53 protein-coding genes, 2 tRNA genes and 1 pseudogene are annotated in these 55,623 nt (G+C 74.2%); 25 read left to right on the plus strand and 31 right to left on the minus strand.

What is annotated here, in order from left to right; all coding sequences use genetic code 11:
* Positions 1–103: 103 nt before the first annotated feature.
* Complete coding sequence (locus AB0I11_RS25550) at positions 104–2,851, minus strand: cellulose binding domain-containing protein (protein WP_357325496.1); 2,748 nt, start codon at positions 2,849–2,851, stop codon at positions 104–106.
* Between the two features lie 254 nt (positions 2,852–3,105).
* Here AB0I11_RS25550 and AB0I11_RS25555 point away from each other — a divergent pair, with 254 nt between their 5' ends.
* Both AB0I11_RS25555 and AB0I11_RS25560 read left to right on the plus strand, forming a co-directional pair.
* Positions 3,106–3,783 carry a BON domain-containing protein gene (locus AB0I11_RS25555; RefSeq protein WP_357325500.1) on the plus strand — a complete coding sequence of 226 codons (678 nt, stop codon included), beginning with the start codon at positions 3,106–3,108 and terminating at the stop codon, positions 3,781–3,783.
* A 142-nt stretch (positions 3,784–3,925) separates the two neighbouring features.
* Positions 3,926–4,477, plus strand: a complete 552-nt coding sequence (locus tag AB0I11_RS25560; RefSeq protein WP_357325503.1) for a DsbA family protein — start codon at positions 3,926–3,928, stop codon at positions 4,475–4,477.
* Between the two features lie 43 nt (positions 4,478–4,520).
* Here AB0I11_RS25560 and AB0I11_RS25565 read toward each other — a convergent pair whose 3' ends face one another.
* On the minus strand, positions 4,521–7,469 hold the full coding sequence (locus AB0I11_RS25565) for a LuxR C-terminal-related transcriptional regulator (protein WP_357325506.1): 2,949 nt from the start codon (positions 7,467–7,469) through the stop codon (positions 4,521–4,523).
* 185 nt (positions 7,470–7,654) lie between these two features.
* Here AB0I11_RS25565 and AB0I11_RS25570 point away from each other — a divergent pair, with 185 nt between their 5' ends.
* The 5 genes from AB0I11_RS25570 (at position 7,655) to serS (ending at position 13,363) form a co-directional block, all read left to right on the plus strand.
* Positions 7,655–8,101 carry a hypothetical protein gene (locus tag AB0I11_RS25570; protein ID WP_357325509.1) on the plus strand — a complete coding sequence of 149 codons (447 nt, stop codon included), beginning with the start codon at positions 7,655–7,657 and terminating at the stop codon, positions 8,099–8,101.
* Positions 8,098–9,240: an alcohol dehydrogenase catalytic domain-containing protein gene (locus AB0I11_RS25575; RefSeq protein WP_357325512.1), complete on the plus strand. Its 1,143-nt coding sequence runs from the start codon at positions 8,098–8,100 to the stop codon at positions 9,238–9,240. The genes AB0I11_RS25570 and AB0I11_RS25575 overlap by 4 nt, the downstream gene beginning before the upstream one ends.
* 31 nt (positions 9,241–9,271) lie before the next feature.
* Positions 9,272–10,447, plus strand: coding sequence for a saccharopine dehydrogenase NADP-binding domain-containing protein (locus AB0I11_RS25580; protein ID WP_357325515.1), 1,176 nt, complete (start codon positions 9,272–9,274; stop codon positions 10,445–10,447).
* A gap of 47 nt (positions 10,448–10,494) precedes the next feature.
* Positions 10,495–11,568, plus strand: coding sequence for a MerR family transcriptional regulator (locus tag AB0I11_RS25585; protein WP_357325687.1), 1,074 nt, complete (start codon positions 10,495–10,497; stop codon positions 11,566–11,568).
* Positions 11,569–12,076: 508 nt separating this feature from the next.
* A complete protein-coding gene (serS, locus tag AB0I11_RS25590; protein WP_357325518.1) occupies positions 12,077–13,363 on the plus strand; it encodes a serine--tRNA ligase in 1,287 nt (428 codons plus the stop codon).
* A gap of 134 nt (positions 13,364–13,497) precedes the next feature.
* On the opposite strand, the gene AB0I11_RS25595 is transcribed toward serS, so the two are convergent.
* From AB0I11_RS25595 to AB0I11_RS25605, 3 genes are read right to left on the minus strand one after another with little or no spacing between them, the layout of a single operon-like run.
* The gene (locus AB0I11_RS25595; protein ID WP_357325521.1) at positions 13,498–14,100 is read right to left on the minus strand and encodes a redoxin domain-containing protein; all 603 of its coding nucleotides are present in this window, start codon (positions 14,098–14,100) and stop codon (positions 13,498–13,500) included.
* Between the two features lie 21 nt (positions 14,101–14,121).
* Positions 14,122–15,588, minus strand: a complete 1,467-nt coding sequence (locus tag AB0I11_RS25600; RefSeq protein WP_357325524.1) for an NADH-ubiquinone oxidoreductase-F iron-sulfur binding region domain-containing protein — start codon at positions 15,586–15,588, stop codon at positions 14,122–14,124.
* Positions 15,585–17,117 (minus strand): hypothetical protein, encoded by a 1,533-nt coding sequence (locus tag AB0I11_RS25605; protein WP_357325527.1) that lies wholly within the window; start codon positions 17,115–17,117, stop codon positions 15,585–15,587. Before AB0I11_RS25605 ends, AB0I11_RS25600 begins: the two co-directional genes overlap by 4 nt.
* A gap of 308 nt (positions 17,118–17,425) precedes the next feature.
* Here AB0I11_RS25605 and AB0I11_RS25610 point away from each other — a divergent pair, with 308 nt between their 5' ends.
* Both AB0I11_RS25610 and AB0I11_RS25615 read left to right on the plus strand, forming a co-directional pair.
* A complete protein-coding gene (locus AB0I11_RS25610; RefSeq protein ID WP_357325530.1) occupies positions 17,426–18,925 on the plus strand; it encodes an alpha-amylase family glycosyl hydrolase in 1,500 nt (499 codons plus the stop codon).
* A 153-nt stretch (positions 18,926–19,078) separates the two neighbouring features.
* Complete coding sequence (locus AB0I11_RS25615; protein ID WP_357325534.1) at positions 19,079–19,981, plus strand: L,D-transpeptidase; 903 nt, start codon at positions 19,079–19,081, stop codon at positions 19,979–19,981.
* A gap of 71 nt (positions 19,982–20,052) precedes the next feature.
* Here AB0I11_RS25615 and AB0I11_RS25620 read toward each other — a convergent pair whose 3' ends face one another.
* The 5 genes from AB0I11_RS25620 to AB0I11_RS25640 all read right to left on the minus strand — a co-directional run bounded on the left by AB0I11_RS25620 (position 20,053) and on the right by AB0I11_RS25640 (position 25,161).
* Complete coding sequence (locus tag AB0I11_RS25620) at positions 20,053–20,676, minus strand: response regulator transcription factor (RefSeq protein ID WP_357325537.1); 624 nt, start codon at positions 20,674–20,676, stop codon at positions 20,053–20,055.
* 4 nt (positions 20,677–20,680) lie between these two features.
* On the minus strand, positions 20,681–21,832 hold the full coding sequence (locus AB0I11_RS25625; RefSeq protein ID WP_357325540.1) for a histidine kinase: 1,152 nt from the start codon (positions 21,830–21,832) through the stop codon (positions 20,681–20,683).
* A 30-nt stretch (positions 21,833–21,862) separates the two neighbouring features.
* Entirely contained in the window at positions 21,863–22,666 is an 804-nt protein-coding gene (locus AB0I11_RS25630; protein WP_357325542.1) for an ABC transporter permease, read from the minus strand.
* Between the two features lie 15 nt (positions 22,667–22,681).
* Positions 22,682–23,590 (minus strand): ABC transporter ATP-binding protein, encoded by a 909-nt coding sequence (locus AB0I11_RS25635; RefSeq protein WP_046571772.1) that lies wholly within the window; start codon positions 23,588–23,590, stop codon positions 22,682–22,684.
* 116 nt (positions 23,591–23,706) lie between these two features.
* On the minus strand, positions 23,707–25,161 hold the full coding sequence (locus AB0I11_RS25640; protein ID WP_357325545.1) for a DHA2 family efflux MFS transporter permease subunit: 1,455 nt from the start codon (positions 25,159–25,161) through the stop codon (positions 23,707–23,709).
* Between the two features lie 110 nt (positions 25,162–25,271).
* Here AB0I11_RS25640 and AB0I11_RS25645 point away from each other — a divergent pair, with 110 nt between their 5' ends.
* Positions 25,272–26,042: a TetR/AcrR family transcriptional regulator gene (locus AB0I11_RS25645; protein WP_357325547.1), complete on the plus strand. Its 771-nt coding sequence runs from the start codon at positions 25,272–25,274 to the stop codon at positions 26,040–26,042.
* Between the two features lie 47 nt (positions 26,043–26,089).
* Positions 26,090–26,944, plus strand: coding sequence for an alpha/beta fold hydrolase (locus AB0I11_RS25650; protein ID WP_357325550.1), 855 nt, complete (start codon positions 26,090–26,092; stop codon positions 26,942–26,944).
* Between the two features lie 49 nt (positions 26,945–26,993).
* Here the strand turns inward: AB0I11_RS25650 and AB0I11_RS25655 are convergent, their stop codons facing one another.
* The 4 genes and pseudogenes from AB0I11_RS25655 to AB0I11_RS25670 form a co-directional block, all read right to left on the minus strand.
* A complete protein-coding gene (locus AB0I11_RS25655; RefSeq protein ID WP_046571779.1) occupies positions 26,994–27,248 on the minus strand; it encodes a hypothetical protein in 255 nt (84 codons plus the stop codon).
* Between the two features lie 88 nt (positions 27,249–27,336).
* A pseudogene (locus tag AB0I11_RS25660) lies at positions 27,337–27,606 on the minus strand (S9 family peptidase); the annotation flags it as partial.
* Positions 27,607–27,716: 110 nt separating this feature from the next.
* On the minus strand, positions 27,717–28,127 hold the full coding sequence (locus tag AB0I11_RS25665) for a hypothetical protein (RefSeq protein ID WP_357325554.1): 411 nt from the start codon (positions 28,125–28,127) through the stop codon (positions 27,717–27,719).
* On the minus strand, positions 28,124–28,405 hold the full coding sequence (locus AB0I11_RS25670) for a hypothetical protein (RefSeq protein WP_357325556.1): 282 nt from the start codon (positions 28,403–28,405) through the stop codon (positions 28,124–28,126). Before AB0I11_RS25670 ends, AB0I11_RS25665 begins: the two co-directional genes overlap by 4 nt.
* Before the next feature lie 218 nt (positions 28,406–28,623).
* Here AB0I11_RS25670 and AB0I11_RS25675 point away from each other — a divergent pair, with 218 nt between their 5' ends.
* Both AB0I11_RS25675 and AB0I11_RS25680 read left to right on the plus strand, forming a co-directional pair.
* The gene (locus tag AB0I11_RS25675; protein ID WP_357325559.1) at positions 28,624–29,124 is read left to right on the plus strand and encodes a 7-cyano-7-deazaguanine synthase; all 501 of its coding nucleotides are present in this window, start codon (positions 28,624–28,626) and stop codon (positions 29,122–29,124) included.
* A gap of 46 nt (positions 29,125–29,170) precedes the next feature.
* Positions 29,171–30,313, plus strand: coding sequence for a site-2 protease family protein (locus AB0I11_RS25680; RefSeq protein WP_357325562.1), 1,143 nt, complete (start codon positions 29,171–29,173; stop codon positions 30,311–30,313).
* 163 nt (positions 30,314–30,476) lie between these two features.
* On the opposite strand, the gene map is transcribed toward AB0I11_RS25680, so the two are convergent.
* On the minus strand, positions 30,477–31,253 hold the full coding sequence (gene map, locus AB0I11_RS25685; protein ID WP_357325566.1) for a type I methionyl aminopeptidase: 777 nt from the start codon (positions 31,251–31,253) through the stop codon (positions 30,477–30,479).
* 65 nt (positions 31,254–31,318) lie between these two features.
* Between map and AB0I11_RS25690 the strand changes: the two genes are divergently transcribed.
* Together AB0I11_RS25690 and AB0I11_RS25695 are read left to right on the plus strand one after the other, a co-directional pair.
* Positions 31,319–31,621 carry a helix-turn-helix transcriptional regulator gene (locus AB0I11_RS25690; protein WP_357325569.1) on the plus strand — a complete coding sequence of 101 codons (303 nt, stop codon included), beginning with the start codon at positions 31,319–31,321 and terminating at the stop codon, positions 31,619–31,621.
* A 120-nt stretch (positions 31,622–31,741) separates the two neighbouring features.
* Positions 31,742–32,266, plus strand: a complete 525-nt coding sequence (locus tag AB0I11_RS25695; RefSeq protein WP_357325572.1) for a GNAT family N-acetyltransferase — start codon at positions 31,742–31,744, stop codon at positions 32,264–32,266.
* A gap of 43 nt (positions 32,267–32,309) precedes the next feature.
* Here the strand turns inward: AB0I11_RS25695 and AB0I11_RS25700 are convergent, their stop codons facing one another.
* From AB0I11_RS25700 to AB0I11_RS25710, 3 genes are all read right to left on the minus strand, one after another.
* Entirely contained in the window at positions 32,310–33,590 is a 1,281-nt protein-coding gene (locus AB0I11_RS25700; protein WP_357325575.1) for an FAD-binding protein, read from the minus strand.
* Positions 33,587–34,321 (minus strand): hypothetical protein, encoded by a 735-nt coding sequence (locus AB0I11_RS25705; protein WP_357325578.1) that lies wholly within the window; start codon positions 34,319–34,321, stop codon positions 33,587–33,589. The genes AB0I11_RS25700 and AB0I11_RS25705 overlap by 4 nt, the downstream gene beginning before the upstream one ends.
* Positions 34,322–34,575: 254 nt before the next feature.
* Entirely contained in the window at positions 34,576–35,505 is a 930-nt protein-coding gene (locus AB0I11_RS25710) for an LLM class F420-dependent oxidoreductase (RefSeq protein ID WP_357325581.1), read from the minus strand.
* 117 nt (positions 35,506–35,622) lie between these two features.
* Between AB0I11_RS25710 and AB0I11_RS25715 the strand changes: the two genes are divergently transcribed.
* The gene (locus tag AB0I11_RS25715; protein WP_046571860.1) at positions 35,623–35,931 is read left to right on the plus strand and encodes a metalloregulator ArsR/SmtB family transcription factor; all 309 of its coding nucleotides are present in this window, start codon (positions 35,623–35,625) and stop codon (positions 35,929–35,931) included.
* Positions 35,932–35,933: 2 nt separating this feature from the next.
* Entirely contained in the window at positions 35,934–36,470 is a 537-nt protein-coding gene (locus tag AB0I11_RS25720) for an SRPBCC family protein (protein WP_357325586.1), read from the plus strand.
* Between the two features lie 597 nt (positions 36,471–37,067).
* Here the strand turns inward: AB0I11_RS25720 and AB0I11_RS25725 are convergent.
* The gene (locus tag AB0I11_RS25725; RefSeq protein ID WP_357325589.1) at positions 37,068–38,267 is read right to left on the minus strand and encodes an FAD-dependent monooxygenase; all 1,200 of its coding nucleotides are present in this window, start codon (positions 38,265–38,267) and stop codon (positions 37,068–37,070) included.
* A 72-nt stretch (positions 38,268–38,339) separates the two neighbouring features.
* Between AB0I11_RS25725 and AB0I11_RS25730 the strand changes: the two genes are divergently transcribed.
* On the plus strand, positions 38,340–38,927 hold the full coding sequence (locus AB0I11_RS25730; RefSeq protein WP_357325594.1) for a helix-turn-helix domain-containing protein: 588 nt from the start codon (positions 38,340–38,342) through the stop codon (positions 38,925–38,927).
* A gap of 173 nt (positions 38,928–39,100) precedes the next feature.
* Here the strand turns inward: AB0I11_RS25730 and AB0I11_RS25735 are convergent, their stop codons facing one another.
* The 3 genes from AB0I11_RS25735 to AB0I11_RS25745 form a co-directional block, all read right to left on the minus strand.
* A complete protein-coding gene (locus tag AB0I11_RS25735; protein WP_357325597.1) occupies positions 39,101–40,138 on the minus strand; it encodes a hypothetical protein in 1,038 nt (345 codons plus the stop codon).
* Positions 40,138–40,407 carry a hypothetical protein gene (locus AB0I11_RS25740; RefSeq protein ID WP_357325600.1) on the minus strand — a complete coding sequence of 90 codons (270 nt, stop codon included), beginning with the start codon at positions 40,405–40,407 and terminating at the stop codon, positions 40,138–40,140. The genes AB0I11_RS25735 and AB0I11_RS25740 overlap by 1 nt, the downstream gene beginning before the upstream one ends.
* A gap of 390 nt (positions 40,408–40,797) precedes the next feature.
* Entirely contained in the window at positions 40,798–41,199 is a 402-nt protein-coding gene (locus AB0I11_RS25745; RefSeq protein WP_357325690.1) for a hypothetical protein, read from the minus strand.
* A gap of 127 nt (positions 41,200–41,326) precedes the next feature.
* On the opposite strand from AB0I11_RS25745, the gene AB0I11_RS25750 reads away from it, so the two are divergent.
* The gene (locus tag AB0I11_RS25750) at positions 41,327–41,728 is read left to right on the plus strand and encodes a nuclear transport factor 2 family protein (RefSeq protein ID WP_357325602.1); all 402 of its coding nucleotides are present in this window, start codon (positions 41,327–41,329) and stop codon (positions 41,726–41,728) included.
* Between the two features lie 234 nt (positions 41,729–41,962).
* Here AB0I11_RS25750 and AB0I11_RS25755 read toward each other — a convergent pair whose 3' ends face one another.
* Positions 41,963–42,499 carry a hypothetical protein gene (locus AB0I11_RS25755; protein ID WP_357325605.1) on the minus strand — a complete coding sequence of 179 codons (537 nt, stop codon included), beginning with the start codon at positions 42,497–42,499 and terminating at the stop codon, positions 41,963–41,965.
* A 148-nt stretch (positions 42,500–42,647) separates the two neighbouring features.
* A complete protein-coding gene (locus AB0I11_RS25760) occupies positions 42,648–42,962 on the minus strand; it encodes a hypothetical protein (protein WP_357325608.1) in 315 nt (104 codons plus the stop codon).
* 269 nt (positions 42,963–43,231) lie between these two features.
* On the opposite strand from AB0I11_RS25760, the gene AB0I11_RS25765 reads away from it, so the two are divergent.
* The 4 genes from AB0I11_RS25765 (at position 43,232) to AB0I11_RS25780 (ending at position 46,453) form a co-directional block, all read left to right on the plus strand.
* Positions 43,232–43,894 carry a flavin reductase family protein gene (locus AB0I11_RS25765; protein ID WP_357325611.1) on the plus strand — a complete coding sequence of 221 codons (663 nt, stop codon included), beginning with the start codon at positions 43,232–43,234 and terminating at the stop codon, positions 43,892–43,894.
* Positions 43,895–44,050: 156 nt separating this feature from the next.
* Positions 44,051–45,175 carry an ABC transporter permease gene (locus AB0I11_RS25770; protein ID WP_357325614.1) on the plus strand — a complete coding sequence of 375 codons (1,125 nt, stop codon included), beginning with the start codon at positions 44,051–44,053 and terminating at the stop codon, positions 45,173–45,175.
* On the plus strand, positions 45,172–45,849 hold the full coding sequence (locus AB0I11_RS25775; RefSeq protein ID WP_357325617.1) for an ABC transporter ATP-binding protein: 678 nt from the start codon (positions 45,172–45,174) through the stop codon (positions 45,847–45,849). The genes AB0I11_RS25770 and AB0I11_RS25775 overlap by 4 nt, the downstream gene beginning before the upstream one ends.
* 22 nt (positions 45,850–45,871) lie before the next feature.
* Complete coding sequence (locus AB0I11_RS25780) at positions 45,872–46,453, plus strand: TetR/AcrR family transcriptional regulator (RefSeq protein ID WP_357325620.1); 582 nt, start codon at positions 45,872–45,874, stop codon at positions 46,451–46,453.
* Between the two features lie 76 nt (positions 46,454–46,529).
* Here AB0I11_RS25780 and AB0I11_RS25785 read toward each other — a convergent pair whose 3' ends face one another.
* The gene (locus tag AB0I11_RS25785) at positions 46,530–47,114 is read right to left on the minus strand and encodes a helix-turn-helix domain-containing protein (protein WP_357325623.1); all 585 of its coding nucleotides are present in this window, start codon (positions 47,112–47,114) and stop codon (positions 46,530–46,532) included.
* Between the two features lie 76 nt (positions 47,115–47,190).
* Here AB0I11_RS25785 and AB0I11_RS25790 point away from each other — a divergent pair, with 76 nt between their 5' ends.
* Positions 47,191–48,051, plus strand: a complete 861-nt coding sequence (locus AB0I11_RS25790; protein WP_357325626.1) for an alpha/beta hydrolase — start codon at positions 47,191–47,193, stop codon at positions 48,049–48,051.
* Positions 48,052–48,273: 222 nt separating this feature from the next.
* On the opposite strand, the gene AB0I11_RS25795 is transcribed toward AB0I11_RS25790, so the two are convergent.
* From AB0I11_RS25795 to AB0I11_RS25815, 5 genes are all read right to left on the minus strand, one after another.
* On the minus strand, positions 48,274–49,665 hold the full coding sequence (locus AB0I11_RS25795) for a DNRLRE domain-containing protein (RefSeq protein ID WP_357325629.1): 1,392 nt from the start codon (positions 49,663–49,665) through the stop codon (positions 48,274–48,276).
* A gap of 296 nt (positions 49,666–49,961) precedes the next feature.
* A tRNA-Ile gene (locus AB0I11_RS25800) sits at positions 49,962–50,035 on the minus strand.
* A gap of 152 nt (positions 50,036–50,187) precedes the next feature.
* Positions 50,188–51,429, minus strand: a complete 1,242-nt coding sequence (locus tag AB0I11_RS25805) for an NAD(P)/FAD-dependent oxidoreductase (RefSeq protein ID WP_357325632.1) — start codon at positions 51,427–51,429, stop codon at positions 50,188–50,190.
* A complete protein-coding gene (locus AB0I11_RS25810) occupies positions 51,419–53,539 on the minus strand; it encodes an MMPL family transporter (protein WP_357325635.1) in 2,121 nt (706 codons plus the stop codon). The genes AB0I11_RS25805 and AB0I11_RS25810 overlap by 11 nt, the downstream gene beginning before the upstream one ends.
* Positions 53,540–53,746: 207 nt before the next feature.
* Positions 53,747–53,819: transfer RNA gene (locus tag AB0I11_RS25815), tRNA-Asn, on the minus strand.
* Between the two features lie 281 nt (positions 53,820–54,100).
* Here AB0I11_RS25815 and AB0I11_RS25820 point away from each other — a divergent pair.
* On the plus strand, positions 54,101–54,502 hold the full coding sequence (locus tag AB0I11_RS25820) for a hypothetical protein (RefSeq protein WP_046571809.1): 402 nt from the start codon (positions 54,101–54,103) through the stop codon (positions 54,500–54,502).
* 57 nt (positions 54,503–54,559) lie between these two features.
* On the opposite strand, the gene AB0I11_RS25825 is transcribed toward AB0I11_RS25820, so the two are convergent.
* The gene (locus AB0I11_RS25825; protein ID WP_357325639.1) at positions 54,560–55,567 is read right to left on the minus strand and encodes a sugar phosphate isomerase/epimerase family protein; all 1,008 of its coding nucleotides are present in this window, start codon (positions 55,565–55,567) and stop codon (positions 54,560–54,562) included.
* Between the last annotated feature and the right edge of the window lie 56 nt (positions 55,568–55,623).

Below are 55,623 nucleotides of genomic sequence, written 5' to 3' on the forward strand. Positions count from 1 at the left end.
GGGACGCCGCCGCTCGCCGGCTCGGGTCGGCCCGGGCCGACCCGAGCCGGCGCTCATCCGGAGGCGGTCGCCTCCGGACCGGCGCCGCCCGGGCCGGCGCGGCTCAGCGGGCGGTGCAGGAGACCGTCGGTATCCGGTTGCTCCCGGTCGCGGTGCCGGTGAAGCCGACGGTGGTGCTGCCACCGACGGCGAGCCGGCCGTTCCAGCCGGCGTCGGTGACCGTCACCGCCGCCCCGGACTGGGTGTACGACCCGCTCCACAGCTGGCTGATCTTCTGCCCGTCGGCGAAGGTCCAGCTCAGGGTCCAGCCGGCGATCGGCGCGGCCCCGGAGTTGCGGACCGTCAACTCGGCCTGGAAGCCGCCGGGCCAGGAGTTCGTCACGGCGTACGTGGCCGCGCAGCCGCTGCCGCTCGGCGTGGGGCTCGGCGACGTCGGGGTGGGCGTCGGGCTCGGCGAGCTGGGCGTCGGGCTCGGCGACGTCGGCGTCGGGGACGGGCTGGCCGAGGTCGGGGACGGGCTGGCCGAGGTCGGCGTCGGGCTGGGGGTGCCGCCGAGCCGGTCGGCGACCAGGATGCCCCGGCCGTTGGTGCCCAGGTAGACCCGGCCGTAGACGCGCGGGTCACCGGTCAGCGCCTCGCCGGCGTTGCCGTACTGGTGCTGGTCGTCGTTGATCCGCACCCAGCTCGCGCCGGTGTCGTCCGAACGGTAGACGCCGTGCTTGCCGTCCACCGTGCCGATCACGAACAGTGCCGGGTACGTCCGCCCGGGCGCGGCCTTGCCGAAGCCCACGTTGATCGAGGTGGAGACGCCGGTCACCGGGGCGAAGCTGGCCCCCGAGTTGGTGGAGCGCCAGAGCCCGCCCTCGCCGGCCAGCCAGATGTCGCCCTCGGCGCCGGGCAGCGCCTTGAACTTGACCCCGGTGCTCGGCAGGCCGGTCGCGGCGGTGGCCGTGAAGGCCGCCCCACCGTTGGTGCTCACGTAGAACTTCCCGTTGCTGAAGCCGTAGAACTTGTTCGGGTTGACCCGGTCGGACTCGATCGTGGCGTTGGCCGGGATGCCGGTGGCCGCCGTCCACGAGTTGCCGAAGCCCACCGAGCGGACCACCTGCTGGCCGGCGTCGCCCGGCGCCCAGACGAACTGGCTGCCGTCGGCCGACGCGGCCACCGTGCCGCCGTTGTTGATCCCGCCGGGTTCGGTGCCCTGGAACCAGTTCGCGCCGCCGTCGGTGGAGAACGCGACGTGGCTGTCGTTGGGCCGGTCGGCGTCGGTGAAGTTGCCGGCCCGTACCAGCACCGCCGGCTTGGTCTCGGCGTAGTCGAGGCTCGTGGTGCTGGTGAAGACCGGCTGGGTGAACATCATCGCCGGCACCGCGGCCAGGTCGGTGTGCCGGAACCCGCCGATGTCGCCGAGCCCGCTGACCAGCGGCGCGCCCGACGGCGGGCTGACCAGGTCGAGCACCGCGGTCTCCTCCAGCCCCTTCACCATCGGGGTGATGGTGAACGTGCCGCCGGTGTCCCACTTCGTCAGTCCGGTGGTGCCGTAGATCGTCGCACCGGTGCCGTACATCATCCGGTCGCTGTTGAACGGGTCGATCTCCAGCGACTCGTTCATCCAGCCCAGCTTCGGGGTCTCCTCCGGCGGCGCGGGGTTCGCGCCGAACGTCAGCCACGGCACCGAGCTGATGTCCATGGTGTACTTCTTGCTCCGGTTCGGATAGCTGGTGAACTCCCAGATCCGGCTCCAGGTCGCGCCCCCGTCGGTACTGCGCCAGAAGATCGCGTCCGGCCACCAGGAGATCTGGGTGGCGACCATCAGGGTGTTCGGGTGCTGGCGGTCGATGGTCAGGCCGGAGTAGCCGAAGTAGTCGTCGCCGCTGGACGACGGGATCGGGCTGATCTGGGTCCAGGCGCCGGTGGCCCGGTTGAACTTCCACACGTCACCCTTGCCCCCGTCGTACGGGCCGCCGGTGTCGCTGGTGGCGATGTAGAGGTAGCCGCCGACCGGGTCGACCACCCCCTTGTGGGCCAGGTAGCCGGTGGGCTGGCCGGCGATCCGCTCCCAGGTGGCGCCGCCGTTGGTGCTCCGGTAGACCGGGTTCTGCTTGTCGGCCACCCCGACGTAGACGGTCTGCGTGGCGTTGCCGGCCGTACCCGTGCTCTTGTCGAAGGCGACCCAGGTGAGGCCCTGGTTCTGGCTCTGGTAGCCGGTGCTGTCGTTCGGGTCGGCCCGGTAGTTGCCGACGTTCGGGAACGCGGTCACCTTGGCCCAGGTCACCCCGTAGTCGGTGCTGCGCCACAGGCCGTTGCCGCCCTCGGCGCCGTAGTACAGGATGCTGTTCCTGTTCGGGTCGATCGCGAGCCGCTCCCCCATGCCGCGGCCCGGCATGTTGCCGCCGTTCTTGAACGGCAACTCGGTGGCCTGCCAGGTGGCGCCCTTGTCGGTGGAGCGCAGGATCGCTCCGTTGTTCGGGTCCCAGTCGTTGGTGTACATGCCGACGGCGGCGTACACCCGGTTGGTCTGCACCGGGTCGGTGGCGATGCTCAGCACGCCGTTCCAGCCCCACCTGTCGGCGCCGACGTGGTCCAGCAGCGGCGTCCAGGACTGGCTGGCCTGCTCCCAGCGGTACGCCCCGCCGATGTCGGTGCGCGCGTAGATCAGGTTCTTCTCGGTCTGGTTGAAGACGATGCCGGGCACGAAGCCGCCGCCGTCGATCCGGACGTTCTTCCAGGAGTACGGCTCGGCCGCGGCGGCGGCCGCCGGGACGGTGGGGGTGGCGGCGAGCTGCACGACGACGGCGGCCGCCGTGGCGGCCAGCGCGGCGGCGGCCACGCTGGCGAGACTTCTGCGCATGGGGGAATTCCTCTCGGGGTGCGCGGGGACGGTGGGGAGCTGCCCGGGCTCCCCGTCGGCGAACGCGGCTCCCGCAGCCGAGGGACATTCACCCTAACCGCCCGGCCGTCGAATTTGGAAGCGTTCCCAACTAACTCGTCCCACCCGGATGGGATGAGGGCAGGTCACCCGGGGTGTGGACAGGATCGGTGGTGCGGGTGTGCGTGCCGCAGCCGCCGTCCGCGCCAGGAAACCGATCCGGAGGGAGCCATCGCATGGCCACCGCGACGATCGCCCGTACCGACCAGGACATCCAGTCCGACGTGCTCGACGAGCTGACCTGGGAGCCCCGGGTACGACCCAACGAGATCGGGGTGACCGTCACCGAAGGGGTCGTCACGCTGACCGGCTGGGTGGACAGCTACGCCAAGAAATGGGCCGCCGAACGCGCCGCCCACCGGGTCACCCGGGTCCGCGCGGTCGCCAACGACCTGGCCGTCCGGATCGCCACCTCCGCCGAGAAGAGCGACCCGGAGATCGCCACCGCCGCCGGCCGGGCCCTCGAGTGGGACGCCTTCGTGCCGCTCGAGGCGCTGGACGTGACCGTCGCCGACGGCTGGGTCACCCTGCACGGCGAGGTCGAGTGGGAGTACCAGCGTCGGGCCGCCGAGCGGGCGGTCGGCCGGCTCACCGGCGTACGCGGGGTGAGCAACGGGATCACCGTCCGGCCCGCCACCCGCTCCGACGGGCGCGAGCTGGCCGAGCGGATCGTGGACGCGCTGGCCCGCAACCGGGCCACCGAGGCCGAGGGGATCAGTGTGCGGGTGCACGGCGACACCGCCGTGCTCGCCGGACTGGTGCACTCCGTCCCCGAGCGCGAGGAGATCGAACGGATCGTCTGGTCCGCGCCCGGCATCCGGGAGGTGCACAACCACGTGACGGTCGGCGCCTGAGCCGGACCACCCTCGGCGGGTGATCCCCGCTCACCCGCTCGCGAGCCACGGTGGGCGACATGACTGAACCGAACGGCCCGCGCCGACCCGGGCGTCCCGCGCCCGGGCCCACCCTGCCGTCGACCCGGGACGGGATGACCCGATGAGCACGCCACTGCAGGTGACCAGCGCCCGGCTGCACGTCCCGGTGAGCGAGGCGGACCACGCGCGCGGGCCGGCGGACGCACCGGTCACCATCGTCGAGTACGGCGACTTCCAGTGCCGGTTCTGCGGGGCCGCGTACCCGAACCTGGCCGAGGTGCTGCGCCAGCGCGCCGACAGCGTTCGGCTGGTCTACCGGCATTTCCCGATCGCCAACGTGCACCCGTACGCGGAGAGCGCGGCGGAGGCGGCCGAGGCCGCCGCCGTACGGGGTCGGTTCTGGGAACTGCACGACTGGCTCTACGAGCACCAGGACCAGCTCGACCCGGTGCACCTGTCGCTCGGCGTCGAGCAGCTCGGGCTGCCGGCGGACGAGGTCGCCGGGGAGGTCGGCCGGCAGGCGCACGCCGACCGGGTCCGGCGGGACTTCGTGGGCGGCATCCGCAGCGGGGTGACCGCCGCCCCGACGCTCTTCGTCAACGACGTCCGCCACGACGGCGGGTACGACCTGGCCGAGCTGCTGGCCGCCGTCGACGCCGCCGAGCACCCCTGACGCGCCACCCGCCGCCCGCCGGCCCCGGCGGGCGGCGGACCGGTCAGATCAACCGCAGCTCGCGGGCCCGCCGGACCGCCTCGCGCCGGCGGGTCGCGTCGAGCTTGCGGTAGATGTTGCGCACGTGGGTCTTCACCGTGTTGACCGACAGCGACAGCTCGCTGGCGATCTCCACGTTGGACAGGATGCTCTGCAGGTAGCGCAGGATGGTCAGCTCCCGCTCGGTGAGCGGCTCGTCCAGCGCCCGCGCCGGGGCCGGCGCCCGCTCCGCCGGCCCGTCGGCGTCCCGCTCGTCGGCGCCGCGGACCAGCTCACTCACCGTCGCCCAGTGCGCGGTGCCCGAGTCGAGGTGGGCGGCGAGCAGGTCGCGTACCCCCGGCTCGGGGCGGGTGAAGTCGCGCCGGTACCCCTCCGGCGCGGCCAGGTCGAGCACCTGCTCCAGGATCCGCCCGGCCCGCCGCTCGTCGCCCGCGTCGCGGGCCAGCACGGCGTCGAGCAGCCCGGCGCGGACCCGTACCGGGAGCGGCCACCACCGGGCGTCCGGCCCGACCCAGTCCGGCAGCGCCCGCTCGGCGGCCCGCGGGTCCCCGGCCCGCAACTCGACCCGGGCCAGCGCCACCCCCAGCGCCGCCGCCACCGCCCCGGCCACCGCCGCGTCCGGCCGGACCTGCCCCTCGCCTGGGGCGGACTCGGCAGTCCCCTCCGGCCCCCGGGCGTCGGACGGGGCCGACTGCCGGACCGGTGGGCCGGGCGGGCGGTGCAGCACGTCGGTGAGCAGGGCACGGGCCGTGTCCACGTCGCCGACCGCGGCGCGCACCTGCGCCTCGGCGGCGGTCAGGCCGGCGGCCGGCTCCACCCCGGGCGCGGCCTCCCAGGCCGCGCCCAGGGTGCGCAGGGCGGCGGCCGGCTCGCCCGCCGCGACCAGCAGCTCGGCCCGGCAGAGCGCGGCCAGCGCCGCCGCGCTCGGCGCCGCTCTGGCCGGGCCGGCCAGGGCCAGGTTCGCCGCGGCCTCCGTCGGGTCGTCCCGCTCCCCGGCGACCAGGGCCAGCGCCAGGTACGCGTACCCGCGGTCCACCTGGCCGGACCAGCCCTGCCCGGGCGGCATCGCCAGCGCCTCCCGGGCGGTCCGCTCGGCCGCCCGCAGCTCACCCCGGGCCGCGTCCAGCAACGCCGACCGGCTGGCGCAGACCAGTTCGGTGCGCGGCCGGCCCGCCTCCCGGGCGGCGGCCAGCGCCTCGGCGAACCGCTCCCCGGCGGCGGTCAACGCCCCCTCGGCGAGCGCCACCAGGCCCAGCGCGGTCCCGGCGACCGCCCGGATGTCGGCCTCCTCCCCGGCGCCCGCGCGCGGATCGCCCGACCCGGCCGGGACGGGACCGGTGGCGCGCAGCCGGGCCGCGACCCGGCGTACCTCCGCGTGGTCGCCGGCGAGCCGGGCCAGGGTGAGTTCCAGCGCGGCGGCCAGCCGGCGGACCCGGTCCCGGCGCGGGACGGGCAGCTCGTCGGCGTGGCCGGCGCCCTCGCGCAGGTGCCCGGCGGCGGCGTCGAGGTCCCCGGCGTACGCCCGCTCGGCGGCGCAGGCCAGCGCCAGCTCCGGATCCCGGCGGACCGCCGCCGCGGGCGGCGCGGCGGGCGGCGCGCCGGCCCGGTCGTCCCCGTCGTACGGCAACAGCTCCGGCCAGCGGGTGATCAGCAGCTCGGTGGCTCGGTCCCAGTCGCCTCCGGCCAGCGCGTGCCGCAGCGCCTCGGCCGGCCGGCCGTTGCCCGCGTACCAGCCGGCCGCCCGCAGGTGCAGCTCGCGCAGCTCGTCATCGGGCAGCCGGGACAACTCGTCGCGGAGCACCTCGGCCAGCAGCTGATGGCACCGGTACCAGGGCGGCGCGCCCCCGTCGTGGTGCACGAAGCCGCCCGACCGGGCCAGCTCGGCCAGCACCTGCCCGGCATCGGCCCGCCCGGTCACCGCCTCCGCGAGGTCGGCGCAGACGGCCGCCGCGACGGCACCGCGCCGCAGCACGTCCCGGGCGTCCGGGTCCAGCGGGGCCAGCACCTCGTCGCGCAGGTACGCGGCCACGTCCGGCTGGTCGCCGCCGAACCGCTCGACCGCCCACCCCGGATCCGCCCCGCCGCGCAGCGCCAGCGCGGCGAAGCGCAGCCCGGCCGGCCAGCCGCCGGTGCGGTCGCGCAGCCGGGGCACCACCGCGGCGGGCAGCGGCACGCCGTGCGCCACCAGCAGGTCGGCCACCTCGTCGTCGGTGAACGCCAGCTCCGCCGGGCCGAGTTCGGTCAGCTCGCCGGCCAGCCGCCAGCGGTGCAGCGCCAGCGGCGGCTCGGTCCGCGCCCCGACCACCAGCCGCAGCCGCCCCTCGGTGTGCCGGAGCAGGAACTCCAGGCCGGCCAGGGCGCCCGGGTCGGTGATCCGGTGCAGGTCGTCGAGGACCAGCAGCACCGGACGGTCCCGGGCGGCGAGCGCCGCGGCGAGCAGTTCGAGCTGGTCGGGGCGGGGTGGGGCGTCCGGCACCGGCGACCCGCCCGGCTCGGGTGCTCCCGTGACGGCGCCGCGCAGGGCGGCGGCCAGGTAGGACCAGAGCCGTTCCCCGGTGTCGCCGCCCTCCACCGACACCCAGGCGGGCGGCGGCTCCGCCCGGGTGGCGCGCGCCCAGCCGGCGAGCAGGGTGGTCTTGCCCCAGCCCGCCGGCGCGGCGACCAGGGTCACCGGGCCGGCCGTTCCGGCTTCCAGCAGGTCAACCAGTCGCGGCCGGAGCAGCAGCGGCCCGGGCGGCGCGGGTGCCGCCAACCGGGACGCCAGCAGCGGTGGCCCAGCCGGCGCGGCGTCCACCGGCACGATGCCGCCACCCGGCGCGGCGTCCGGCCTCCCGGCGGCGCCACCCGGCGCGGCAGCCACCGGCACCGGGTCGTCGCCCGGCGCGGCGTCCGGCGGCACGGTGACGTCGCCGGGCGTTCCGGCCACCTCGACGCGGTCAGCCTCCTGCGGCATGCGCCCTCCCCCGTCGCGTCGCGTTCACTCCCCCGCGGCCGTGCGCTGCGCGGTTACCCGGCCCGCACCGGTTCACCCCTTCGGGGCGAGCCGGCTTCACCCGGCCGGGCCGGACGCTGGCGGCACGCGGGCGGCCGGCCGCGCGTGACCGGCCGCCCGGCGCCCCGCGACGACGGGAGGGACAGGTGGCACGGATGGGACGGCTGACCGGTGGCGTGATCACCCTGGTGGTCGCGGCCGGGGTGACCGCCGCGCGCGCCCTCGTACGCCGGGAAGGGGTCCGGTCGGGCCCGGGCGGGACCGACCCGCGGCCCGGACGCTGGCAGGTGGTCACGGTGGCCGGCCGACCCGAGGAGGTGCTCCCCGGCGGGCGGTGGCCGGAGCCGCTGCGCCGGCTCGGCGGGGCGGTGGAGCTGTCCGCCCGGCCGGCGCCGGGTGGGCGCGGCACCGAGTTGGCGGCCCGGCCGCTCGGCGGGGAGCCGGAGCTGCCCGGGCTCGCCGCCCACCTGGTCGGGGACGAGCCCGGCCGGTTCGTGCGGCAGGTGCTGCGGGAGGTCAAGCAGCTCGCCGAGACCGGCGAGGTGCTGCGCGCCGACCGCTCCCGGCTGGACCGCCCGGGGACGGTCGGGTGAGAGCCCTCTGCTGGGCGGGCGCCGACGGGTTGGTGGTGCGCCAGGTCCCCGACCCGGAGCTGCGCAACGCCCAGGACATGATCGTCCGGATGCGACGCAGCGCCACCTGCGGGGCGGACCTGCCGCTGCTGGCCGGCCGGATCCCCCACCTGGCCGTCGGCGACGTGCTCGGGCACGAGTTCGTCGGCGAGGTGGTCGAGGTCGGGCCGGAGGTGCGCCGGCACCGGGTCGACGACCGGGTGGTGGTCTGCGCCTCCATCGCCTGCGGCGCCTGCTGGTTCTGCCGGCAGGGCAACTACGGCTGCTGCGACAACGGCGCCCCGGCGGCCACCGAGCCGGCCTGGGGCGAGAGCGCCGCCGGCTGCTACGGCCACCCCGCCCGGTCCGGCGGCTTCGCCGGCAGCCACGCCGAGTACGTCCGGGTGCCCTACGCCGACGTGGGCGCGTTCACCGTGCCCGAGGGGGTCAGCGACGACCGGGCGGTCTTCGCCGCCGAGGCCGCGCCGACCGGCTGGATGGGCGCCGAGCTGGGCGAGGTGGCGCCCGGCGACGTGGTGGCGGTCTGGGGCGCGGGTGCGGTGGGGCAGCTCACCGCCGGGGCGGCGGTGCTGCGCGGCGCGGCCCGGGTGGTGATCGTCGACGACGACGACCAGCGGCTACGGATGGCTGCCCGGCACGCCGGCGCGGAGCCGCTCAACTACCGCTACGTGGACGTCCTCGCGGAGCTGCGGGAACGCAGTGGCGGCCGGGGCCCGGACGTGTGCGTGGAGGCGGTCGGCATGGGGGCCGACCGGCGGGGACGGTTCGGCCGGCTCGGCGACGGCGGGGAGCGGCCGACGGCGCTGCGCGAGGCGGTGCACGCCTGCCGCAAGGGCGGCACCGTGGTGGTGCTCGGCACCTGGACCGGCGTCGTCGACGCGTTCCCGCTCGGCGCGGTGCTGACCAAGGGGCTGACCGTGCGCAGTGGCCGGCAGCACGGGCAGCGCTGGATCCCGACCCTGCTGGACCGGATGGCCCGCGACGAGCTGCGGACCGAGCACCTGGCCACCCACCGGCTGCCGCTGGAGCGGGCCGCACACGGCTACGCGCTGTTCCGGGACCGGGCGGACGGCTGCGTACGGGCGGTCTTCTCCCCGTGAGCCGCCGGCCCGGTGGTGGCACACTCGGCGGATGCGCAACGACCGCCCGTACGACCTCGTCCTCTTCGGTGCCACCGGGTTCACCGGCGGCCTGACCGCCGAGTACCTGGCCCGGCACGCCCCGGACGGGCTGCGCTGGGCGCTCGCCGGCCGCAACCCGGGCAAGCTGGCGGCGGTGCGGGACCGCCTCGTCGCCATCGACGCCGGCCTGGCGGAGCTGCCGCTGCTGACCGCCGACGTCACCGATCCGGCGTCGCTGCGCGCCGTCGCGGAGGCCGCCCGGGTGGTCGCCACCACCGTCGGCCCGTACGTGCACCACGGCGAGCCGCTGGTCGCGGCGTGCGCGGCCGCCGGCACCGACTACCTCGACATCACCGGCGAGCCGGAGTTCGTCGACCTCATGTACGTCCGGCATCACGCCGAGGCGGTCCGTACCGGCGCGCGGCTGGTGCACGCCTGCGGCTTCGACTCGATCCCGCACGACCTGGGCGCCTGGTTCACCGTCCGGCAGCTGCCCACGGACGGGCCGGTGACCGTGGACGGCTACGTGCGGGCCGGCGGCCGGTTCTCCGCCGGGACGTACCACTCGGCGCTGACCGCGTTCTCCCGCACGGCGCAGATGAGCCGCGCGGCGAAGGCCCGCAGGGCCGTCGAGCCGCGGCCGGCGGGGCGCCGGGTCCGGGCGGTGCCCGGGAAGGTCGGTCGGGCCACCGAGATCGGCATGTGGGCGGTGCCGCTGCCGACCATCGACCCGCAGGTGGTCCGCCGGTCGGCGGCGGCCCGCCCGGAGTACGGCCCGGACTTCCGCTACCGGCACTTCGCCGCGGTGAAGCGGCTGCCCACGGTGCTGGCCGCGGGGGTGGGCCTGGCCGGCCTGGTCGGGTTGGTGAAACTTCCGCCGACGCGGCGCTGGCTGCTCGGCCGGCTCTCCTCCGGGCAGGGGCCGAGCGCGCAGCAGCGGGCGAAGTCCTGGTTCCAGGTCCGGTTCGTCGGCACCGGCGGCGGACAGACGGTGCTCACCGAGGTGGCCGGCGGGGATCCCGGGTACGACGAGACCGCGAAGATGCTCGCCGAGTCGGCGCTCTGCCTGGCCTTCGACGACCTCCCGCCAACCGCCGGTCAGGTGACCACGGTGACCGCGATGGGCGACGCCCTGCTGGACCGCCTGGTCCGGGCGGGGATGACCTTCCGGGTGGTCGGCGCTTGACCCTCGACCGGGTTGAGGGCCCAGGATCCGGCGTCGTGGAGAGCGACCTGCGCAGCATCGGCGAACTGGCCCGGGCCAGCGGCCTGACGGTCAGCGCGCTGCGGTTCTACGACCGGTCCGGGGTGCTGGTGCCGGCCTTCGTCGACCCGGTCACCGGCTACCGCTGGTACACCGACGAGCAGGTGGCCCCGGCCCGGCTGGTGGCCGGGCTGCGCCGGGTCGGGATGCCGCTGGCGGGGATCGCCGAGGCGCTGCGGGACCGGCACCGGCCGGCCGCGGTGCACCGGCTGCTGGACGCGCACCTGCGCCGGCTGGAGGACGGCCTCGCCGACGCCCGCCGTGAGCTCTCCCGGATCCGTACGCTGATCGAACCGGAGGAGTTCCCCGTGACCACCCGTCTCGTGCTGTCCCGCGTCGACCTGGCCGCCGCCGTCGACGCCGTCCGTTTCGCCGTCGGCACCGACCCGGAACTGCCGGTGCTGGCCGGTGTGCTGCTGGACGTCGAACCGGACGGCGTCCGGCTGGTCGCCACCGACCGGCACCGGCTGGCCGTCGCCCGGGTGGTCGCGAGGATCGACGGGCCGGCGCTGCGCGTACTGCTCCCGGTCGACGCGGTCGACGCGCTGCGCGCCCTGCTGGACACCGGCGTCGGGATCACCCCGGAGGCCCACCTCACCGTGCTGCCGGAGCGGGTCGAGGTCGCGGTCGCCGACCGGATGGTGACCGCCGTCCCGCTGCCCTACGACTACCCCGACTACCGACGGCTGCTGCACGGCGCGACCGGCTCGCCCACGTACCGGGTGCCGGTTGACGTGGCCGCGCTGCGCGGCGCGCTCACCGCGGCCGGTGCGCCGGTGCTGATCCGGGAGTACGCGGGGACGCCGCACGAGGTGACCGTGCTCGGCCTGGACGAGCGGGGCACCCTGCACGTGGTCGGGCCGGACGAGGCGGCCGCGCACGCGGTGCGGATCGGCGTCAACCGGGAGTACCTGTTGGACGCCCTGGGCGCCGGGGACCGGGGCCAACTGGTGCTGGAGCTGGACGGCCCGATCGCCCCGCTGGCGCTGCGCCGCCCGGACGACGCGGACGCGTTCTCGATCCTCATGCCGGTGCGCCTCTGACGGCTTGCGGCGGCCCGGCCGCCGGGCCGGCCGCCCGGTGCCCGACCCCGGCCCGGCGCCTCCGGCGCGACCCCACCGCCCCCGCCGCAGCAGCACGCCATCGGTGACCCTGAGTGACATCGCCCGGCACCTGGACCTGCCCACCGCGCTGCCTTTGCTCTGCAGCCATCCACGCAGCAGGTATACGGCGCGCAACCGCTGCGTCCGTGGCTGCAGAGCAAAGGCAGCGAAGGGGCACCGGGGCGGTCGGGCGTATCCCCACGGATGACCAGGTCAGAAGGGTGCGACACGAGGACCCGCCAGGGCGGGTCCGGTTCGACGACCGCCGTTCATCACCCAGCGTGATCGCGCCGGCGGGCACCGACATCATCACGTACGGTCACCCGAGTCGTGCGGCGACGGCCGCCGCCCGTGGCCTTCCCGCCCGGGGCGGACCGGGCCGGCCGGGCCGCGACGGTAGCATTCGGGGGTCCCACCTGACTGCCTGGACGGAGGCGTACGGAGCAGCATGCTCGACATGGAGTTGATCCGGAAGGATCGCGAGGCGGTGGCAACCGCGCTCGCGAAGCGTCTGGATCCCGCCGAGGTCAATCGGGCGCTGGACGAGATCCAGCGGCTCGACCAGGAACGCCGCGCCCTCATCACGGAGATCGACGCCGAGCGGCAGCGCCGCAAGGCCGAGGCGCGGGCGTACGCGCAGGCGAAGCGCTCCGGCAGTACGCCGGAGCCGGCCGCGCCCGAGGCGGAGCGCAAGCAGCTCGCCGAGCTGGAGTCCCAGCTGGACGAGGTGCAGTCCCGGCTGCGCGGCACCATGAGCGAGCTGCCCAACCTGCCCGCCGACGACGTGGTCGCCGGCGGCAAGGAGGCCAACCGGGTGGTGCGGACCTTCGGCGAGCCGCCGGCCATCGAGCAGGTCCGCGACCACGTGGAGCTGAGCCGGGCGCTCGGGCTGGTCGACCACGAGCGCGGCGTCAAGCTCGGCGGCTCCGGCTTCTGGATGTACACCGGGATGGGCGCCCGCCTGGAGTGGGCGCTGGTCAACTGGCTGATCGAGCAGAACATCGAGGCCGGCTACGAGTTCCTGCTCCCGCCGCACCTGCTGCTGGACTCGGCCGGCTTCGCCGCCGGCCAGTTCCCCAAGTTCTACGACGACGTCTACCACCTGGACAAGCAGTCCGCGCCGCGCGGGCAGTTCCTGCTGCCCACCGCCGAGACGGCGATCCTCGGCGCGTTCCAGGACGAGATCCTGGAGACCGCGAAGTTGCCGCTGAAGGCGTTCGCCTACACCCCGTGCTACCGGCGGGAGGCGGCCGGCTCGCACTCCGACGAGCGCGGCACGGTGCGGGGCCACCAGTTCAACAAGGTGGAGATCTTCCAGTTCACCCTGCCGGAGCAGGCCGACGCCGCGCTGGCGACGATGGTCGCCCACGTGGAGGGCCTGGTCGGCAAGCTCGGGCTGCACCACCAGACCAGCCTGCTCGCGGCCGGCGACGCCAGCGCGGCGATGAAGAAGACCCTCGACGTCGAGGTCTGGATGCCAAGCACCGGCAAGTACAAGGAGGTGTCGTCGGTCTCCTGGGGCGGCGACTACCAGGCCCGCCGGGCGGCCATCCGCTACCGCGAGCCGGGCGGCAAGCAGACCCGCTTCGTGCACACCTTGAACGGGTCGGCGCTGGCCACCAGCCGGCTCTTCCCGGCCATCCTGGAGCAGTTCCAGCAGCCCGACGGCTCGGTGCTGGTGCCGGAGGTGCTCCACGACAAGCTCGGCACCGACCGGCTCGCCCCGGTCCGCTGAGCAGAGCGGTCCCGTCGTGACGGCGGGGCCCGGGCGTCGCCCGGGCCCCGCCGTTCGCCGTCACCGGGCCCGGTCCGTCCCGACGGCCGCCGCGCCGAGCATGCCCGCAGTGAGCGCGAGCAGCGGGCCGCCGGTCATCCCCGGGCCAGCGCCGCGACCTGGCGGGTCAGGGCCTCGCCGTCGAGGAAGCCCCGGTGCACGATCCGGCCGTCCCGGTCGATGATCAGGAAAGTGCTCTGCTCGACCACCTCGAAGCGCCGCCACAGCGCCCCGCCCCGGTCGTCGAGCTGAGTGGTGCCGGCCAGGTCGAACTCGGCGACGAACTCCTTCATCGCCCGCTGCTCACCCAGCCCGGCGACCCCGACGATGGGCACGGTGTCCCGGTACGCGGGGGCGATCTCGGCGACCGTCCACGCCTGACTGGCGCAGGTGGCGCACCAGGGCGCCCAGAACCACAGCACCACCGGCCGCCCGGCCAGGGCGGCGGCGGAGAACGCCGTACCGTCGAGGGTCTTCGCGGTGAATGCCAGCGTCTCGGGCACCCGGGCCGGGACCGACGGGGTGGCCGGCCGCCCCGTCCCGGTCGGGGCCGGCGACGCGGGGGCTACGGCGCCGACCGGCGCGGCCCGCTCCGGGGTGACCGCGCAGGAGGCCGGGGCGGCCAGCGCCACGGCGAGCGCGACGGCCGGGACGAGGCGGCGAGCCGGCCGGTCCGGCGCCGGTGAACTGCGGGACATCCACGCCTCCTCTGGCGTCGGCTACTCGGCCCGGACCAGCCGGAGCGCGAGTTCGGGGCAGACCTTCACGGCCTTGAGCGCGCCCTCCCGCAACCAGGTGGGCACCGGGGTGGTGGGGAAGGCGGGGTAACCGTTGCCGTCGAGCCGGATGAAGTCCGGCACCACGTGGGCACAGAGTCCGTGCCCGTCGCAGCGGGACCAGTCCAGGGTGAGCTTCTGCGGGTTGCCGTCGGGCGCCCCGGGCAGGCCCGTCACGCCCTTCACCCGCTTGCCGCACCCCTCGCCGGTGGCGTGCAGCCGCAGGTCCTCGGCGAACACCTCCATGGCGGAGAGGGCGAAGCGCGCGGTGCCGTCGGGGTGGCTGCACGCGCCCCGGCCCTTCACGTCGCCGGCCGCGGCGCGGACCACCTCGACCGGCGCGCTGCCGGAGACCGCGAGGTCGACCGCGCGGGCCAGGTCGGGCAGGCCCATCTTGCAGGGTCCGCACTGCCCGGCGGACTCACCGGCCAGGTAGCGGACCACCTGGGCGGCCTCACCGAGCGGGCAGGTGTCCCGGCCGAGCGGGACGATGATGCCGGCGCCGAGGGTGCCGCCGACGGCGGCGAGCCCCTTGCGGGAGACCTCCGCCCGGTCCGCCGCCTCCGGCGTGATCCACTTGCCGTGGTAGCCGCCCATCAGGATGCCGGGCCCGTCGGGCACCTCGCAGAGTTCGAGGATGTCCCGCAGCGGGGTGCCGGCGGCGCACTCCACCACGGCCGGCCGCTTCGCCGCCCCGGTGACGGTGAGCAGCACGGTCCCCGGCTCGTCGTCGGTGCCCAGCGCCGCGTACTCGTACGGGCCGATCCGGGCCGCCACGGCGACCTGGGCGTACGTCTCGGCGTTGGATAGCAGGGTGGGCAGCCCGCCCACCCCGGAGTCGCTGGACCGCCTCTTGGTGCCCGGCGGGATGTGCGGCAGCCCGTTGATGCCGTTGACCAGCGCGCCGCCCTCCCCCGAGATGAACCGGTGCGGCACGGTCACCACGGTGGTCGGCACCGGCATCCGCCGCTCCTGCAACGCCTCGGTCAGCGACGGGCGGCCGATGTCGTCGTCGGCCACGCCGATGACGATCTCCTCGGCGTCCAGCGCGTACGCGGCCAGCGCCGCGCCGTCCAGGATCAGGTGCGGGGCCCGGGTGAGCAGGACCTTGTCCTTCCAGCTCGCCGGTTCGCCCTCGGTGGCGTTGACCACCACGACGGCGGAGAGGTCCTGCCGCTCGCAGGACTCCAGCACGGCGCGCAGCTTGCGGGCGAACGGGAAGCCGGCGCCGCCCTTGCCCTTGAGGTCGATGGCCTCGGCGAGCCGCAGCAGGGCGGCCGGTTCCATCGGCCCGATCGGGCCGTGCACGTCCTCGTGGGCCAGCAGGTCGAGCCGGCCGAACTCGGCGAAGCCGGCGGTGAGGCGGGGCTCGCCGACGCAGGCGACCGGCGGCACGGTCGTCCGCATCACTTCGCCTCACCCCGCAGTCCGGCCCAGTACGCCCCGTCGACGGCGTCGGCGTCGGCCCGGCGCCGGCGCCGACCGGAGCGGCCCTCCCCGGCGGCCCGCAGCGCCCGGCGGGAGGCGAGGTCGACCAGGGTGGGGGTGTCGTCGACGAAGACCTCCTCCGGGGCGTACCGGGCCGGCGGGCGCCAGTAGTCCGGCTCCTCCGGCACGTCCGCCTCGACGCTGGGCCGGCCGGCGTCGCTGCGCGGCTCCGCCGAGACCGGGCCGGCCGAGCTGGGCTCGCCGGAGACCGGCCGGGCCGACCAGCGGCGCGGGCTGTCCCACGGCTCCTCCGGCTCGTCGGTGCGGCGGGGCGGGGACGAGTAACGGGCGGCGTCCGGCGGGGTGGAGTAGCGGGTGCCGGGGTCGGGCGGGGCGGAGTGGCGGCCACCGGCGTCCGGCGGGGCGGAGTGCCGGGCGGCGGCCTGCTCCGCGGACCGGGACCGGCGCCCGACCCGCTCCTCCTCGTCCCGGTAGCGGCGGGTCGACCGGTCCTCGTCACGCCGCCCGACCCGCTCGTCGGTGCGCCGGGCCGCGGCCCGGACCGGCTCGCGCAACGAGCCCGGCTCCGGCACCACGGGTACGGCGAACCGCTCCGGGTCGCGGCGGCGGGCGGTGCCGGCCGGCGCGGTCCAGGTGGCGGTCGCCTCCGCCCAGCTCGACTCCCGCCGGCCGGACCGGCTCTCCTTCTCCTCCCGGCCGGCCGCCCGCTTGCGGGTGAGCCCGGCGAGCAGGCCCTTCCCGTCCTCGGCCCGGCCGGTCATCGCCTTGTTGAGCGCGGCGGCCTGGTGCTGCTCGCGGCTACGGCGGCCGAGGTGCACGGAGAGGCGGACCAGCAGCGCCAGCACCACCAGCAGCACGCAGGCCAGGTAGCTCAGCAGCACCCAGGTCTTCGCCGCCCGGCCCGCGTTGAGCCCGTGCACCAGCGCGAACGGCCAGGAGAGGTACGCCATCGAGTGCAGCGCGCGCCAGAACCACCGGGGCCCCACCCCGGCGAACCGGACCCGGACCAGGCCGGTCCAGAGCACGCTCACCATGAGGAAGGAGGCCACGGTGCCCAGCCCGACGTAGAGGCCACGACCGCCGACGAACGGCACCAGCGCGTCGGTGGGCGCGGCCCGGCCGGTGGCCACCTTGGTGATGACGTGGCAGAGCAGCCCGGCCACGCCGAGGATGCCGGTGGCCCGGTGGGCGGACTGGAGCAGCACCCGGTGCGGGATCCGCAGTACCAGCCGGTCGGTGGCGAGCAGCCCCATCATCACGGTGAGGCTGAGCGAGACCAGGGCGACGACCCCGGCGAAGAACTCGGTGAAGAAGAATCCGTACGCGTAGAGGGCGCCGCCCGCGCCGGCCAGCTCGACGCCGGCCCACGCGGCGGCGAGCGCGGACCCGCCGAGCGCGACCATCGCGGGCTTCGACATGGTCCGGACGCCACGGCTGGTGCTGGCGGTGCGGACGGTCGTCGGCTTCTCGTTCTGCTGTGCCCGGGCCATCTGCTCCTCGATCGTCTCGCGGCGGCGCCCCCACCGACCGGTGCCTGCTCCCTCCTCCTGTACGGACGGACGGCGTGGACGGATCAGCCCGGTGGCGAATTTCTCGGCCGGTTCGTCGAACCGGCCCGAGCCGGCGTGCGTGTAGCCGCATCCGGCGCGATACGCAACGACAGCTGTCCATGCGTTGACAGGTTTTGCAACGCGCTTGTAACCTTGCCGAAAATTTCAGGCCTCACTGCAAGAAGCGTGCAGTGGTCCTCTTCCCCCGCACCACCACCCCCGTCCCCCCGCACCCCTCAGGAGTCCCGATGCATCGACCCGGATGCCGGCAGTCACGGCTCCAGCCCGGCGCGCCCGCGCCCGCCCCGCGCCGCCGCGCCGCGGCGGCGTCCCTCGCCCTGGCCCTGGCCACCGGCCTGCTCGCCCCGACCGCGCTGGCCGCGCCCCCGGCCGCCGCGGCCACCCCCGGCGGCAAGAAGGTCATCGTCCAGCTCTTCGAATGGAACTGGCCCTCGGTGGCCAACGAGTGCACCACCGTGCTCGGCCCCAAGGGCTACGGCTACGTCCAGGTCTCGCCGCCCCAGGAGCACGTCACCGGCAGCCCCTGGTGGGTCGCCTACCAGCCGGTCAGCTACCGGGTGGAGTCCCGCAAGGGCACCCGGGCGCAGTTCCAGTCCATGGTGAACACCTGCCACGCCGCCGGCGTGAAGGTCATCGTGGACGCGGTCATCAACCACATGTCGGGCCAGGACAACGGCGGCACCGGCTGGGCCGGCTCGTCGTACGGTCACTACAGCTACCCGGGCGTCTACAGCTCCGCCGACTTCCACTACTGCGGTCGCAACGGCGGCAACGACATCGCCAACTACGGCGACCGGTACGAGGTGCAGAACTGCGAGCTGGTCAACCTCGCCGACCTCAAGACCGAGTCCGACTACGTCCGGTCGCGGATCGCCGGCTACCTCAACGACCTGCTGTCGCTCGGCGTGGACGGGTTCCGGCTGGACGCCAGCAAGCACATGCCGGCCGCCGACATCGCCGCCATCAAGGGCAAGCTCTCCCGCTCGGCGTACCTGGTGCAGGAGGTCATCTACGGCGCCGGGGAGCCGATCCAGCCGACCGAGTACACCGGCAACGGCGACGTGCACGAGTTCCGCTACGGCAAGGACCTGGCCCGGATGTTCAACAGCGAGCGGCTGGCGTACCTGAGGAACTTCGGCGAGTCCTGGGGGTACCTGCCGGGCGGCCAGGCGGTGGTGTTCACCGACAACCACGACACCCAGCGCGACGGCGGGGTGCTGACCTACCGGGACCGCGGCGAGTACGCCCTGGCGAACGCCTTCATGCTGGCCTGGCCGTACGGCACGCCCGCGGTGATGTCGAGCTTCACGTTCAGCAACAAGGACCAGGGGCCGCCCTCGGACGCCGGCAACAGGACCCGCGACACCACCTGCTACTCGGGCTGGGAGTGCGAGCACCGCTGGCGGGTCATCGCCAACATGGTCGGCTTCGCCAACGCCACCCAGGGCGCGGCGGTCGCCAACTGGTACGACAACGGCTGGCAGCACATCGCGTTCAGCCGGGCCGGCAAGGGCTACCTGACGGTCAACGACGAGGACTTCGCGATCACCGGCCGCTCGTACTACACCGGGCTGCCGGCCGGGCGGTACTGCGACGTCATCCACGGCGACGTCAGCAACGGCTCGTGCAGCGGGCCAGTGGTCACCGTCGACGCCAACGGCTGGTTCGCCGCGACCGTCAACGCGCACGACGCGATCGCCATCCACGTCGGGGCGAGGCTGTCCTGACCGTGGTCACCGTGGCGCGGCGTCCCCGGGGCGCCGCGCCACGGCGCCGACGACTCCGCGCCACGGGCACCGACCACCCGCGCCACCGCACCGACCACCGGCGGCCCGCGTCATCTGGCCGAACGACGCGTTTCGGTCAACTACAGTCCGTATGTGCTGTTTAACCGATTGTTCTCCCGGTGGGCCCTCGGCTGGCTGCTCGCCGCCGTCGGCGTACCGCTGCTGATGGTGGCCGCGTTGCTGGTCGGGCGGGCGCTCACCGCCGACCCGGCGCCCGCGCGTACCCCGTTGGTCTCCGCCCCCCAGCCGCCGCCGGAGGAGCCGAGCCCGACACCGAGCGTGCCCCCGGCCGCGCCGGCCCCGGACGACCTGCCGGTGGTCAGCTACGACCCGGCGCCCGGCGGCTTCCCCGCCGACCCCGGCGCGGCCGACACCCGGCCGCTCACCGAGGGGCTGTCGCCGACCCGCACCATCGCCGCGTACGACGCGCCGGGCGGGCGGCCCCGGGCCTTCCTCGCCCCGACCATCAGCGGGGTCGACGTGACCATGCCGATCGTCGACCGGCAGGTCGGCTGGACGGCGGTGCTGCTGCCCTCGGCGACCCGGCGGATCGCCTGGCTGCCGGCCGGCGGTTGGCAGACCATCGCGCTGCCCGACCAGCTCGTGGTGGAACGCCGGACGCACCGGCTCACCTGGTTCCACGACGGCCGCGCCGTCCGGTCCTGGCCGGTCAGTCTCGGCATGCCCGGTCAGGCCACCCCGCTCGGCCGCACCTTCGTGCTGGGCCGCACGCCCCCGCCGCAGGACGTCTACGGCGGCGTGGACATCTTCGCGCTGGGCGCGATCCCCGACGAGCCGGACGCGGTGCCGAACGGGCTGCGCGGCGCCCACATCGGACTGCACAGCTGGCACAACGACGACACGCTCGGCCAGAACGTCACCAACGGCTGCATCCGGCTGACCCGCAGCGGGCAGCGGCAGCTCCTCGCCGCGCTGCGGCCGGGCACCGAGGTGGTGGTGGTCGACCGCCTCGCCACCCCGCCCCCGACCGCCTGAGCCGACCGCCGGCACCGCCCGCCGGCACAGCCCCACCCGCCGACACAGTCCGGGCCGTCGGCCCGGGCTGCTCAGTCGCCGAGCAGCCAGCCGTTCTCCTCGGCGACCCGGACCGCGTCGGCCCGGTTGCGGGCGCCGGTCTTGCCGATCGCGGCGGAGAGGTGGTTGCGCACCGTACCCTCCGACAGGTGCAGCGTCGCGGCCAGGTCGGCGACGGTCCCGCCGGCCCGGGCGGTGCGCAGCACCTCGGTCTCCCGGTCGGTGAGCGGGCTCGGCCCGGTGGCCAGGGTCTCCGCCGCCAGGGTGGGGTCGACCACGCGCAGCCCGGCGTGCACCCGGCGGACCGCGTCGGCGAGCTGCCGGGCCGGGGTGTCCTTGACCACGAAGCCGTTGGCGCCGGCCTCCATCGCCCGGCGCAGGTAGCCGGGGCGCCCGAAGGTGGTCACCACCAGCACGCGGCACCCGGGCAGCGCGGCCCGCAGCGCCGCGGTCGCCGCGATGCCGTCCAGGCCGGGCATCTCCACGTCGAGCAGCGCCACGTCGGGCCGGGTCCGGCGGGCCTCGGGGACCACCTCGTCACCGCGGCCCACCTCGGCCACCACGGTCAGGTCCGGCTCCAGCGACAGCAGCGCGGCCAGGGCCCCCCTGACCAGCGCCTGGTCGTCGGCGAGCAACAGCTTGATCGGCTCGGTCACCCGGTCATCCTCCGGGCCGCTCGTCGGCGCCCGCGGGCAGGGCCACCCGGAGCCGGAAGCCCGGCCCGTCGGGACGGCGGCCGACGGTCACCGTGGCGTCCAGCCGCCGGGCCCGCTCCCGCAGCCCCATGAGGCCGTGACCGGTCGCGCCCGGCTCGCCGGCCGGCCCCCGGCCGTCGTCGCGGATCTCCACCGCCGACGGGTCCACCCGGATCTGGCAGCATCGCGCGCCGCTGTGCCGGACCACGTTCGTGACCGCCTCGCGGACCGTCCAGCCGAACAGCTCGTCCTGCTCGGCCGGCAGCGACGGCACCGTCTCCGGCAGGTCGGCGGTGATGCCCGCGGCGGCCAGCGCCGAGCGGGCGCCGGCCAGCTCCGTCGCGAGGCTCACCCCGCGGTACGCCCCGACGGTGCCGCGCACGTCCGCGAGGGCCTGCCGGGCCAGCCGTTCCAGGTCGGCGATCTCGCTGGCCGCCCGGGCCGGGTCCAGGGTCAGCAGCCGTCCGGCCAGCTCGGCCTTGACCGCCACCACGGTGAGCGAGTGCCCGAGGATGTCGTGCAGGTCGCGGGCGGCCCGGGCGCGCTCCTCGGCCACCGCGAGCCGGCGGATCTCCTCCTGCGCGCGCTGGAGTTCGGCGTTGCGCTGGGTCAGTCGGGTGACTCCGAACATCGCGAAGGAGGCGAGCAGCACCGCGAAGACGATCGTGCCCTCCGACTCCCAGCCGGGCACCAGCACGGCCGCCACCGGCGGCGCGAGCGCGGCCAGCGTCACCACCACGAACGCCGGCTTGCCCGGCAGCAGGAACACCGCCGCCGCGGCGACGAAGACCAGGGTGGTCAGCCAGTCGCCGTCGGTGCCCGGGATGCTGGCGAGCCCGAGCCCGACCAGCACCGCCAGGGCCGCCGAGGCCGGGGCGAGCGGGACGTCCCCGCCGCGCACCCGCCGGGCCCGGGACCACTGGAAGACCCACACGTAGCAGAGGCCGAAGGCGACCAGGCTGCTCGCCCCCACCACCCGCCGCCACAGCTCGGGCTGGTGCAGGGCGGTGAGCAACGGGATGTTGAGGAAGAAGAGCCAGACCGCGGCCAACAGCCAGCCGGTGAACCGCCAGTGTCGGCGGTTCACCGGCTGGTCCGGGTCCGGCGGCAGATGCATCCTGAACACGGTAGTCCCGCCGCCCTCCGTTCAGACCCGGGTGGTGTCGCGGCGGAACAGCCGGGCCGCCGCGAGTCCGAAGAACGCGGTCCAGCCGACCACGTTGCCCAGCGCCGCCCAGTCCAGTCCGGTGCCGGCCAGCGGGGCCCGGGCGAGCTGGCCGACGCCGTACACCGGGGTGAACTTGGCGATCTGCTGCATGGCGTGCGGCAGCACGTCCAGCGGGACGAAGAGGCCGCCCAGCATGGCCAGGATGGCCAGCAGCGGGCCCATGAACTGCATGACGTTCTCGGCCGGGGCGAGGTAGCCGACGAAGAGGCCCAGGGCGGCGAAGACCAGCGAGCCGAGCCAGGCGGTCAGCCCCGACTCCAGCCAGACGTGGGCCGGCACGCGGACCCCCGAGACAGCCCCGACGGCGAACTCGACCAGCACGCCGAGCAGGCCGAGGACCATGGCGGTGGCCACCTTGGTGGCCACGTACGCGGCCGGGCGCAGCGGGGTGAGCCGCAGCTGCCGGCTCCAGCCCAGCGCCCGCTCGGTGGCGACCGCCGCGCCGGCGCTGGTGGTGGCCACCATGGCCGCGTAGACGGCCAGGCTGATCATGATCCAGCCGGTGACCGGGTTGCCGTTGTCCAGGTACTGATCGCGCTGCGGCAGTCCGAAGAGGAGGAAGAACACCGCCGGCATGATCAGGATGAAGACCAGCGTCCGGCGGTTGCGCAGCACGCGCCGGATCTCGATGCCGAGTACGGCGGCCGAGAAGCCGCCCAGGGCGGGGGGCCGGCGGTCGGCGGCGCTGCGGGGCGCGGTGGTGGTGGACGAGGTGAGGGTCATCGCGGGCTCCCGTGGTCAGCGCGTGGTGGCGGTGAGGGCGTCGGTGGTCAGGGCGAGGAAGGCGTCCTCGAGGTTGCGCGAGGTGATCTCCAGGTCCCGGGCGGTGGTCCGGGTGAGCAGATGCCGGGCCACGGTGTCCGAGTCGTCGGTGTGCACCAGCACCAGGTCGCCGCGTACCTCGACCTCGCGGACGCCGGGAAGGGCGGCGAGCGCGGCCTGGTCGGCGCCGGGCAGGGTGGCCCGGACGACCCGGCCGGCGGCCAGGTTCTTGATCTCGGCGGTGGTGCCGTCGGCGACCACCCGGCCCTGCCGGAGCAGCACGATCCGGTCCGCGTACGCGTCGGCCTCGTCGAGGTAGTGGGTGGCGAAGAGGACGGTCCGGCCGCTGCGGGCGTCGGCCCGGATGGCCTGCCAGAAGTCGCGCCGCCCCTCGACGTCCATCCCGGTGGTCGGCTCGTCGAGCACCATCAGGTCGGGGTCGGGCAGCAGCGCCAGGGCGAACCGCAGCCGCTGCTGCTGGCCACCCGAGCACTTGCCCACCAGGCGGTCGGCGATGTCGGCGATGCCGGCCCGCTCCAGCACCTCGGCCGGCGGGCGGGCGTCGGCGTAGAAGTGGGCGGTCAGCCGTACCGTCTCGGCCACGGTGAGGTCCTTGAGCAGCCCGCCGGTCTGCATGACCGCGGCGACCCGGCCCAACTGGACCGCGTCGGCCGGCGTACCGCCGAAGAGCCGCACGGTGCCGGCGTCCGGGCGGGCCAGGCCGAGCAGCATGTCCACGGTGGTGGTCTTGCCGGCGCCGTTGGGGCCGAGGAAGGCCACCACCTCGCCCGGTTCGATCCGCAGGCTGAGCCCGTCGACGGCGGTCACCGGGCCGAAGGTCTTGGTGATTCCGGCCAGGTCGACGGCCGGTGCGGTGTCGGTCATGGCAACGATGTTCCGGCGTCGGGCGTCCGGTTCCCCGGAGAGCGCGTCACCTTCCGACCGTGACATTTGTCAGGCCGGCCCGGGCGGCCGCGACGGGCCGCCCGGGCCGGCGGGGTTCAGTGTCCGGCGGCGGCGCCCTCCCGGGCCCGCCGGGGCAGCAGGAACGCACCGAGGACGGTGACCGCCAGCAGCCCCAGCTCCGCGATCAGGGTGACCCGCACGGCGTGCCCGACGCCCTGGCCGGTAGCGTCGAAGAAGACCGTGCCGAGCAGGGCCACCCCGAGCGCCCCGCCGAGTTGCTGGACCGCGGTGAGGGTGCCGGAGGCCGAGCCGGTCTCCTCCTCCGCCACCCCGGAGAGCACGATGTCGAAGAAGGGCGCCATCACCAGGCCCATCCCGAAGCCGACCGCGAGCAGCGCGGGCGCCATCCGCCACGGGGTGACGCCGTCGCCAGCCAGGTCGAGGGTGACCAGCATCCCGGCGACGCCGGCGAGCACCACCACGAGTCCGAGGTGGATCAGCCGGCGGCCGAACCGCTGGGCCAGCCCGGCCCCGGCGAGCACGAAGGCGACCACCATGCCGAGCGCCTGCGGCACACCGGCCAGGCCGGTGCGCAGCGGCGACCAGCCCAGCCCGAGCTGGAGGTAGAGGCTGAACACCAGCGAGAAGCCGGTGAGCGCGGTGAAGAAGGCGAGGCCCGCGACGAGCCCGCCGGTGAACGCCCGGCGGCGGAACAGCGCCGGCACGACCAGCGGGTCGCGGCCGGCGCGCTGCCGGACCACCTCGTAGCGGGCGAAGATCGCGAACACCACGGCCGCGCCGGCCAGCATGGCGAACGCCCAGCCGGGCCAGTCGTGCTCGCGGCCCTGCACCAGCGGGTAGACCAGCAGCACCGCGCCGAGCGAGACGAGCGCCACCCCGGGCAGGTCGAGACGGCTGGCGTGGCCGGGACGGGACGCGGGCAGGAAGCGCACCGCGCCGAGGGCGGCGAGCAGGCCGAGCGGCACGTTGATCAGGAAGATGGCCCGCCAGCCGGTGCCGGCCAGGTCGGCGTCGACCAGCCAGCCGGCCAGGATCGGGCCGCCGACGGCGGAGATTCCCATCACCGGGCCGAACGCGCCGAAGGCGGCGGCGAGTTGCTCGGGCGGGAACATCTCCTTGATCAGGCCGAGTCCCTGGGGCAGGAGCAGCGCCCCGAACAGGCCCTGCGCCACCCGCGCGGAGATCAGCGTCGCCGGGCTGCCGGCGAGCGCGCAGAGCGCCGAGGCGGCGGTGAAGCCGAGCACCCCGACCAGGAACATCCGGCGCCGGCCGTAGAGGTCGCCGAGGCGGCCACCGGTGACCAGGCCGACCGCCATGGCCAGGGTGTAGCCGGCGCCGATCCACTGGATCAGGGCGGGTGAGCCGCCGAGGTCGGCCCGGATGGCCGGGCCGGCGAGGTTGGTGACCAGCACGTCCAGCAGGTCCATCACCTCGGCGGCGAGGATCACCGCGAGGGCGACCCACCGCCAGCGGTGGCCGTCTTGCTCGCCGGGTGCCGCCCGGTGCGGTGCGCTGAGGTCGGTCGTCATCAGTGTCCCCCGATATCGTCGAACAGTGTTCGTTAACGAACACTGTTCTATCAGCGAACGCCGTTCGTAGCAAGTACGATGTTCGGGTACCCCTGATCCGGAGGTCGCCCGTGAGCGAACAACCCGCCCCGCCGTGGCGTACCCGGCCCCGTGCCCGGCCGGCCCGCCAGCCGCTGAGCCAGCAGGCGGTGGTCGACGCCGCCCTCGCCGTGCTCGGTCGGGAAGGGCTGGGCGGGCTGAGCATGCGGCGGGTGGCCCAGGAGCTGGGCACCGGCCCGGCCTCCCTCTACGCCCACGTCTCCGGCCGGGAGGAGCTGCTCGAGCTGCTCGTGGACCGGGCCAGCGCGGAGATCACCGTCCCGGCGCCCGACCCCGCGCGCTGGGCCGAACAGGTCCGGGACGTGGCCCGGCAGTCCTACCGGGTGTACGCCGCGCACACCGAGCTGGCGCTCGCCTCGCTGGCCACCATCCCCACCGGGCCCAACGCGCTGCGGGTCACCGACGGGCTGCTCGCCATCCTGCGGGCCGGCGGCGTGCCGCCGCAGCCGGCGGCCTGGTTCCTGGACCGGCTCTTCCTCTACATCGCCGGCGACGCCTACGAGGGCGCCCTGTACGCGGCGAAGGTGCGGGCCTCCGGCCAGGACCAGCGGACCTGGTGGACCCGGCTGCGCGCGCAGCTCACCGAGTACTACCGGAGCCTGCCGCCGGGCCGCTACCCGCAGGTGCAGGAGTACATGAATGAGCTGATGAACGGCGACGGTGACGTCCGCTTCGACTTCGGGCTCGACCTGCTGATCCAGGGCGTCGCCGCACACGTCCCCGCCGGGAGTGCGCGCGGCGGGAGTGCCGGCGGCGGGAGTGCCGGCGGCGGGGCCGGGTAACCAGCGCACTCGTCCGAACGCCGACGTCACGGAACGGGGGGCACGTCATGGGGGTGCCGACGGGACGGGTCGACACGATCGTGCTGATCCACGGACTATGGATGACTTCGCGCAGCTGGGAGAAGTGGGTCGACCGGTACGCGGCACGCGGCTTCCGGGTGCTCACCCCGGCCTGGCCCGGGATGGACCGGGAGGTCGAGGAGCTGCGCGCCGACCCCACACCGATCGCCGGCCAGCGGATCCGGACCATCGTCGACCACTACGCGGCGATCGTCCGGGAGCTGCCCCGGCCGCCGATCATCATGGGCCACTCGTTCGGCGGCCTGATCACCCAACTGCTGGTCGACCGGGGGCTCGGCGCCGCCGGCGTCGCCATCCACCCCGCCCAGATCAAGGGCGTGGTGAAGCTGCCGGTCGCCACCCTGCGCTCCTCGTACTCGATCCTGCACAACCCGGCCAACCGCAACCGCGCGGTGCCGTTCACCCGGGAGGACTTCCGGTACTCCTTCGGCAACACGATCAGCCAGGAGGACTCGGACGCGGCCTGGGAGCGGTACGCCGTACCGGGCGCCGGTCACGTGCTGTTCGAGGCGGCCTTCGCCAACCTGAACCCGGACGCGGCCACCAAGGTCGACACCAAGCGGGAGGACCGGGCCCCGCTGCTGCTCACCGCCGGCGGCGAGGACCACGTGGTGCCGCCGTCGGTGGTCTCGTCCAACGCCAACCTCTACCGCGGCTCGAACGCGATCACCAGCTACCGGGAGTACCCCGGGCGGTCGCACTTCGTCGGCGGCGAGCCGGGCTGGGAGGAGGAGGCCGACTTCGCGCTGGAGTGGGCGGTGGAGGCGGCCAACGAGTACTCACCGACCGTGGTCAGCACCGCGCCCGGCCGCCGCCCCTGAGCCTCGGGGGTAACCGCAGCACAACGAATCGGGCCGGCTCGCCGAGCGCTCACCGCCGCCTCGGCCGCCGGGCGCAGTCGCCGTCGTGGTCGGGCCAGAGCAGGCAGCGCTGGCCGCCAGGCAGGAGGCGGTCGCAGAAGACCCAGTGGCGTACGTTCTGGTCGTCCTCGGCGGAGACGGTTGTGCCGCCTGGGTCGAGTTGCGGCAGGACGTGCGCCCAGTGCGCCACCACCCGGGCGAGGCGCTGTGCGGAGCGCAGGTCGTCGGCGGCTGCCGGCAGGTGAATCACCCAGCGCTCGCTCACCGGCCCTGCCTCCGCTCGGCGCGGGCGCGGGCCTGCTCGGACTGCCAAGCACGTCCCACTCCGGCTCGCGCCGCCGGTACTGGTCGAGGGTGGTCCGGCGCCAGAGCCCGCGCGGATGTGCGGCGTCCTGCCAGAAGTCGTAGTAGTAGCGGTCCCCGCGCCACCCCGGGTACGGAATGCGGTCGTCGGCGTCGAGCACCTGCCGGATCTCGTCCCGCAGGGCGGCGAACCGCCCGCCCCCGGTCAGCGCGGCGACGGTCTCCGCGTTGCGGTCCCGCACCCACCGGGCGGCGTCCGCGCCATCAAGATCTTCCAGCCAGAGGTACCGGTCGTCGCCCTCGTCGGTCAGCCACGCCACCTTGGCAACTATCCCCGAGGAAGGACCCGCATCCTTGTCCGCGTAGATGTCGGCATGGCGACTGAGGTTGCCCAGGGTGCCCCGCTGGCTGATCAAACTACGCCGGGATGTCAGTCCCAGGTTTCGCTGATGTCGAGGATTTCCAAGCCGGGCGGTACCGCCCCTTCGACGACCTTCCGGTCCCCGGTGACCAGGTAGCAGCGATAGAGGATCGCGGTGGCGACTGCGTGTGCGACGTCCAGCGGCACGCTGAACGTGGCCGCGATCCTGGCCACCCGCCGACTGGTCGCCGCGTCGTAGACCGCGACCTGGATGTCCCGGTCTGCCGTGAAGAGCAGATCGAGCATGGCGGCCCCGGGAGTGCCGGCCAGTTCGAGCTGCGCCTGCCCGAGACAGAGCGCCGGGATCCACACCTGCTGGTCGGGATCCTCCTCGGCCAAGGTCAGGATGGCACCGGGCTCGACCCTGGTGCCCGATGCGTACGCGAGCAGGGCGGAGGTGTCGAGGGCAAGGCCGTTCACGCGGCGGCGGTCCCCTCGTCGTCGAACCGGCTCAACCACTCCAGGTTCCGCGCGTGCTGCTCATCGCTGATCGGCGGCTGGGCGGCCAGGTGAGCCCGCGTCCGCTCCACGTCCTCGTCGGTGACCACGTAACCGAGCTGGGCCCACCTCGCCCGGAGGCTGTCGGCGCGCATCTTCCGACGGAGGATCCCGGCGATGAAACCGGACGTGTTGCCCTGGGTGCGCTCGACATAGGTGGCCACGTCGTCGGGCAGGCTGATGGTGATGCGGCGGGTCATACTTTCAGCATACCTGCTGCATACTGACCTGACGTCCCCGGATCGTCACGCCACGCATTCATGAGCCGGACCGGCCGCTTCGACCCAGTCGTCGGCGAGCCAGAGTGACTGCCTGGCCGCCGACGTCAGCGGCAACTGCACTCCGCCCAGCACCGCCGGCTCGGGGCGGCAATCCGGCGCTGACGCCGGCCCGGGTGGCCGCCTGCTCGACCCGGTCCGTGCACCCGTACACGCTGAGCCTGTTCAACCAACTCATCCGCGTGCTAGGGGGATTTGTCACGGTGGTCAACCCGTACCTGCACCTGACCAAGGGAGAGGTCTGCCGGCGAGCACTGGAGGCAGGGCTACCCTCGGCGACACTGACCCAGGCGACGGTGAGTTGCGGCCACCCGCCGCGGGACCGGCCCGAGCTGCACTGCGGGCACTGCTACCCCTGCCTGGTGCGCCGCTCTGGCATCCTCGCCACTTCGAGCAGCGACGACACACCGTACGGGAAGGATGTCTGGGCGATCGGGGACGATCTGGCCGCTTCAGCGGACCGGCGGGCGCTGCGGCGCTGGCTGACCTACCCCTTCGGTGTTCGCGACCTGATCACCGATATGCCGGTGCCGGACACGGCTGACCTGGCACCGCTCGTCGACGTCGTCCGTCGAGGACGAGTGGAACTGGAGAATATGTTCAGGCAGCACGGACAGCCAGTCGCCCAGGCAAAAGGGTGACTTTCCGCCCTGGTGTGGGGGACGGATGCCCGGGTATGACGGACTCATGAGGGCAAGCTTCCGGCTTGGCCGGGTCGCGGGGGTACCCGTCGGGGTCAACTGGAGCGTCCTGGTCATCTTCCTGCTCATCGCGTGGGGCCTGGCCGCGAACCAGTTCCCCCGCGCCTACCCGGACCGGCCGGTCGTCGCGTACGTCGCGGCCGGCCTGGCCGCCGCGGTGGTCTTCTTCCTCGGCCTGCTGGCCCACGAGGTGGCGCACGCCGTGGTGGCCAAGCGCAACGGCATCGAGGTCGAGGGGATCACGCTCTGGCTCTTCGGCGGGGTCTCCGAGCTCAAGGGCGAGGCTCGGGACCCGGGCGCCGAGTTGCGCATCGCCGGCGTCGGCCCACTGGTCAGCCTGATCATCGGCCTGTTCTTCGGGGCGATCGCCGTGCTGCTGGCCCTGACCGGCGCGCACGGCCTGCTGCTCGGCGCGGTGTCCTGGCTGGCCGGCATCAACGTGCTGCTGGCGGTCTTCAACGTGCTGCCGGCTGCCCCGCTGGACGGGGGGCGGGTGCTGCGCGCCGCGGTGTGGAAGGCCACCGGCGACCGGACCAGGGCGGCCGTGGTGGCGGCCCGCGCCGGCTGGATCCTCGGCGTGCTGCTGATCGGGCTGGGGCTGTGGCAGTTCCTGGTCGGCGCCGGGGTGGGCGGGCTCTGGCTGGCCCTGATCGGCTGGTTCCTGATCGGCGCGGCCGGGGTGGAGGAGCGCCAGGCCCGGATGGGCAGCGCGCTGCGCGGGGTACGCGTGGCCGACGTGATGACCCCGCAGCCGCAGACCGCGTCCGGGGAGATGACCGTGGCCGACTTCGTCGACCACTACCTGTTCGCGTACCGGCACTCGGCGCTGCCGCTGACCGAGGACGGGCGGCCGGTCGGCCTGGTCACCCTCGACCGGGTACGCGGCATCCCGGCCGACCGCCGGGACGGCACCACGCTGGCCGAGGTGGCCTGCCGGGCCGACGAGCTGGTGCTCGCCTCCCCGGACGAGCAGCTCTCCGACCTGCTCCCCCGGCTCAGCGAGTGCGCCGACGGCCGGGCGCTGGTGGTCACCGACCAGCGGCTGGTTGGCATCGTCTCGCCGAGCGACATCAGCCGGGCGGTGCAGCGCGGCAGCCTGCGCGAGCAGATGGCCGGCACCCACCGCTAGTCGCGACGGGCGGCCGGGCCGGCCGGCCGTCGACGTCCGGCGGGCGGCGGGCGGCGGGCGGCGGGCGGCGGGCGGCGGGCGGCGGAGCCTGGCCGGGGAACCGGCGACGACCGGTCGGCGACGTGCGGCGGGTCGGCGGCGAAGTGCGGCCTCCGGGAGGCGGTCAGGCCCGGGTCGGCAGGGTGAGGATCTCGGTCCCGTCCTCGGTGATGGCGATGGTGTGCTCGCTGTGCGCCGTGCGGCAGCCGGTCGCGCTGCGCAACGTCCAACCGTCGGCGTCGGTGACCAGTTCGGCGGTGTCCGCCATGACCCAGGGTTCCAGGGCCAGCAGGAGGCCGGGGCGCAGCCGGTAGCCGCGACCGGGCCGTCCGGTGTTCGGCACGTGCGGGTCCTGATGCATCGTCGACCCGACGCCGTGCCCGCCGAACTCGGTGTTGACGCTGTAGCCCGCCGCGTTGAGCACCGAGCCGATGGCGTACGAGACGTCGCCGATGTGGACGCCGGGTCCGGCCGCGGCGATGCCGGCGCGCAGCGCGCGCTCGGTCGCGTCGATCAGCGCGACGCTCTCCGTCGGCCTCGATTCGCCGACCAGGAAGCTGATCGCGGAGTCGGCGACGACTCCGCCGCGGGCGACCGCGAGGTCGAGGGTCAGCAGATCACCGTCGACGAGCCGGTAGTCGTGGGGCAGCCCGTGCAGCACGGCATCGTTGACCGAGGTGCAGATGTAGTGGCCGAACGGGCCGCGCCCGAAGGGCGGCTCGTAGTCGACGTAGCACGACTGGCCGCCGGCCTCCATGATCATGGATTGGGCCCAGCGGTCGATGTCCAGCAGGTTCGTGCCCACCGCGCAGCGGTTCCGCAGCTCCCGCAGGATGTCGGCGACCAGGGCACCGGCCTGCCGGGCCCGGGGCAGCTCGGTGGGGTTCAGGATCTCGATCATGCGACGCCTACTCGTTCGGCAAATAAATATCCCGGCCATATTATCCCGGTACTAGAATCGCAGCCATGGTCAGGTTGCCGCTCACTCCCGCGGAGGTCGAACGCGGTCAGCGCCTCGGCGCTCTGCTGCGTCGCGCCCGGGGCGGGCGTTCGATGCTCGGCACCGCGCTGGACGCGGGCGTCTCGCCGGAGACGCTCCGGAAGATCGAGTCCGGCCGGGTGGCCACCCCCGCCTTCCCGACCATCGCCGCGATCGCCGACGTCCTCGGCCTCTCCCTCGACGCGGTCTGGGCGGAGATCAACCAGCCGGTCGCCGGGGTCGAACTCGCCCGACCGGCCCGCCACCCGGGCCAGCGGCTCGCCTCCTGAGCGGCGTGGGCCGCCGGCAACCCGTTCGGACGCGCGGATCGCGGCTACTTGTTTCATTGGCCTGCGACCGTGGCCCGGCCCGGACGTCGTGACGCGGGCCTGGTGCTGGATCATTGGTTCGTGACGAGCCGGGAACACGGGGATCTGCAGTTCGTTCGTGCGACGTCAGCCGAGGTGGCGCAGGTCGTGGCGGTGCTCGACCACGCTGCGGCATGGCTGATGGCCGCTGGCATCCGGCAGTGGCCCGATCGATTCGATACCGAGTGGATAACGCCGTCCGTTGAACGCGGAGAGACCTGGCTGGTACGGGCCGGCGGTCGCGCGGCGGGAACGGTGACGCTGGACTGGTCCGACCCTCTGTGGAGCGACTGCGCCGGCATAGCTGGATACGTGCACCGCATGGCGGTGGAACGGTGGGCCGCGGGTACGGGGCGCGCCATCGTGGCCTGGGCTGTCGATCAAGCGCGCGTCCACGGCGCCGTTGCGCTGCGGCTCGACTGCGTGGCCGGCAATCCTGGATTGCGGGCCTACTACGAGGCCATTGGCTTTCACCACCGCGGTGATGTCGAAGTCGGGGGTGCACCGGGTCAGCGCAGCGACGGCGGCACGCGAACGCTCGTCAGTCGTTACGAGCTACCGCTCTGACGACATCCACCGCTCCGCGTGGACTCCTTCGCGGGAGTGTCTGCTAGTCGCGCGGGAAGTAGCGGTCCAACTCGTCGGTGCGGAACGTCCCGGCCGGGTCGACCTCGCGCAGCAGGGCCCGGAATTCGTCGTACCGGGGATAGCTGGCGGCCGGGTCGCGCGCGAAGAGCTTGCCCCAGTGCGGGCGCGGCGCGAACGGGGCCAACAGCTGCTCCACCTCGGCCAGCACCGGCGCCACCGCCACCGGGTCGCCGATCCAGGTGAAGTGGAAGGCGACGCTGTCCCGCTCGTAGTTGGGGCTCAGCCAGAGCCGGTCGGCGGCGATCGTGCGCAGCTCGCAGATCTGCAGCACGGCCGCGATCCGCGCGGCGGCCGGTTCCAGCGCGGCGAGCGCCGCGCCGGCGTCCGCGCGGTCGACGTGCCACTCGGACTGCAGCTCGTCGCCGCTGCTCGGGGTGAAGCCGAGCCGGAAGTGCGGCAGCCGCTCGTGCCACGGCCCGGCCTCGCCGAGCTGGACGGTGCAGTTCTGGGCCGGCATGCCGGGCACCGGGTGCACCGGCGCGTCGGCGGCGACCGTGTCCAGCCAGTCCGCCGGGGGCGCCGGCTGGTCGGCGCGCTGCTTGAGCCACACCTGGTCGAGCCGGTCCGAACGCCAGTCGGTGAAGACGCTCGCGCTGTACGCCCCGTCCAGCGCGTCGTCCAGCGCCGCCCGGGGCAGGCCGAGCCGGACGTACTGCCGGATGTCGAAGGTGGGCAGCACGTCCAGGGTCACCCGGGTGACCACGCCGAGCGCGCCGAGACCGACCACCATGCCGGCGAACCGGGGGTCGGCGCGGTCCACGGTGAGCAGGTCACCGTCGGCGGTGACCAGCTCCAGGGCGGCCACCGCGGTGGCCAGGTTGCCGTTGGCCCGCCCGGAACCGTGGGTGGCGGTGGCGACCGCGCCGGCCACCGAGATGTGCGGCAGCGAGGCGAGGTTCGCCAGCGCGTACCCGTCGGCGTGCAGCCGGGTCGCGACGTCGCCGTAGCGCAGGCCGGCGGTGACCGTGACGGTGCCCCGGTCGCGGTCGAGCGCCACGGCGGGCGGCAGGCCGGTCACCGAGATCAGGTCGCCGGTGGTGTCGCCGATCCGGTTGAAGGCGTGGCCGGTGCCGACCGCGCGGACCCGCTCGGCGCCGGCCACCAGCCGGCGCAGCTCGTCCACGCTGGTCGGCCGGTGCCGGCGGGCGGCCCGGTAGCGGACGTTGCCGGCCCAGTTGCGGTCCGCGCCGGGCTCCGGCGTCTCGGCGGTGGTCGGTGGGCGGGATGCGGCGGCGTCGGTCACGCGGGGGTCGTCCGATCGGTCGACGTGTCAGTGTCGGTCAGGGCGGCGCAGAGCGCGTCGAGCGCCCGCTCCACCTGGTCGGTCTGGTAACCCCGGAGCGCCACCAGCAGGCCGGCGGACCGGGCCTGCTCGATCTCGGCCCGGGCGGCCAGCCGCCGCGCCGGGTCGTCGCAGGCGAGCGCCTCCCGGCCGAGGGCGATCAGCCGGTCCACCGCGCGGACATCGTACCCGCGCAGCCCGATGGTGAAGTCGATCTCCGCACCGCTGCGCAGCGCCGCCACGGGCCCCCGGGCGTCGGTGAAGCGCCCGCCGGACCAGCGGGTCAACGCCGCCGCCACCTCGTCGGGGCTCTCCCGCACCTGGGTCAGGTCGAGCAGTTCGACGGCGGCGCGCCCGTCGCCCGGGTAGCGGGCGGTGGTCCGCGCTGCCGGCGGGCAGGCCGCCGAGGGCAGCCCGAGCAGGCGGCCCGCGTCGTCGAGGGCGAGCGCCTCGAACTGCTCCCACCGGTAGGTCCCGCGCAGCCCCGGTCGCCGCACCACCAGCCCGTCCGGCTCGATCCCGAACCGGAACGGCCGCAGCGCGTTCACCAGCACCGCTCCGCCGACCAGGATCGCGCCCACGGCCACCAGCAGGCGCAGCAGCCCGCTGTCGGCCAGGACGAGGACCATCAATCCGCCCACCACGCAGGCGTTCGCCAGCGGCAGGGCCCCTCGGCTCCGGTGCAGCTCCACGTCTCATCCCGTCGTCGGCGCCGGTCGTCCGGGTGCATCATCCGTCAAACTGTCAAATCGCGGGTGCCCCGGCCCCACGCGGGGCAGGCTGGGCGGATGAGCAGCTACCGTCACCCGGCCCCGCGCGGCGACGCGCGCCCGTCCGACGAGGAGCCGGAGCCGACGGGCCCGGCCGGGGCCACGACTCCGGCCCCGCCGCCGACGCCGGAGCCCGAGCCGGCGCCCAAGCCCGGCCCCGGCCCCACGCCCCGGGCTCAGAGCTGGCGCAGCACCTCGGCGGCGATCAGCTCCAGGTGGTCCAGGTCGGCCAGGTCGAGCACCTGGAGATAGACCCGCTGGCTGCCGACCTCGGCGTACCGGCCGAGCTTGTCGACGATCTCGGCCGGCGTGCCGGCGAGGCCGTTCTGTCGCAACTCGGCCGGCTCGCGGCCGATCGCGGCCGCCCGGCGGGCCACCTCGGCCTCGTCGCGCCCGCAGCAGACCACCGCGGCGTGCGACCAGATCATCGTGCCCGGGTCGCGGCCGATCTCGACGCAGGCGGCCCGGACCCGGTCGAAGACGGCGGTCGAGTCCGCCGGCGACACGAACGGCAGGTTGAACTCGTCGGCGTACCGGGCGGCCAGGCGGGGCGTCCGCTTCGGACCGGTGCCGCCGAGCAGGATCGGCGGGCGCGGCTGCTGCACCGGCTTGGGCAGCGCCGGCGAGTCGCTGACCGGGTAGTGCTTGCCGGGGAAGTCGAAGGTGCCCCCGGCCGGCGTCTCCCAGAGCCCGGTGATGACCGCGAGCTGCTCCTCCAGCCGGTCGAAGCGCTCAGCCACCGAGGGGAACGGGATCCCGTACGCGGTGTGCTCCTCGGCGAACCAGCCGGCGCCGAGGCCCAGCTCGACGCGGCCGCCGCTCATCTGGTCGACCTGGGCCACGGTGATCGCCAGCGGACCGGGCAGCCGGAAGGTGGCGGCGGTCATCAGGGTGCCGAGCCGGATCCGGTTGGTGTCGCGGGCCAGGCCGGCGAGGGTGGTCCAGGCGTCGGTCGGGCCCGGCTCGCCGCTCACCGCGCCCATCTTCAGGTAGTGGTCGGAGCGGAAGAAGGCCCCGAAGCCGGTCTCCTCGGCCCGCCGGGCCACGGCGAGCAACTGGTCGTAGCTGGCGCCCTGCTGGGGTTCGGTGAAGATCCGCAGTTCCATGCCCCGAGCATAGGCAGCGCCCTGATCCCGCCGCCGGCAAGGAACGCGGACCCACTCGCGCCGCCCGGGGCATTACATTCCTTGACAGGCATATGACTAGCGGGGCATATTGAGCCGGTGCCCGTTGACGCCTTCGCCGTGCTGGCCGAGCCCACCCGGCGCCGCATCCTCGACCGGCTGCGCCGCGCCGAGAGCAGCGTCGGTGACCTCGTCGACGCGCTGGGAATGAGCCAACCGGCCGTCTCCAAACACCTGCGGGTGCTCCGCGAGGCCGGCCTGGTCACCTGCCGCACCGCCGCCCAGCAGCGGATCTACCGGGTCGACGTCCGGCCGCTGCGGGCCGTGGACGACTGGCTCGGGCCGTACCGGCGGATGTGGGCGGCGCACCTCGACGCCCTGGAGCACCATCTCGACAGTCAGGAGTGACGATGGACCGCGACAGCTTCCAACCGGGTCCGCTCGCCGAGGTCGGCTGGGAACCCGCCGGCGACCGGTGGGACCTGATCCTCGTCCGGGACCTGCGGCATCCGCCGCAGCGGGTGTGGGCCGCGCTGACCGAGCCGGATCGCCTCGCCCAGTGGGCGCCCTTCCTGGCCGACCGCGACCTGGGCACGCCCGGCGGGGTGACGTTGCGCACCGTCGACGGGGACCAGAGCTGGCCCGACGCGGCGACAGTCCGCCGCGCCGAGCGCCCCACCCTGCTCGAATACACCTGGGGCGACGGGCTGCTGCGCTGGGAACTGGCCGAGACCCCGACCGGCACCCGGCTGACCCTGCGGCACCGCATCGCCGACCCCACCCTGGGCGCGAGCATGGCCGCCGGCTGGCACCTCTGCCTGGACGTCGCCGACCACCTGCTCGACGGCGACCCGGTCGGTCCGATCCGGGGCGCGGAGGCGAAGGAGTTCGGCTGGGCCGAGCTGCGCGCCGCGTACGCCGAGCGCCTGGACCAGCCGGAGTCCTGACCCGGCCCGCCCCGTGGCGCCCGGCCACCCTCCCCCGCCGCCCGAGGGCAGGCGGGTCGGCGACTCCGGCGAGCAACATGCCGCAATCGGGGGCCACCGGCGTCGAGGAAGGGCCAGATCGCGGCAACCGGAGTGGATCATCCGCCCGCCCGCCGGCCCGTCGGCCGCCGCCGGCCGCCGCCGGCCGCCGCCGGCCATCCCCGCCGGCCCGGGGCCGAGATGCCGCAAACGGGGGCATCCAGCGCCGAGGAAGGGCCGAGTTGCGGTAGCCGGAGTGGATCATCCTCCGGCCCGACGCGGGGCCCGGCCGGCGGCAGCCGCCAGGCGAGCCCGGAGCCGGCCGCCGCCCGGTCGGCGGCGACCGGCGCGGCCAGAACGACGGGCCGACACGACCAGCCCGACCAGGAGACCGGGCGCCACGACCAGCGCGACCGGACGGCGCGACCAGGACGGGCAGGCGGCGGCGACCGGCGCGGTCAGGACGACCGGGCGACGCGACCGGCGCGGCCAGGACGGCCGGGTGGCGGGACGGTTGGGTGGCGGGACGGTTGGGTGGCGGGACGGTTGGGTGGCGGGACGGTTGGGCCCGGTGGCGGGTCAGGCCGCCGGCAGGTCGGGCAGGGTGATGGCGCCGGCCGCCGCCCGGATCGGCTCGGTGACCCGGCGGATCATCCGTTCCCGGCCGGGCAGGTGCGGCATCATCCGCAGCATCAGCGTCTGGAACCGGATGGCGGCGGCCGAGCCGAGCACCATGCCCTTGAGGTTCCGCTCCGCGAGCTGCTGGTTCGCCGCCACGAACGGTCGCATCCGGCGCTCGTACCCGGCGAACCCGGCCGCCGGGTCGCCACCGGCCTCGACGAGCGACGACGCCAGCACGTACGCCCCGACCAGGCCGAGGCTGGTGCCCTGGCCGGAGGCGGGCGAGGCGGCGTACGCGGCGTCCCCGACCAGCCCGATCCGCCCGGTCGACCAGCCCTTCATCCGCACCTGGCTCATCGCGTCGAAGTAGAGGTCCGGGGCGTCCGCCGCCGCGGCCAGCAGCTCTGGCACCTGCCAGCCGGCGCCATCGAACGCCCGGGCCAGCGCGGCCCGCTGCGCGGCGACGTCCCGGCGGTCGGGCTCCTCGGCGGGTGACGGGAAGAGGAAGATCGCCCGCGCGTCCGGGGCCCCGGCGGTGCGGTAGACGCCGACCGTACGCCCGGGGGCGGGGTGCATCAGCTCGACGCGCTCCTCGGCGTAGCGGGCCGGGACGGTGCAGATGGCGATGTGGTGCCCGAGCGGGCGCAGGTAGTCCGATCCCGGCCCGAACGCCAGCCGGCGGACCGCCGAGTGCAGCCCGTCGGCACCGATCACCAGGTCGAAGCGGCGGCTCCGGCCACGGGCGAAGGCGACCTGCACCCCGCCGGCGGAGGGGGCCAGCGCGGTGATCGAGTCGTCGAGGAGGTACTCCACGTCGGGGGTGGCGTCGACGAGGATCCGGGCCAGGTCGCCCCGCAGGATCTCGAGGTCGTCGCCCTCCCGCCCGCCGAAGAGCGCGGCGTCCATGGCGGCCAGTTGTCGGCCGCGTTCGTCGACGAAGCGGGCCAGCCGCATCCCGGTGTCGTGCCGGGCGACCTGCTCGCGCAGCCCCATCCGGTCCAGCACGGCGAGCGCCGCGCCCCGGACGTCGACCTTGTAGCCGCCGTGCCGCAGCGCCGGGGCGCGCTCGACGACGGTGGGACGGAAGCCGTGGCGGCGCAGCCACCAGGCGAGCGCGGGGCCGGCGACACCGGCGCCGGAGATCAGAACATCGGTCATGCCAACGACGGTACAGACGTGTTAGACGTTTGTGCAAGACGTTTGTTCAAGGATTCCGCTACCCTGGTCCGCATGGGAAACCGGGAGGATCTGCTGGCCGGCGCGAAGCGCTGCCTGATGGAGAAGGGGTACGCGGCCACCACGGCGCGCGACGTCGCCACCGCCGCCGGCACCAGCCTGGCTGCCATCGGCTACCACTTCCGCACCACGAAGGCGCTGCTCAACGAGGCCCTCTTCGAGGCCGTGGCGGAGTGGGGCGAGGAGTTGAGCCGGGCGCTCGCTGACGACGCCGGTGCGGACGCGACGCCGGAGCAGCGGTTCGAGGCGGCCTGGGAGCGGATCATCGAGTCCTTCGCCCGGCTCCGCCCGCTCTGGACCATCCAGTTCGAGCTGATCGCGCAGCGGGACCAGGCACCGGAACTGCGGGCGGCGTTCGCCGCGGTGAACCGGCAGGCCCGGCTCGGCCTCGCCGAGATCTTCCACCGGCTCGACCCGGCCGTCGACGAACCCACCGCGCTGACGCTGGGCGCCTTCCACCAGGCGTTGATCGGCGGGGTGGCCGCCCAGTGGCTGCTCGATCCGGAGGCCGCCCCGACGGCGGCCGAGCTGACCCGGGCGCTCCGAGCGGTGGCGGCCGGGTTCTCCACCCCGTCGGACTGACCCGGTCCGCGCGGCCGCGTTCCACGACGCCGGCCCGGCGGGCCAGCACCCGGCGAGGGCCGCCGATCCGCGAGGTCCGTCCGCGAGAGCCGCCGGTCCGCGAGAGCCGCCGGTCCGCAAGGGCCGGCCACCGGAGGAGTTCCGGCGGCCGGCCCACGCACTCGCCGGTGGCCTCAGACGTACGGCTTGCTGGCGTAGGCGACCCGCAGCGCGGCCAGCCCACGGTCCTTCGGGGTGAGGGTGCCCCAGCTCGAGTTGAAGTAGTTGGTCCGGGCGATCCGGGGTCCCCGCTCGCCGTTGAGCCGGGCGATCGCCGCCGGCACGGTGGCGATCCAGGCGGCCTGGTCGGGGAACTCGGCCACCCGTACCCCCCACTCGGCGATGAGCACCGGGCGGGAGAGCGCCACCGGCCCGAGGTCGGCCACCGTCCAGTCCTTGGTGCGGCGGAACCGGGCCAGCGCGGTGTGGCTCGGGTCGGTGGCGTAGACGTTCCACTGGAGGAAGTCGAGCCTGGCCATCAGCGCCTCGGGATGGGTGCGCTGCCAAGCGGCCCGGTCGAAGCCGCCCGAGCCGACCGAGAAGGTGGTGCCGGCGGGCAGCGGGCGGGCCTTGAACCAGTTCACGATGTAGGTCATCGCCTGCACCGCCCGCGCGTCCGACTGCGCCCAGTCGTACGCCACGCCGGCCTCGGTGGTGCCGAACTCGTGGTCGGTGTCCAGTTCGGAGGCGAGCTGGATGTTGACCGGGAAGCCGAGGCCGCGGTACTGGGCCAGGGCCCGGGCGAAGAGCCCGTCGCAGAGCCCGGCGAGGACCTGCCCGTACCCGTACGCCCGGGGCCAGGTCGTCCCGGGCCGCTGCTGGATGGTCATCGCGGGGGCCGGGACGGCGTAGCCCGTGCCGTCCACCGTGAAGCTCTGCGGCCCGATGCCGGCCGCCCCGTAGTGCTTCAACTCCAGCACCAGGTTGACCGCCACGCCGGCGCGGCCCAGGACGGCCAGCCAGGTGTTGTTGTAGCCGGGGAGGACGTAGCCGTCGGCGAAGCTGCGGTACTGGGTGAGGGAGCGGAAGTTGCCGCCGGCCAGGTCGGCCGTCGGGTCGGCGTTGCCGGCGAGGTAGTAGCCGCCCAGGACCGGCGGGGCGACGCGGTAGTCGGCGGTCGCGGTGGCGGCGTGCCCGGCCCGGTCCCGCACGGTGACGGTGACCCGGGGCATCAGGCCACCGCCCGGTAGACCGCCACCGAGCCGGTGTCGGAAAGCTTGGTCCAGGTGCGGCCGGCGTCGTCGCTGACGGTGACGGCCAGCGGGTCGATCACGGCGGTCGCCCGGACCGGGGCACTGCTGTTGCCCTGTGCGTCGGTCACCACCACGGTGACGGTGAGGGTCTTCGTGTCCGGGTCGCCGTAGCTGACCGTGAGGGTCATCTGGTCGCCCGGGGCGTAGGTCGAGGCGTTGAGGCTGGCGGTCACGGTGGGAGCGGCCATCTCCGCCCCCTCCTTCCTTGCGCTTACGCCCGGCGCGCGCGCCGGAGCGCCGGCCGGCCGCCCCGGGCTGGCGCCCGGCCGCGGCTCGGTCCGGAGGTGGTGACGTCCTTGTCCTGGCGTTGGCTGGCACCACCGGCCCGGGCGGTGTCGCCGGGCGCGAACGCGGGTCGCGCGGCGGGCCGGGCGAGGACCGGGCCCGCCGGCGGCGGCGCGGCCGCGCTCGGTTAGGGCGGCGTCCGGTGCCGACGGGCAGCGCCGCCGGGCCGGAGGGATGGGATGTGGCCCGCCATCCGCAGCCTCTTCACCTGCATAAACAATGCGCCGGGAGCGGGCCGGGCGTCCTGTCGGCCATCCGTCCGGCGGATTGTCCTCGATCTGGTTGCGCCCGCCTCAGCGGGATCGGCGGGCGTCCGCGCGCCGGCGCAGCCAGCGGGTGGCAAGGCTGACCACAAGGCTGCCGGCGGCCGTCCCGATCAGCACCAGCACGGCGCCCACCACCCACAGCCCGCTGTCGTCGGTCGCCGCGGCGTGCGCGCCCCAGGCGGCGGTGAAGGCCACCGTCAGCACCGGCACCACCAGCCAGGGGCGGAGCCACCACCCGCCGAGGGCGGCGACCAGGACGAGGGTGAGCACGCAGCCCGCCACCTGCCAGACCGCGTACGGGCCGCTGGTCGCGCCGGTCTCCGGGTCGACCCGGTAGCCGGACTCCCAGCTCAGCCAGGCGAGCCAGGTGGCTACGGTCGCCGCCGCCAGGAGCAGGCCGCCGAGCACCGAACGGGTACCCCTCGTCATGGTCACGGCCCGATCCTTCCGTCCCGGCCGGGCGGGTGGATGAGCCCGGGTACTCAGGATGCGGTTCGGTGTTGGCAGGACCAACGATTTGCCGTATCGTTGGTCGAGCCAACGAATGGAGGACCCGATGTCACCCGTGACCGACCGCGCCGAGATCGCCGAGCTGGTCGCCCGGCTCGCCTGGGCGCTGGACGAGCGACGCTTCGACGACCTGCGCGCCGTCTACGCCCCGGACGCCCGGACCAGCAGCCCGCGCGGCGCCCTGTCCGGCATCGACGAGATCGTGGATGTGCTGCGGCGCACCAGCCCGGAGGAGGACCTGACCCAGCACTTCAACACCGACGTCGTGATCGATCTCGACGGCGACCGCGCCGAGATCGGCGCCCACCAGCTCGCGTACTTCTTCCAGCAGGGCGCGGCGCCGCACCGCAGAGCCGGCCTCCGGACCCGGTACAGCGCGGTACGCACGCCGGCCGGATGGCGCCTCGCGGAGGCGCACATCTCCCCGCGCTGGCAGCACGCCGCCTGATCGTCGCGGCCGGCGAGGGGTAACCCTCGTCGGCCGGGACGAGGTCCGCCCGGTGCCACGACGAACGCCGGCCGGGTCATCGACACCGCGGCGGCGCTCAAGGCCGGCCGCGCCGGCTGACCCCGGCCGTCGCTGGCCGGGCAGCGCGGCGGGGCGGCGCGGCGGCAGCGCGACGAGGTACGGAACCGCGACGTCGCCCGCCGGCTGCTCCGCGCCGGCGGCGGACGATGACGGTCAACCGCGCGTCGCGGCGCGGAGCAGGTGAACCGCCTGGTTCAGGACTTCCCGCAGCGCCCGCAGCTGACGAGGAGTCCATCTGGGGTGATACGAGGCTGTCCCGTAGGCCCACGGGACGTTCGCGGCGAGGAGCTTGTGGTAGCAGCCGTCACGCAGGCCGCCACGGTCGTTCCAGGGCCGGCCGGTGCTGTAGGCGACGTCGGTGGCCCAGTTCCAGAGGTTCAACCCGGCCTCCGGGTTGAGCGCCATCCGCCGGCCGCGTAGCCACTCCTGCGCCGGCTCCACATCGGTCGTGACCACCCGCTGGTCCGCTGGGCCGCCGTCGGCGGCCCACCCGTGCGCGGCTGCCATCGACCAGCAGTCAGCTTCGGAGGCGAAGGTGTACAGCCGTCCCGCCCGGGCCGCGGCGCAGTCCTCGTTGTTGACGTCCTGCCCCCACCACAGATAGGTGACCCGCCCGTCGAACCTCAGCCCGGTCGGCCTGCCCCGGGTCGGGACGACGTCGCCGGCTCGGCCCGAGACGTCGGCTGTCACGACTGAGGACCATGCCACAGCCACGCTGCGAGGTCGTCCGCCACGGCGTCCATCTCGTCAGCGGTCACCGCCTGACCCTCCGGCTGGCCCAGGAACCCGAACACGTGTGGCCCCCGGCGGTCGACGGGCAGATCAGCCGGCCGGGGGATCACGTGGAAGTGCACGTGGTCGAAGCCCTCGCCTCCGCGAACTGCACGACGTACGTCTTCGCGCAGCCGGTCACGGCATGCAGCGCTCGCGACAGGCGTACCTGCCAGGAGCCCAATCCGGCGGCCTCGACCTCGGTCAGCTCGGCGATGGTGCGCACGTGACGTCGCGGAACGAGCACGAGCCAGCCTGGTAGCCCGGTGCCTACCGCATGCGCCACCCGCCAGTGCTCGTCGCCGGCGATCCGCTCCCGCGGCGGCAGGTCGGCAAACCGGGCCGTGTTCGCACAGGAGAAGCATCCTCGCTTGATCAGCACTGGGCCAGTAGAACCCATCCTCGCCGATGGGGTGATCCGCCGGGCTGGGCCGAGGTGCTGGCAGCCATCACGGCAACCGTTGTCGCGCGGCGTCGTCGCACCCCGCTCTCCCGGTGGCTCGGCCCTGGCGCTCGATCGACAATGCGACGCGGGCCACCCACCGCCGGTTCCAGCATCGCGGCTGGCCACCTGCCGGCGGTGGACGGAACGCGGACGGCCTCGGGGACAGTTCGCCGCGCACCGAATCGTCCCGCCCATACGCTCCCGGCATGATCCAGACAACCGATCACCTGGTCATCCAGCCCAGGATCCTCTACTTCGGGACACCCGTGGTGCTGGTGAGCACCGAGAACGAGGACGGGACGAGCAACCTCGCGCCCATGTCGTCGGCCTGGGCGCTCGGCCAGGTCGTGGTGCTCGGCCTCGGGTCGGCGGGGCAGACCGCCCGCAACCTGCGCCGGCGGCCCGACCTCGTGATCAACCTGCCGAGCGCGGAGCAGTGGCCGGTGGTGGAGCGGCTCGCCCCGCTCACCGGCCGCGACCCGGTTCCGGACCACAAGCGGGGCGCGTTCCGGTACGAGCCGGCGAAGTTCGCCGCCGCCGGGCTGCGTCCCGAGCCGGCCGAGCTGGTACGACCGCAGCGGGTCGCGGAGTGCCCGCTGCAACTGGAGGCCCGGGCCGTACGGATCACCCCCGACCTGCACGGCGACTTCCTGATCGTCGAGGCGCACGTGCTTCGCGTACACGCGGATCCTGCCATCGTCGTGCCCGGCACCGACCATGTCGCCCCCAGCGCGTGGCGCCCGCTGATCTACAACTTCCGGCACTACTTCGGCCTCGGCCCGGAGCTCGGGCACAGCTTCCGAACGGAGACGCCGGCGGCCGCGATGGTAGGCGTACGTCGACCAAGCGCCGCAGCGCCGCCGGCCTGATCCGTGCCGCGACCCGCCTCGGGAGCCGCGGCACCGGCCGCCCGACCAGCACCGGTGGATCACCGCCGGCAGGCCGCGGGTGCCCCCGGATTTTTTTCCGACGCCCCGCCGGTATAGTTTCCGACGCACTGTCGACAAAATCCGGCTGGAGGACCCATGTTCTTGGCTCTGCGCGAGCTTCGCTTCGCGCGCTGGCGGTTCACGCTCATGGGTAGCGTGGTCGCCCTCATCGCGGTACTCGTGGTGTTGCTGTCCGGGCTCTCCTCGGGTCTGGTCAACGACGGCGTCTCCGGACTTCAGCGGCTACCGGTGACCGCCTTCGCCTTCGCTCACGACACCAAGCTGGACTCGGCGTTCTCCCGCAGCGTGGTGGATCGAAAGCAGCTCGATCAGTGGCGCCAACAGCCGGGGGTTCGGGATGCCGCCCTCTTCGGCAACCTGCTGGTCAACGCTCGCAGCAACCGGGACGTACCCATCGACCTGGCCATGTTCGGGGTGGAACCGGACTCGTTCCTGGCGCCCCCGGTCGCCGAGGGCGCCAAGCTGGGCGACCCGAACGGCATCGTGGTGTCCCGGACCGCGCTCGACGCCGGCCTGCGGGTCGGCGACACCGTCGTCATCGACCGGATCGGCACCCGGTTCACCGTGATCGGCGCCACGTCTGACCAGCGCACCTACGGCCACGTCGACGTCGCCTACGTACCACTGGCCGCCTGGCAGCGCCTGCACCAGGGCGTCGGCCCCGGCGAGGAGCTGCGCGCCTCGGCGGCCAACGAGGCCACCGCGATCGCCATCCGGTCCGACGGGGACCTCGACCTCGCCGCCGGTGACGCCGCCGCCGGCACCACCAGCTTCGACAAGGTCGAGGCGTACGGGGGCTCGCCCGGCTACACCGCCGAGACCTCGACGCTGCAACTCATCCAGGTGTTCCTCTACGCCATCTCGGCCCTGGTCGTCGGCGCGTTCTTCACCGTCTGGACGATCAACCGCAGGCACGAACTGGCGGTGCTGCGGGCGATCGGCGCGGCCAGGCGGTACCTGCTGCGCGACGGGCTGGTGCAGGCGCTGGTGGTGCTCGGCGCCTCGATCGGCGCGGGGATCGCTGTCGGCGTGGGGCTCGGCGGGCTGATCAGCGGCAGCGCGGTGCCGTTCGCCATCGAGGCGCCCGCAGTGCTGGTCGCCGGCGCCCTGCTGGTCCTGCTCGGCCTGATCGGTGCGGCCGTCGCCATCGTCCGGATCGCGGCCGTCGACCCCCTCACCGCACTGGGAGGACAGCGATGAACAACCGTACCGGTCTGGACCTGTCCGGCGTGGTCGTCCGTCTCGGCGACGGCGACGCCATGGTCACCGCGCTGGACGAGGTGAGCCTGACCGTCGCCCCGGGCGAACTGGTGGCCGTCGTCGGGCCCTCCGGCGCCGGCAAGTCGAGCCTGCTCGCGGTGGCCGGCGCGTTGACCGTCCCGGAACGGGGAACGGTCACCGTCGACGGCCACGACATCGTCGGCATGACGGCCCGGCAGCGTGCCGCGTACCGGCGCGACCACATCGGTTTCGTGTTCCAGAGCGGCAACCTGATCCCGGCGCTCACCTCGCTGGAGCAGCTGCAGCTGGTAGCCAAGCTCAGCCGGCACCGGGCCGACGGCCGTGACCCCGCCGAGCTGCTCGCGGACGTGGGGATGGCGCACAGGGCCAACCGCCGACCGCATCAGCTCTCCGGCGGCGAACGCCAACGCGTCGGCATCGCCCGCGCGCTGATGGGACGGCCCTCGTTGCTGCTGGTCGACGAACCGACCGCGGCGCTGGACCGGGCGCGCAGCCACGAGGTCGTGCAGCTGATCGCCCAGGAGACGAAGGAGGCCGGCGTCGCTACCGTTATGGTGACCCACGACCACGACGTGCTGGAACACTGCGACCGGGTAGCCGAGATGATCGACGGGCGGCTCTCGGCCGGCTGAGCGACGCGAGAGAGGAGGACCCGTGCCGCGCATCGACGCGCCGACAATCGCGGAGCACCGCGCCCACCGCCGCCGGGTCCTCCTCGACGCCGCCCGCGCCCTGCTGGTGGAGAACCCGCACGAGGCGCCGAGCCTCACGGCCGTGGCCGCCCGGGCGGGACTGCCCCGCTCCTCGGTCTACGAGTACTTCCCGTCGGCCAAGGACATGCTGCTGGAACTGGTGCAGGAGGTCCTGCCGAACTGGTCACGCCGGGTCAACGCCGCGATGGACGCCGCCGGCACCCCGGGCGAGAAGGTGCTGGCGTACGCCACCGCGAACCTGCGCCTGGTCGCCGAGGGCGAGCACGCCCTCGCCACCGCGCTGATCCGGTCGGTACCGGGCGATCAGGTCGACGCCAGCACCCAGCTCATGCACGACCAGATGAGCCAGCCCCTCTGCGCCGCCGTCGAGCAACTGGGCGTGCCCGACCCCGCCACCACCGCGCGCCTGATCAGTTCCGTCGTCTACACCGCCAGCCGCATGATCGAGGACGGCGCGGACACACCCTCCGTCGACGCGCGGGTCCGTGAGCTGCTGGCCCCGTTCCTTCTCGGCCACGTCTAGGCGGCGGGACCGCCCGGACCTCCCACGGACCGCGCTGACCGGCGCAGGCATGGTGCGACGCCAGCGGCAGAGCGGATCATGACGCAGGGGTGTGACCCGAGGCTTCCGCCGGCGGGCCGCCGTGGTTCGGCTGGGTAGGCGTCACGGGGAACAGGATCGGGCTGAGCAGGTACGCCGACCGCCCCGGTGCCGGCCCGTTGCCCGTCACCTCCCGCAGTACGCCGACCAGCCTTCCGGTCAGCTCGGCCAACTCGGCAGGGCTGAGCCACAGGGTGCCCTGCCGATACGACACCCGGTCGGCGACCGGGTCGGCCCCGTCCCCGTCCAGGTACCTGTTGAACTCGGCGATCAGCACGGCCATCGCGGCGGCGAACCCGCGCCGGTGGTCGTCGATCGTCATCTCCGCCGCCGCGTCGACGTCGATCACGGGGCGGTCCTGACGCAGCCGGTACCGGCGTTCGACGCCGCCGCGCACGCGTTGCTCGCCGGCCACCTCGAGGAACCCCTCATCGACCAGCAGGGCCACCTGCCGGTAGACGGTCACCCTGGAGACGTCCGGCAGGCGCTCGCACAGCTGGGTGGTGGTCAGCTCCCGACCGCCGGAGACCGCGTGCACGATCCGCAGCCGGACGGGATGCAGCAGCAGCTCAGCAGTGTTCATGGCAGGAACTATTTCACATGCGATACCATTATCTAGGTTGAAACTAATCCTGCGTGTTGGTCAAGGAGGCGATCGGATGCGGGATGCGCCGGGGCAGCGGTTGCCGGTCAACGGCCGGGCCGTCCATGTGGCACAGTCCGGCCCCGAACAACCCGACCATGACGGGGCTTGGGTCGTGTTCGAGGCGGGCGCCGGCTGCGGCCGCACGTGCTGGGACGCCGTGCGGCCACTGCTGGCCGACCAGGCGCGGCTGATCACGTACGACCGGGCGGGGCGGGTCCGGACGGGCCCGCTCTCGACCCCGCTCACCGTCGACGGCATGGCCGACGACCTGGTCGCACTGGTCGAGGCCCTCGTGCCGGGCGACTTCGTCCTGGTGGCGCACAGCATGGGCGGCCTGGTCGCCCGGCGGGCCGCCGACCGCCTACGTACGCGCCTGCGCGGCCTGCTGCTCATCGACACGCTGCCGGAGATGTCCCCGGTCTACGACGACGAAAGCTGGGCGCGGACGACCCGGCAGGTCGACCGGATGCTCGCGGTGGCGCAGGCACTGAGCCGGCTCCGGCTGTTCGGCCGCCTGCTCAGCGCGAACGTCCGGCCCTACTACCCGGCCGACACCTACGAGACAATGCTGGCCGAGGATTTCACCCCCGCCGGGACGGCGCAGACCCGCCGGGAGATGCGCGCGCTCGCCGCCGCGCTCCCCGGCTTCCGGACCGATCCACCGCAGCCGCCGACCTGCCCGACGATCCTGCTGTCGGCCGCGAAACCGCCCAGCAGACGCGAGCGCCAGCACGCCCTCACCCGGGAGCATCAGCGCCGCTACGTCGAGACCCTCCCCCACGGCCGGTACGAGAGCGTGGACGCGGCCCATCTCATCCACGCCGAACAGCCGGCGCTCGTCGCCGCCCGCATCCGCGAACTGCTCACCACATAGGCGACGGACCGGTCCGGGCGTGGGCCCGCCGATCGGGTCGGGAGGTGCCACCAATCGCGGAGCACCGCGCCCAACGCCACCGGATCCTCCTCGGCCGCGTCGAGGCAGCGGAGCACCGGCGGCCTGGCCCGGAGAAGACCGGCAGCAGCGGACGCGACCGAGACCTCTGGACGCGGATGGGCCCGCGCCGCTCGGCGCGGGCCCACCGGGCAGTGCGGTCGCTCAGCTGCAGAACTCCCGCCAGGCCGTCATGCTCGCGGTGTCCCGGAGCCGGTAGTCGATGCCGGCCTGCTGGCGCCAGTCCAGGTCGAAGTAGTCGGCGAACAGCGCGCCCTCGGCGGTGAGGTGGCTGGCCAGCGCGCGCAGCCAGGCCGCCCGGCCACTGCCGGTGTCCCCGGCGACCAGTGGGCTGCCGGTCTCGGCGATGCCGAACGGCAGGCCCTCCTGGCGGCTGACGGCGACCACCTTGGCGAACATGTCCACCGGCGGGTTGTAGTTGCCCTTCTTCCAACCCTCGTTGTAGACGTCCCAGCCGAGCACGTCCACGTACTCGCGGCCCGGGTACCAGTTCGTCCAGTCACGCTGCGAAGCGTCCTCCAGGGTCCAGCCCATCAGGATGAGGGTGGCCCGCAGCCGGGGGTTGCCGGCCTGCTCGGCGAGGTCGGAGACGCGCTGGAACGCCGCGACGAAATCGGCCGGGGCGAAGCTGTCGTTCTCCGGCTCGTGATAGTACGTCCAGTAGATGTCCTGGTTCGTCGGCGCGGCACGGAACCAGTCCCGCAGGTAGGCGTCGTGCAGGCCGGCCTTCACCTCGGCCGGCGGCGCCTTGAAGGACACGATCATCGGCCGGCCGCTGACGTCGAGCTTGCCCGGCCAGGCCTGGGGCAGACCCGGGTAGAAGACGCGCACCGACTCCAGGCCGTTGTAGTACCCGTCGATCCGGGCCAACGCCTGCTGGTAGGTCTCGCCGGCGGTCTCGCTGTTGAACGACGCGCCGCAGAGCGTGGTCGTCGGCGAGCCGTACTCGATCACCAGGCGGGGCCCGGGCCCGGAGCCCTGCTCGCGGGACTGCACGGAGGCGACCGAGTAAGCGGTCGGGTTCACCAGCGCGAAGTTGACGGTGCCCGGGGCCCGGACCGTGGTTCCCACGTCGAACGAGTACGTGCTGACACCGGATCCCGGCAGGGTGGCGCTCGCGACGGTGCCGCCGACGGTGGGCCGGGTCGCGTACGTGGTGGTTTCGCTCCAGGTGCCGGTCAGGGCCCGCAGGTCGAGGCGGGTGGGCTGCTGGTCGGACTTGTTCGAGGTGAACTCGACCCGGGCGCCGACGATGGACCGGCTGTCGGTGGGCACCTGGAACCGCACGTAGCTCTCGCTGTGCCAGGTCGTCCAGTTCGCCGAGGTCAGCTTGGTCGCCGTGCCGTAGCTGTTGGTCGGCGCCTCCGCCACCACATAGGTGTCCACCGAGGCAGGCACGGTCACCGTGGCGACCGCATCGGTTCCCGTCGGGCCGGCCTGGGCGGGGGTGCCTGCCGGACCGAGCACGCTGAACGCGGCGATCGCCGCCAGCCCGGCCGCAGCCGACCGTCTTGATGAGATACGCAGCACTTCCATGTCCCCGTTCGTGTGGTCGGAAAATCAGAGCGAACCGATTATGGTGATCACATCGACCGCTGTCTGCCCCGTCGGCTCCCGCCCCATGATCCGGCTGCGCTCCGGCGCCCGGGCAACGCGGCCGCCACCGCCGGCTCGGCCGCCGGAGTGACCGTGCTAAGCACTCGGCCGCCGGAATCACCGTGCTACGCACTCGTCGGGCGGTCCCGCACCAGGGCTCGGCGCTGGTGGTCCGCCGGTTGCACCGGGCCGGACCCGAGGTTGGATCGCCGGCGGATCGCAACTGAGGAAAAGAGTGGGGCGGACGGGACTCGAACCCGTGACCGATGGATTATGAGTCCACTGCTCTAACCCGCTGAGCTACCGCCCCGCTACCGCGCCGGATCGTAACCCGCTCCGTGGATCACCGACCACCACCGAACGGGCCGCATCATGATTCGTTCGCCACGATGAGCAACGCGAGGATAACAGCGTGCTGCCCCCGTCCGTCCCTTCAGGTACGCGGGGCGCGGACGCGCCGGGTCAGCCCTCGCCGCGCAACTCCGCGAGCACCGCGCCGACCGCCCGCCAGCCGCTGGCCAGCGCCCCCTGGATGGATGGGGTGTCCCGGTGGTCCCCGGCGACGAAGAGCCCGTCGCCGAGCGAGACCGGTTTGCGCAGCCGGCCCTGCGGCGGCGGCGCGGCGGGCAGGGCGTGCGGGACCGTGACGGTGGTCAGGTGGGTCCAGTCGGCGGTGGAGCGGCCGTAGAGGTGGTCCAGCTCGCGGCGGATCACCGGCTCGGTCGGGGCCTGCGCCCCGACCACCGAGGTGGCCACCAGGTGCCGCCCGGCCGGGGCGTACGTGGGCGCGGCGTTGCTGGACACCACCGTGTTGGCGACCAGTTCGCGGCGCTCCCCGTCGAGCAGCAGGATCGGCTCGGCCAGCGGCGGGGTGTCGGTGCTGTGGTAATAGGTCGTGTAGCCGTGCATCCGTACCCGGGCCAGCCGGGGCAGCAGCGTGGCCGCCGCCGGCGGGTCCACGGCGACCACGACGGCGCGGCAGGCGATCTCCCCGGTCCGGGTGCGGACCCGGCCGGGCGTGACCTCGACGACCGGGGTGTGCAGCTCGATCAGTTCGGCGGGCAGCGGGCCGGCGATGGCCCGGGGCAGCGCGGCCATCCCCCGGGCGGGCAGGCCGATCCGGCCCCGGGCGAAGGCGCGCAGGATCATCGCCAGGACGTGGCTGGAGGTGGCGAGTTCCCGGTCGAGGAGCACGCCGGAGAGGAACGGCCGGAGCAGTTCCTCGACGATGGCGCCGGAGAGTCCGGCCTGGCGCAGCGCGGCCTCGCTGGTGGTCTCGGGCGCGTTGAGCAGCCGGCCGATCGGCAGGACGGCGCAGCTGGTGGCGAAGCTGGCGAGCCGCAGCCGGTCGGTGAGCGAACCGACCCCGGCGGTGAGGGTCCCGGGTGCGCCGGCGGGGTCGCGCAGCGGGTTGACCAGCCGTTCGAGGCGGTCGGCGCGGCGGACCAGCACGCCGGAGGTGAACCAGCCGAGGTCCAGGGCGGCCAGGTCGAGCAGGCCGGCGAGGCGCGGGTACGCGGTGTTGAGCACCTGGAAGCCGCGGTCCAGCAGGTAGCCGTCGACCGCGTCGGTGGCGACCCGGCCGCCGAGCCGGTCGCCGGCCTCGAGCAGCCGCCAGGGCACGCCGGCGCGGTGCAGGCGGCGCGCGGCGGCGAGGCCGGCCAGCCCGCCACCGACGACGACGACGTCGGTCTCACCGACCACGGGTCACCTCCGCGCCGGCCCGGTGGGACCGCGACAGCCGGCTCGGCCACCAGATCCGCGGCCCGATGTCGTACGACAGGGCGGGGACCAGCAGCGAGCGGACGACGATGGTGTCGAGCAGCACCCCGACGGCGACCGCCACACCCAGCTCGACGAGCACCACCAGCGGCAGCACGGCGAGCGCGGAGAAGGTGGCGGCGAGGACGATGCCGGCCGAGGTGATCACGCCGCCGGTGACGGCGAGCCCGGCGAGCACGCCGGCCCGGGTGCCGCGGCGGACCGATTCCTCGCGTACCCGGCTCATCAGGAAGATGTTGTAGTCGATGCCGAGGGCGACCAGGAAGACGAAGGCGAAGAGCGGGAACGACTGGTCGACGCCGGGGAAGTCGAGCAGGTACCGGAAGATGAGCGCGCAGAGCCCGAGGGTGGCCAGGAACGACAGCACCACGGTGGCGATCAGCAGGAGCGGGGCCACCAGGGCGCGCAGCAGCAGGGCCAGGATGACCGCGATGACCAGCAGCACCACCGGGATGATGACGTTGCGGTCCCGGGTGGAGGCGTCGGCGGTGTCCACGTTGATGGCGGTGAACCCGCCCACCACGGCGTCGGCGCCGGGCACCCGGTGCACCGTCTGGCGCAGCTCGCGGAGGGTCCGCTCGGCGCGGTCGCTGTCCGGCGGGTCGGCCAGCGTGGCCTCGAGCTGCACCCGCCCGTCGACCACGGTGGGCGGGGCGTCCGCCGCGGGCGGACCGGCGTGCCGGGTGAACGGGCGGACCGAGGACACCCCGGGTACGCCCTGCGCGGCCCGGGCGACCTGCTCGGCGCTGGCCGGGTTGGTGAAGATGGTGGCCGGGCTGCCGGTGCCGGCCGGGTAGTGCCGGGCGATCACCTCCTGGCCGGCGACCGAGTCGGTGCGCTTGGTGAACAGGTCGGACTGGCCCAGGGCGGTGGCGCCGAGCTGGCTGACCCCGAGCGCGAGGGCGGCCAGGGCCACCGCGGTGACCAGCCAGATGACCCGGGCGCGCCGGGCGACGAAGCCGGCGACCCGGCCCCAGATGCCGTGCTCGGTCTGCGGGTCGGCGTCGTCGTGGCGGGGCCGTCGCGGCCAGAACGCCCACCGCCCGCCGAGCAGCAGCAGGGCGGGCAGGAAGGTGAGCATGACCAGCAGGGTGGCCGCGATGCCGACGGCGGCGACCGGGCCGAGCGCCCGGTTGGAGTTGAGGCTGGACAGCAGCAGGCAGAGCAGGCTCACGATGACGGTGGCGCCGGAGGCAATGATCGCCGGGGCGGCGCCCTTCCAGGCGGCCCAGAGGGCGTGCCAGGTGCGTACGTGGCGGTGCAGTTCCTCCCGGTAGCGGGCGATGAGCAGCAGCGCGTAGTCGGTGCCGGCGCCGAAGACCAGCACGGTGAGGATGCCCTGCGCCTGCCCGTTGAGCTTGATGACGTCGTTGCGGGCCAGCACGTAGACGAAGACCGACGCGAGCGAGTACGACATGCCGGCGGCGAGCAGCGGGAAGACCCAGAGCACCGGGCTGCGGTAGACGATCAGCAGGATCACCAGCACGACGACCAGCGTGACCAGCAGCAGCGGCCCGTCGATGGCGGTGAACACCTCGATCAGGTCGGCGAGCAGCCCGGCCGGACCGGCGACGTCGACGGTGAGCCCGTCCCGGTCCGGACCGGCGATCTCCCGCAGCCGGTCGACGACGGCGCCGATCTGTTCGCCCTCGGCGGCGTCGATCGGGACGACCACCTGGATGGCCTGCCGGTCCTGGCTGGGGATCGGCGGGGACAGCGGGGCCACCACGCCGGGCAGTTGGGCGAAGCGGGCGGCGTCGGCCTGGACCCGCTGCTGGTCGGCGGGGGTGATGCCGGCCGGACGCTCGTAGACGACGAGGGCCGGGGTGGTCTCCTTCTCGACGAAGCCGGCGGCGAGGTCCTGCGCCCGGGTCGCCTCGGCGTCGGTCGGCAGGAAGGCGGCGTTGTCGTTGGTCGCGACATCGCCGAGCTTGCCCGCGTACGGCCCGGCGATGCCGCCGACGACCAGCCAGGCCAGCACGAGCGCCACCGCGACCAGGGTCGCCGTCCAGCGGCTCCGTCCTCCGGCCATCCCCATCCACCCTCGAATCGACGCACATATCGACGCAGCGCGAGTCTAAGTCGACATCGACCATCCTGCCGGGCGAACGGGTGCCGGCGGGCGGAAACGTGGGCGACGGCAGCGCGCGGGCGCCGATCGGGCCCGCGCCGCGGGCTCCGGCCGGGCCACGAGAAACGCCCGCCGGCGGGGCCGACGGGCGTGCTGTCCGAGCTGAAGCTCCCCCGTTTGGACTCGAACCAAAAACCTGCCGGTTAACAGCCGGCTGCTCTGCCAATTGAGCTACGGGGGACCGTAGATCACCCGGCTTGCGGATCTCTCCGCGCCGGGCGACGGGGACAAGAGTACAGGACATCGGGGGGTGGTGCGCCAGGGGGTTACCGCACCGGCCGCGACGACTTTTCCGGCATTCCACCTCCAACATTCCGGACAAATCGTCATCCTCGCCCAAGGAGGTATGACGAGAGAGCAGGATGGGTAGTTAGCCGCCGACAGAGGACGCAGGCGCGACAGGGTCGCTCCCGCCGGGAACCCCGACGGGAACGGCGCGCGTCAGGTACGGAAGGAGCCGCCATGCGCGGAAAGATCATGTTTCTTGGCGGGCTGGCTGCGGGATTCGTCCTGGGCGCCCGTGCCGGCCGAGAGAAGTACGAGGAGTTGGTGGTCCGGGGCCGCAAGGTGCTCGACCACCCGACCGTCCAGGAGGCGGCCGGGGTCGCGCAGGCCCAGGCGACCCGGCTCTACTCGGAGGGCAAGGACAAGCTGGGTCAGACCAAGCTCGGTGAGAAGCTGAGCACCGGCAACGGCAGCAAGCAGGAGCTGACCGGGGCCGACAAGCCGTTCGCCGGCACGCCGGCCACGGTCGGCGCCAAGGCCGGCTCGACCGGCACGGGTTCGACCAGCACGACCGGCTCGTCGACCACCAGCACGAGCAGCAAGTCGTCCGGCACGAGCAGCAACGGCAGCACCCTCTGATTCATCCGGACGGCGGGCCGGTCACCTCCGGGTGACCGGCCCGCTTCCGGTTGTCCGCTAGCCCTTGCTGCTGAACGCGGCGTCGAAGGCCGCGGCCGGGGCGTCGAAGGCGAGCCGGCGGACGAACCGCAGCGCCTCGGGCGCGCCGACCAGCCGGTCCATCCCGGCGTCCTCCCACTCGATCGAGATCGGACCGTCGTAGCCGATCGCGTTCAACGCGCGGAAGCAGTCCTCCCACGGCACGTCGCCGTGCCCGGTGGAGACGAAGTCCCAGCCGCGGCGCAGATCGGCCCAGGGCAGGTGCGAGGAGAGCCGGCCGCGCCGGCCGTCCCCGGTGCGGACCTTCGCGTCCTTGCAGTCCACGTGGTAGATCCGGTCGGCGAAGTCGAAGATGAAGTTGACCGGGTCCAGCTCCTGCCAGACGAAGTGCGACGGGTCCCAGTTCAGCCCGAACGCCGGCCGGTGACCGATCGCCTCCAGCGCCCGCCTGGTGGTCCAGTAGTCGTACGCGATCTCGCTCGGGTGCACCTCGTGCGCGAAGCGGACGCCCACCTCGTCGAAGACGTCGAGGATCGGGTTCCACCGGTCGGCGAAGTCCTGGTAGCCGCGGTCGATCATGGCGGGCGGCACCGGCGGGAACATCGCCACGGTGTGCCAGATCGACGAGCCGGTGAAGCCGACCACCGTGCGTACCCCGAGCTTCGCCGCCGCCCGCGCGGTGTCCTTCATCTCCTCGGCGGCCCGGCGACGGACCCCCTCCGGCTCGCCGTCGCCCCAGATCCGGGCGGGCAGGATGTCCTGGTGTCGCTCGTCGATGGGGTGGTCGCAGACCGCCTGCCCGACCAGGTGGTTGGAGATGGCGAAGACCTGGAGGTTGTGCTTGGCCAGGGTGGCCAGCTTGCGGTCGGTGTACGAGTCGTCGGCGAGGGCCTTGTCGACCTCAAAGTGGTCGCCCCAGCAGGCGATCTCCAGGCCGTCGTACCCCCATTCGGCGGCGAGCCGGCAGACCTCGTCGAACGGAAGGTCGGCCCACTGGCCGGTGAAGAGCGTGATCGGTCGCGCCATTGTCCTTCTCCCCTGTCGTGGATGGGGATTCCGTTGCGGACCGGGGCGAGGGTGAC

Origin of the sequence: Micromonospora sp. NPDC050495 (assembly GCF_040655175.1) — a bacterium.
Lineage (GTDB): Bacteria > Actinomycetota > Actinomycetes > Mycobacteriales > Micromonosporaceae > Micromonospora.

Coding starts and splice junctions, on each gene's coding strand:
- AB0I11_RS25550 (WP_357325496.1), bottom strand. CDS start 2,851: ATGCGCAGAAGTCTCGCCAGCGTGGCCGCCGCCGCGCTGGCCGCCACG.
- AB0I11_RS25555 (WP_357325500.1), top strand. CDS start 3,106: ATGGCCACCGCGACGATCGCCCGTACCGACCAGGACATCCAGTCCGAC.
- AB0I11_RS25560 (WP_357325503.1), top strand. CDS start 3,926: ATGAGCACGCCACTGCAGGTGACCAGCGCCCGGCTGCACGTCCCGGTG.
- AB0I11_RS25565 (WP_357325506.1), bottom strand. CDS start 7,469: ATGCCGCAGGAGGCTGACCGCGTCGAGGTGGCCGGAACGCCCGGCGAC.
- AB0I11_RS25580 (WP_357325515.1), top strand. CDS start 9,272: ATGCGCAACGACCGCCCGTACGACCTCGTCCTCTTCGGTGCCACCGGG.
- serS (WP_357325518.1), top strand. CDS start 12,077: ATGCTCGACATGGAGTTGATCCGGAAGGATCGCGAGGCGGTGGCAACC.
- AB0I11_RS25595 (WP_357325521.1), bottom strand. CDS start 14,100: ATGTCCCGCAGTTCACCGGCGCCGGACCGGCCGGCTCGCCGCCTCGTC.
- AB0I11_RS25605 (WP_357325527.1), bottom strand. CDS start 17,117: ATGGCCCGGGCACAGCAGAACGAGAAGCCGACGACCGTCCGCACCGCC.
- AB0I11_RS25610 (WP_357325530.1), top strand. CDS start 17,426: ATGCATCGACCCGGATGCCGGCAGTCACGGCTCCAGCCCGGCGCGCCC.
- AB0I11_RS25625 (WP_357325540.1), bottom strand. CDS start 21,832: ATGCATCTGCCGCCGGACCCGGACCAGCCGGTGAACCGCCGACACTGG.
- AB0I11_RS25630 (WP_357325542.1), bottom strand. CDS start 22,666: ATGACCCTCACCTCGTCCACCACCACCGCGCCCCGCAGCGCCGCCGAC.
- AB0I11_RS25635 (WP_046571772.1), bottom strand. CDS start 23,590: ATGACCGACACCGCACCGGCCGTCGACCTGGCCGGAATCACCAAGACC.
- AB0I11_RS25640 (WP_357325545.1), bottom strand. CDS start 25,161: ATGACGACCGACCTCAGCGCACCGCACCGGGCGGCACCCGGCGAGCAA.
- AB0I11_RS25650 (WP_357325550.1), top strand. CDS start 26,090: ATGGGGGTGCCGACGGGACGGGTCGACACGATCGTGCTGATCCACGGA.
- AB0I11_RS25670 (WP_357325556.1), bottom strand. CDS start 28,405: ATGACCCGCCGCATCACCATCAGCCTGCCCGACGACGTGGCCACCTAT.
- AB0I11_RS25680 (WP_357325562.1), top strand. CDS start 29,171: ATGAGGGCAAGCTTCCGGCTTGGCCGGGTCGCGGGGGTACCCGTCGGG.
- map (WP_357325566.1), bottom strand. CDS start 31,253: ATGATCGAGATCCTGAACCCCACCGAGCTGCCCCGGGCCCGGCAGGCC.
- AB0I11_RS25690 (WP_357325569.1), top strand. CDS start 31,319: ATGGTCAGGTTGCCGCTCACTCCCGCGGAGGTCGAACGCGGTCAGCGC.
- AB0I11_RS25710 (WP_357325581.1), bottom strand. CDS start 35,505: ATGGAACTGCGGATCTTCACCGAACCCCAGCAGGGCGCCAGCTACGAC.
- AB0I11_RS25720 (WP_357325586.1), top strand. CDS start 35,934: ATGGACCGCGACAGCTTCCAACCGGGTCCGCTCGCCGAGGTCGGCTGG.
- AB0I11_RS25725 (WP_357325589.1), bottom strand. CDS start 38,267: ATGACCGATGTTCTGATCTCCGGCGCCGGTGTCGCCGGCCCCGCGCTC.
- AB0I11_RS25730 (WP_357325594.1), top strand. CDS start 38,340: ATGGGAAACCGGGAGGATCTGCTGGCCGGCGCGAAGCGCTGCCTGATG.
- AB0I11_RS25735 (WP_357325597.1), bottom strand. CDS start 40,138: ATGCCCCGGGTCACCGTCACCGTGCGGGACCGGGCCGGGCACGCCGCC.
- AB0I11_RS25740 (WP_357325600.1), bottom strand. CDS start 40,407: ATGGCCGCTCCCACCGTGACCGCCAGCCTCAACGCCTCGACCTACGCC.
- AB0I11_RS25745 (WP_357325690.1), bottom strand. CDS start 41,199: ATGACGAGGGGTACCCGTTCGGTGCTCGGCGGCCTGCTCCTGGCGGCG.
- AB0I11_RS25750 (WP_357325602.1), top strand. CDS start 41,327: ATGTCACCCGTGACCGACCGCGCCGAGATCGCCGAGCTGGTCGCCCGG.
- AB0I11_RS25765 (WP_357325611.1), top strand. CDS start 43,232: ATGATCCAGACAACCGATCACCTGGTCATCCAGCCCAGGATCCTCTAC.
- AB0I11_RS25770 (WP_357325614.1), top strand. CDS start 44,051: ATGTTCTTGGCTCTGCGCGAGCTTCGCTTCGCGCGCTGGCGGTTCACG.
- AB0I11_RS25775 (WP_357325617.1), top strand. CDS start 45,172: ATGAACAACCGTACCGGTCTGGACCTGTCCGGCGTGGTCGTCCGTCTC.
- AB0I11_RS25785 (WP_357325623.1), bottom strand. CDS start 47,114: ATGAACACTGCTGAGCTGCTGCTGCATCCCGTCCGGCTGCGGATCGTG.
- AB0I11_RS25790 (WP_357325626.1), top strand. CDS start 47,191: ATGCGGGATGCGCCGGGGCAGCGGTTGCCGGTCAACGGCCGGGCCGTC.
- AB0I11_RS25795 (WP_357325629.1), bottom strand. CDS start 49,665: ATGGAAGTGCTGCGTATCTCATCAAGACGGTCGGCTGCGGCCGGGCTG.
- AB0I11_RS25810 (WP_357325635.1), bottom strand. CDS start 53,539: ATGGCCGGAGGACGGAGCCGCTGGACGGCGACCCTGGTCGCGGTGGCG.
- AB0I11_RS25820 (WP_046571809.1), top strand. CDS start 54,101: ATGCGCGGAAAGATCATGTTTCTTGGCGGGCTGGCTGCGGGATTCGTC.
- AB0I11_RS25825 (WP_357325639.1), bottom strand. CDS start 55,567: ATGGCGCGACCGATCACGCTCTTCACCGGCCAGTGGGCCGACCTTCCG.